We start from the raw sequence: 56,487 nt of genomic DNA, 5'->3' as shown, positions 1-56,487 counted from the left end.
ACGCTCACCTCGGACTGGTCGACGGTCCGACCGAGCGGCAACCTGACGGTGTCGGGTGGTGCGCTCACGATCCCGATGGAGGCGACCGACCTCTACCAGACCACGAACACCGCGCGGGACCTGGTCCTCACCGACCTCCCCGACGGCCCGTTCGTGGCCACCACCAAGGTCACCGCACCCATCAACCAGGCCTATCAGTCCGCGGGCCTGCTGATCTACGGAGACGACGACAACTACATCAAGCACGTCTTCCAGGGTCGCAGCACCAACGGTGCCAACGCCGCGCAGAACATCGTCCAGACCGCGAAGGAGACCGACGCAGCAGCAGTCGAGACCAACACGCCAGGGCTCGGGGCGGACTTCCCGACCACCGTGTGGCTACGCCTGACCAGCACCGACGGTGAGGAGGTGCTCGGCAGCTACAGCACCGACGGCGAGACGTGGACCGACATGTCGGGGGGCTACGACCTCACCGGCATCGACGAACCGCGGATCGGCCTGCTGTCGGCGGCCAACCAGACCGCGGGTGCCGGCATCACGGCCACCTTCGACTGGTTCACCCTGGGCGAGGACGCCACGTGCGAGCCCGGCGGGGAGCCGCCGGTCGACACCACCGATCCGGAGGTCGCTGCCACGGTCCTCGGCTCCTACGCCGGGGAGCTGGTCGACCAGGCCAGCACCGGCATCACCGGCGAGGCCACCATGGTCTCGGCGGCCGAGGGCAACGGCTACACCACGACCATCGAGCTGTCGCTCGAGGGTCTCGACCCCCAGGAGGGCTACGAGTCGCACCTGCACGTCGGCACGACGTGCGGTGGCTTCGAGGGTCACTACCGTGACGACCCCGACGGGGCCGGCACGCCGCCCAACGAGCTGTGGCCGACCAACCCGGGTTGGACCGCCGGCTCGGGCGACCCGAGGATCAAGCCCGCCGCTGACGGCACGTCGTTCGCGACGGCCACGGTCCCGTGGGCGCCGCGCATCGAGGGCGGCATCCTGGCCCTGCACCGGGACGGCGCGATCATCGGTTGCGTCGACCTGGAGCTGACCGGAGCGGGCACCGTGGTGCTCGACGCCACGGACGACGTCGAGGTCACCTCGTTCACCTACACCGTGGACGGTGGAGCCGAGACCGACTACGAGGGTCCGTTCGAGATCACCGAGCCGGGCGAGCACACGGTGGCCTACACGGCGACCGACGCAGCCGGCAACGAGACGACCGGCGAGTTCACGGTCGTGGTACCGGAGGCGGACCCGGGTCCCGACCCGGAGCCCGGCCCGAAGCCGACCGTCACGCTCACCACGTCGCCGGCCGCAGCCAACGGTCGCAGCAACTGGTTCACCTCGCCGGTCACCGTCACCCTCGCGGGTGCCGGCGGCGAGGGGAAGCTGAGCGTGGAGTACCGCATCGGCAACGGTCCGTGGACGGCGTACACCGCGCCGATCACGGTGTCCGACGACGGCGTGACCCTGGTCCAGGCCAGGGCGACCGACGCGGCCGGGAAGACCTCGGCCGTGGAGACGACCACCATCAAGAAGGACGGCACGGCGCCCACCCTGGCCGTCGCCGGCATCGCCGACGGCGCCAAGCTCGACGTCTCGGCGGTCCGCACGGCTCGGATCACGGTCACGGACGCCACGTCCGGGGCCGCCGAGCAGGTCGTCCGTCTCGACGGCAGGGCCGTCACCGGACCGGCTCGCATCGACGCCATGTCGCTGCGGCCGGGCAAGCACCGGTTGAAGGTCACCGCCTACGACGCGGCCGGCAACCGGACCGTGCAGACGATCACCTTCAAGGTCGTCGTGTCCTTCAAGGCGGGCAAGAAGCTCGTCGAGCGCCTCGCCGAGGAGGGCGTCGTCGGCCCGAAGCTCGCGGTGAGGCTGAAGCAGGAGCTGAAGGCCGCCGAGCGCGCTGACAAGCGCAACCAGGTGGGCAAGGCCCTGAAGTCCCTCAAGCGGTTCGAGAGGCTCGCATCGCGGGTGAAGGACAAGGAGGTGAGGCTCGCTCTCAAGCGCCTGTCGCGCACGCTGAAGTCGCAGCTGTAGGCGCCGGTCCGAGCACAGAGCGTCCGTGGTCGGGCGGCTCGGCCAGCACGTCACCTCCGGGTGCGTGAGCCGGCGCGCATGCAGGATCGGCCCTGCGTGCGAGTCGGTGGCCGGGCCCCCGGCACGGGCGGGGGTGGCGCCGCAAGGCGCCACCTTCAGCGGCCGGTGCCGGGACACGGCGCTCCGTCCCGGCACCGGTCCGCGCCGGCGCCCAGCCGGCCGGGCAGGTCCACCCGAGCGACCGCCACCCCCCAGCACCACCACCCACCAGCACCACCCCCAGCACCACCCCCAGCACCACCCAGCACCACCCCGCTGCCGCGGCAGCACCAGCCGAACGCACCACCACCACCACACGAGGAGCACACATGCCACGCCCCATCACCCTGTTCACCGGCCAGTGGGCCGACCTCCCGTTCGAGGAGGTGTGCAAGCTCGCCTCGGGCTGGGGCTACGACGGCCTCGAGCTCGCCTGCTGGGGCGACCACTTCGACCCGTGGGCGGCGGTGGAGGACGAGTCCTACGTCCCGGCCAAGCTGGAGATGCTCAAGAAGCACGATCTGCAGGTCTTCGCGATCAGCAACCATCTCAAGGGCCAGGCGGTCTGCGACGACCCGATCGACGCGCGCCACCGCGACATCCTGCCGGACCGCATCTGGGGCGACGGCGACGCCGAGGGCGTGCGCCAGCGCGCGGCCGAGGAGATGAAGATGACGGCCCGCGCGGCCCGCAAGCTGGGCGTCGACGTCGTCGTCGGCTTCACCGGCTCCTCGATCTGGAAGTACGTCGCGATGTTCCCGCCGGCCTCCCAGGCCCTCGTCGACGCCGGCTACCAGGACTTCGCCGACCGCTGGAACCCGATCCTCGACGTCTTCGACAGCGAGGGGGTCCGGTTCGCCCACGAGGTCCACCCCTCCGAGATCGCCTACGACTACTGGACCACGGTCGCGGCGCTCGAGGCGATCGACCACCGCGAGGCGTTCGGCCTCAACTGGGACCCCTCGCACTTCGTGTGGCAGGACCTCGACCCGGTCGGGTTCCTGTGGGACTTCAAGGACCGGATCTACCACGTCGACTGCAAGGACGCGAAGCGCCAGGTCGGCAACGGCCGCAACGGCCGGATGGGCTCGCACCTCGCCTGGGCCGACCCCCGCCGCGGCTGGGACTTCGTGTCCACCGGCCACGGCGACGTGCCGTGGGAGGCGTCGTTCCGGATGCTCAACACCATCGGCTACGACGGTCCCATCTCCGTGGAGTGGGAGGACGCCGGCATGGACCGCCTCGTCGGGGCACCCGAGGCCCTCGAGTTCGTGCGGCGCCTGGCCTTCGACGCGCCGACCGCGGCCTTCGACGCCGCGTTCTCGACGTCGTCGTGATCCCCGCCTGACGTCCACCGTGCCCCCGCCCGACGCGTCCGAGGAGGACGACATGACCCACCGGCCCGACCTGACGGCCGGGACCGGCGTGTGGTTCGTCGGTGCGCGGGGCTCGGTGGCCACCACCGCGGTGGTCGGTGCGTACGCCGTGGCGCACGGCCTCGCACCGACCACCGCGCTGGTGAGCGAGCGGCCCGAGCTGCATCCCGACGGCCTGGCCCCGTGAGCGCCCGCTCCGCGCTGCGCCGCGCGGTCGCGACGACCGCCCTCGCCGTCCTCGCCGCGCTCGCCCCGCTGCTGGCCTGGGCCCCCGCGCCCCCGGCCGCCGCCCACGACGAGCTGCTCTTCTCCGACCCCTCCGAGGCGGGGGTGCTCGCAGCCCTGCCCTCGCGGGCCATCCTCACCTTCACCGGACCCGTCGCGGAGGTCCACGAGGTGAGCGTGACCGGTCCGGACGGGAGCGTGACCAACGGCGCCCCGACCGCCACCGGCCCCGAGGTCCGGCAGAACCTCTGGGCCGGGCCCGACGGCACCTACACCCTGACCTACGACGTGGTGTCCTCCGACGGCCACGAGATGGCCGGCGAGATCACGTTCGACGTCGGTGGGTCCGCCTCCGGCGAGGAGGGCACGGGATCATCCCCGCCCACTGACGACGACGGGTCGGGCAGCTCGCTCCGCGGGGTCGTGGTGCCGGCGGGTGTGGTGCTGCTGTCCGGCGCCTTCGCGCTCGCCCTCTGGCACCGCCGCCGCACCACCTAGCCGACAGGCTTCACCGCCAGCACGGCGCAGTCCGCACCGAGCAGGATGCGCTGCGCGACGCTGCCCATCAGCAGCTTGCCGACGGGGGAGCGTCGGCGCAGCCCGATCACCACCAGGTCGGCCGCGACGTCCTCGGCCACCGCCAGCACCTGGTCGCCGACGTCGGCGCCCATCGAGCGGCGCACCTCGACCTCGACGCCGGCCCCGCCCAGCTCGGTCGTCAGCGCGGCCAGCTGGTCGTCGTCGGCATAGCGCTCGTCGACGAGGGCGTCGCCGCGGGTGGCGTTGACCACCACGATCCGCCCCTCGCGCAGCCGCGCCTCCTCGACGCCGCGGCGCAGCGCCGCCTCGCCGAACTCGTCGGGGGTCCAGCCCACCACGATGGTCGTCATCGCACCTTCTCCTCGCTCCGGTCCGCGTCGCTGTCGTCTGGTGGAGTGCCGTCGTCGGTGAGCGCCACGCGCGCCGGGCGCACGGCGCGCAGCACGAGCGGCGCCACCACGACGACCACCACGATCACGTAGATCACCACGGCCAGCGGCTCGCTCCACAGCGCCGAGACGTCGCCGCCCGAGATCGCCATCGCCTCGCGCAGTCGGAACTCCATCAGCGGCCCGAGGATGACCCCCAGGATCAACGGCAGGACCGGCAGGGCGAAGCGGCGCATCAGCAGCCCGAGCAGGCCGAGCGCCAGCAGCAGGAGCAGGTCGAACGCCTGCAGGTTGGCCGCGTAGGCCCCCAGCGTGGCGAAGAACAGGATGCCGGCGTAGAGCTGCGGTCGCGGGATCCGCAGCAGCTTGGCCCACACCGGCGCGAGCGGCAGGTTGAGCACGAGCAGCAGGGCGTTGCCGACGAGCAGGCTCGCCAGCAGGGCCCACACCAGCTCGGGCTGCTCGGTCATCAGCTGCGGTCCCGGATCGATGCCGTAGCCCGAGAGCGCCGCGAGCATGACCGCCGACGTCGCCGTCACGGGCAGGCCGAGCGCGAGCAGCGGGACGAACGTGCCGGCGGCCGAGGCGTTGTTGGCCGCCTCCGGTCCGGCGACGCCCTCGATGGCACCGCGGCCGAACTCGTCGCGTCCCCGCCGCGCGGCGAGTCGCTTCTCGGTGATGTAGGACAGGAAGGTCGGGATCTCGGCGCCGCCCGCGGGCAGCGCGCCGAACGGGAAGCCGTAGGCCGTGCCGCGCATCCACGGCCCCCAGGAGCGCCTGAGGTCGGTGCCGCTCAGCCACGGCTGGCCGACCGGGATCACGTGCGCGGGCGTGCGGCGCAGGTGGGCGGCGACCCAGAACGCCTCGCCCAGGGCGAAGATCGCGACCGCGACCACCACCACGTCGATGCGCTCGGCGAGGAGGGGCTGGTCGAAGCTCAGCCGGGTCTGGCCGGTGTTGAGGTCGAGGCCGACGAGGCCGATGGTGAGGCCGAGGAACAGGGCGATGAACCCGCGCAGCCACGACCCGCCCAGCACGCTCGTGACCATCACCATCGTGAGGACCATCAGGGCGAAGTAGGACGGCGCGCCGATGTCGTTGGCGACCGACGCCAGGGCCGGGGCGAAGAAGACGACGAGCAGCGTGCCGATGGTGCCGGCGATGAACGACCCGATCGCGGCGGTGGCCAGGGCCTGGGAGGCGCGTCCGGCCTTCGCCATCAGGTTGCCCTCGAGCGCGGTCATCACCGACGCCGACTCACCGGGCGTGTTGAGCAGGATGGCCGTCGTCGAGCCGCCGTACATCCCGCCGTAGTAGATGCCGGCGAACATGATGAACGCGGGGATCGGGTCCATGCCGAAGGTGACCGGCAGCAGCAGCGCCACCGCCATCGCCGGCCCGATGCCGGGCAGCACGCCCACGAACGTGCCGAGCAGCACGCCGATGGCGGCGAAGAGCAGGTTCTGCGGGGTGAGGACGGAGCCGAAGCCGTCCATCAGGAGGGTGAGGTTGTCCATCAGAGCACCCCGTCCAGGATCCCGGCGGGGAGGATCACGCCCAGCACCTCGTGGAAGAAGTACCAGCTGCTCACCGACAGCACGGTGCCGACGATGGCGTCGCGCAGCAGCGTCCGGCTGCCCAGCGACCACGCGGCGCCGGTGAAGAGCAGCGCACCGCTGACGGCCCAGCCGAGGAAGGAGACGGTGAGCGCGGTGAACAGCAGCACGCCCACCAGCTTGAGGACGGTGACCCAGTCGGCGGGGTGCCGCAGGTCGACGTCCTCCCCGCCCTCGGCCTGCGGCACGTCTCCGCGCAGCGTCGCCACGACCAGCAGGAGGCCGAGCACCACGGTGACCGCTCCGATCACGTAGGGGAAGATCCGCGGCCCGACCGGGTCGCCGAAGCCGATCCGCAGGGTCGTCGCGTCGTAGAAGGTGTAGGCACCGACCACGACGAGCAGCGCCGCGAGGCCGAGCTGGGGGAGGTCGCGGTCGCGGCCAAGTGCGGTCCGCGGTGCCTCGGCGGGGGTGGGGGTGTCGACTGATGTGCTCACAGCAGGTCCAGCTCCTCGAGGGTGGTGGCGACCCGCTCGTCCTGCTCCCGGAGGAACGTCGCGAAGTCGTCGCCGGTCTTGAACTCGTCGATCCAGCCGTTCTCCTCGAGGGCCCGCTGCCACTCGGGGGTCGCGTGCATCGCCTCCAGGTCGGCGATCAGGTCCTGGCGCCGCTCCTCGCTGATGCCGGGGGGCGCGAAGACGCCGCGCCAGTTGGTGAAGACCAGGTCGATGCCGGACTCGGTGAGGGTGGGTGCCTCGCTGATGCCCTCGCCGTCGAGCCGCTCCTCGCCGGAGACGGCCAGCAGCCGCAGCTCGCCGGAGGAGAGCTGGCCGACGAACTCCCCGACGCCGGAGAAGCCGACGTCGATCTTGTTGCCGAGCAGCGCGCTCGTCAGCGGGCCGCCGCCGTCGTAGGCGACGTAGCGCAGCTCGCGCGGGTCGACGTCGACCGCCCCGGCGAGCTGCATCGGGAACAGGTGGTCGGGTCCGCCCGGTGACGAGCCGCCGCCGACGACGACGGAGCCCGGGTCGTCCTGCCAGGCCGCCACCAGGTCGTCGATGGTCTCGAAGGGGGAGTCCGCCGGCACCAGGACGCCCTCCTGGTCCGCGATGAGCTGGGCCAGCGGGGTGGCGTCGTCGAGCCGGTAGGGCGCGCCGAAGGAGTAGAGGGAGCCCACCACGCCGAGGCCGGCGGTCATCATCGTGCGCTCGTCGCCCTCGGCGTTCATCAGCCGGGTCATCGCCACCGACCCTCCGGCCCCGATCACGTTGGTCACCTCGAACGAGCCGCCGGTGATGTCGCCGTTCTCCATCACGGCCACGGCAGCGCGCCCGGTCTGGTCGTAGCCGCCGCCCGGGCTGTTGGGGATGAGCATCGTCATGTCGTCGCTCGCGTCGCCCCGGGTGACCCCACAGCCCGTCGCGAGCAGCACGACGGTGGCGAGTGCCGTCGCCGTGGCCGCGACCCGCCTGGTCCGTTGGCGCAGCATGTGGTCTCCCTCGCTCGATCGTGCCGACCCCCCGATGGTGCAAGACTCCTGTGGCGGACGTCACGATTGGCAAAGCAATGGAGGTTGTGGAACTTGTGGTCGCGCTGGCGGCCGGCGACGCTCGCCGGCCAGGTCCTGGTGCTCCAGCTGACGGTGCTGCTCGTCGTGGTCGCCGTGGCGAGCGTGGTGTCGGTGCAGCAGAGCGACGCCGACTTCCGCGACACCCGAGGCGCCCGGATGCGGGCCGCCGCCGAGTCGATGGCCAACATCGCGGCGGTGCGTGACCCGTTCGTGCAGGGCCTGGTCGAACGCCGTCGAGCGTCGCTGACGTCGTACACCCAGCGGGTGCGCAACAACTACCAGGCCGGGGGCGTCTACCTCGCCGACCCGGACGGGGTCGTGCTCGTCAGCAGCGACTTCGCCGGCCGGGGCCGGCAGGTCGACCTCGGCGGCAGCACCGTCCAGCAGCTGCGGACGTGGACCGGCGACGTCGACGACTTCGGCGATCGGGCCATCGCGGCGCAGGTGCCGATCATCGACGACCGGGGTGCCCTCGTCGGGATCTCGATGGTGGCGCAGTCCTACCCGTCCCTGGCCGAACGGGCACGCGGCGTGCTGCCCGACCTGCTCGCCGTCGCCGGTCTCGGGCTCGGCCTGGGCGTCGCCGGCTCGTTCCTGCTCTCCCGGCTGGTGCGCCGCCGCACGCGCGGGCTCGAGCCGGCGGCGATCGCCGCGCTCGCCGACCAGCGCGAGGCCCTGCTCCACTCGATCCGCGAGGGCGTCGTCGCGGTCGGGGAGGACGGCACCATCACCGTGGTGAGTGACAGCGCCCGCGAGCTCATCGGGCTCGAGGGCGACGTGCAGGGGCGCGCCGTCGACGACCTCGACCTCGACCCCGCCGTCCGCGACCTGCTCGCCGACGGCGCCGCGATCCGCGACCACGTGGTCGTGCTGGGCGAGCGCGTGCTGGTCGTCAACCGCAACCCGGTCGTGGAGGGCGGCAGGCGGGTCGCGTCGGTGACCACGCTCCGCGACCGCACCGAGCTGCTCGCCCTGCAGAGCGAGCTCAGCGCGCGGGAGTCGATCACCAACACGCTGCGCGCCCAGACCCACGAGTTCCACAACCAGCTGCACACGATCTCCGGGCTGGTGCAGCTCGGCGAGTACGACGAGGTGTCACGGCTCGTGGGGACCCTCAGCCGGCGGCGCCGCGAGATCTCCGACGCCGTGCTCGCGCACGTGGCCGACCCCGCCGTCGCCGCCCTGCTGATCGCCAAGACCAGCCTGGCGGCCGAGCGCGGGGTCGACCTGCGCGTGTCGGCGACCAGCAGCCTGCCCCGCCTCGACCCCGAGACGTCCACCGACGTGGGCACTGTCGTGGGCAACCTCGTCGACAACGCCGTCGACGCCTCGGTGTCGGTCGGCGGCACGGCGGTCGAGGTCGACCTGCGCCTCGTCGGCGACGTCGTGCACCTGGCCGTGACCGACACCGGGCCCGGCGTGCCCCCGGACGAGGTGGGCAGGATCTTCCGCCGCGGCTGGAGCTCGAAGGCACCCACCACCGAGGGACGGGGGGTCGGGCTGGCGCTGGTGCAGGTCGTCTGCGAACGTCGGGGCGGCGCGGTCGCGGTCCGCGCCGGGGGCGACGGCACCGGCGCGGTCTTCGCGGTGCGGCTGCCGGGAGCGGAGGTCGGATGAGCACGCGCACGCACGGTCCGCCGAGCGACACGACGCACGACGTCACGGTGCTGGTGGTCGACGACGACTTCATGGTCGCGCGCATCCACACCCAGTTCGTCGAGCGCACGGAGGGCTTCACGGTCGTCGGGGTCGCCAGCAGCGGGCAGGCGGCGCTCGACGAGGTGGCACGTCTGCGCCCCGACCTGGTGCTGCTCGACGTGCACCTGCCCGACATGACCGGCATCGAGGTGCTGCGACGGCTCCGGGCGGGCGGCGACGACGTCGGCGTGCTGGTGGTCACGGCGGCCCGGGAGGCCGACACGGTGCGCGCCGCCGCGTCCGGCGGGGCGGTCCACTACCTGGTGAAGCCGTTCGACTACGACGACCTGCGGGTGCGGCTCGAGTCGTTCCGCGCCGCGCTGCTGGCGCTCGCGGGCTCGGGAGCGCCCGCCCAGGACGACATCGACGCGGTGTTCGGCGCGGCCGCCGTCGGCGCGTCCCCCGGCCCGGGGAGGCTGCCCAAGGGCCTGAGCCCGGAGACGGCCGAGGTCGTGGCGGAGGCGCTCCGCGACACTGACGAGCTCTCCGCGGGGGAGTGCGCCGAGCGGGTCGGCATCTCCCGGGTCTCCGCCCGGCGCTACCTCGAGCACTTCGTGGCCCGAGGTCGGGCGGAGGTGCGGCTGCAGTACGGCGGGGCGGGGCGACCGGAGCGCCGCTACCGCTCGGTGGGCTCCTGAGACACGCCTGCGCGTCCCACGCCCGTGTCCGTTTCCCGCTGGTGGGGGGACGGCTCGGGGGTCAGGATGGAGCCATGACACCGACCGGGCACCTTGACGCCGAGGCCTGCTACCGCGCGGTCCGCAGCAGGGATCGCCGCTTCGACGGGGTCTTCTACACCGCAGTGCGCACCACCGGGATCTACTGCCGCCCGTCGTGCCCGGCGCGCACGCCCGCCGAGGGCAACGTCACCTTCCACCCCACGGCCGCCAGCGCGCATGCGGCAGGCTACCGCGCCTGCAAGCGCTGCCTGCCCGACGCGACGCCCGGCAGCCCCGAGTGGGACGTCGCGGCCGACGTCGCCGGCCGGGCGATGCGCCTGATCGCCGACGGCCTCGTCGACCGCGAGGGCGTCGACGGGCTGGCGCGCCGCGTCGGCTACACCCCGCGCCACCTCGGCCGGCTGCTGACCCAGGAGCTCGGCGCCGGGCCGCTGGCACTGGCGCGGGCCCGACGGGCCCAGAGCGCACGGGTGCTCATCGAGACGACCGACCTTCCGCTGACCGACGTGGCCTTCGCGGCCGGGTTCGCCAGCGTGCGGCAGTTCAACGAGACGCTGCGTGAGATCTACGCCGCCTCGCCCAGCCAGCTGCGCGGCCGCCGCCACCGTGCCCCGAGCGCCGGCGCGGTGACCATGCGCCTGCCCGTCCGCACCCCCTTCGCCGGGCAGCGCCTGCTCGACTTCCTGGCCCACCACGTGGTGCCGGGCGTCGAGGTCGCCGGACCCGGCTGCTACGCGCGCACCCTCGACCTGCCGCACGGCAGTGGCACGGTGCGGCTCGAGCTGGCCGACCTCCCGGCGGGCGGCACCGGCTTCGTCACCGCCGAGTTCCTGCTCGAGGACCTGCGTGACACGGCCGCCGCGAGCGAGCGCGTACGCCGCCTGCTCGACGCCGACTGCGACCCGCGTGCCGTCGACGGCCACCTGGGCGCCGATCGCGTCCTGGGCCACCTCGTGCGCGCCACCCCGGGCCTGCGCGTCCCCGGGCAGGTCGACGGCGACGAGACCGCGATCCGCACCGTCATCGGCCAGCAGGTCAGCGTCGCCGGCGCCCGCACGGTCGCGGGCCGCCTCGTCGAGGCCCACGGGTGCCGCATCGAGTCGGAGGTGCCGGGCCTGACCCACCTCTTCCCCGACGCCGCGACCCTCGCGACGGCCGACCCCGCGACGCTGCCGATGCCGCGCGCGCGGGGCCGAGCGCTCGTCGGGCTCGCCGCCGCGCTCGCCGAGGGACGCGTCGTGCTCGACCGCGGTCCCGACCGCGACGACGTACGACGGGCGCTGCTCGAGCTGCCCGGCATCGGGCCGTGGACCGCCGACTACGTGGCGATGCGCGCCCTCGGGCACCCCGACGTCTTCCTCCCCACCGACCTCGCGGTGCGCCGGCTGCTGGCCGACCTCGGCGGCGATCCGGATCCCGAGAGCTGGAGACCCTGGCGCTCGTACGCCCTGATGCACCTCTGGAACACCCTCATGCCCGCCACCGCACCCACCGCTGCACCCATCGCCGCACCCGCCGCCCCACCCGAGGAGACCTGACATGTGGACCGTGATGCCCTCGCCCGTGGGCGACCTGCGCGTCGTCGAGCGCGACGGGTCGATCGTGGCGATCGAGTTCTCGCCGTTCCGCCAGCCGGCCGACGGCCGGCCGCTGGGCGCGCGCTCCGACGAGCACCCGGTACTCGCCGAGGCCGTGCGGCAGCTGACGGCCTACTTCGACCGCGAGCTCACCGACTTCGACCTTCCGCTCGCCCCGGTCGGCACCGACTTCCAGCGGCGCGTGTGGTCGCAGCTCGAGCTGATCGGCTACGGCCGCACCGCGTCGTACGGCGAGATCGCCGGCCGGCTCGGGATGACCAACGCCGCCTCGCGTGCCGTCGGACTCGCCAACGGCCGCAACCCGATCCCCATCGTGGTGCCGTGCCACCGGGTCATCGGCGCCAACGGCACCCTGACCGGCTACGCCGGAGGCCTGCTCCGCAAGCAGCAGCTGCTCGAGCTCGAGCAGGACGCGCTGTTCTGACGGGCGGTCTCCGGGCAACCGGCGCCGAGGCGGATGGCGGCGGCCGGTCAGGTCGAGGCGTCCGGGGAGATGCTCGAGGGGCTCGCGCGCGGTGGACGACCCGGGCGACGCGCAGGGACCGCTCGCCGCCCACCTGGTCGAGGCGTACGGCGTGGAGGCCGCGCGGACCATGACGTCCAGCTGGGCCCAGGCCCTGGCGGGGATCGTGGCCGAGGGCGGAGACGTGAGCCTGTCGCGGGCGTCGCTCATCACGTGTCCGACGCTGTTGATCGCCGGGGCACACGACCCGGTCTGCCCACCGGACCTGGTGCGGCAGATGGCCGACGCCATCACCCACGGCGCCTACCGCGAGGCAGCGGGAGCCGGCCACGACGTCCACGTGTCACACGCCGCCTGGCTGTCGGCGACCGTCGTCGACTGGCTCAGCGAGCACGAGGGCGCCCGTCCACGACTCCCGGGAAACCCCTGCCCCTGCTCAGGCCGGAGCCCACCCCGGGTCGCGACCCGAGGCGGCCAGCACGCGCTCGAACGGCGTCGCGTCGGCGCCCACGGTCACGGCGGGGCCGAACATGCCCGGTGTGCCGTCGGTGTCGAAGCCGTCCACGAACTCCGCGAGCGCCCCGGCCGTCGCGTCGTCGCAGTCGAAGCCCTGGCCGGTGGCGCTGGCGAGGTCCCAGCCGTGCAGGACGATCTCGTCGAGGGCGACGAGGCCGGCCACCTGGCCGGGCAGGTCGACACCACCCGCGCGGGTCATGCCCTCCCATGCAGCCGGGTCGCGCCAGGCGGCGGCCAGCGCCGGCAGCTGGTGGGCGAGCGCCTCGCGCCAGCCGGGCTCGGCGTCCGGCCACCCCGCCTCGTCGGGACTGGTGTCGGTGAGCGGGCCGACCTCCTTGTCGGCGGCCGCGCGGAAGGCGAGCGTCAGCCCCACGAGGTGCTGGAGGAGCTGCCCGACGGTCCTGCCCTCGCAGGGAGTCGGCGCGGACAGCTGGTCGTCGGTGACGTCCACGACGACGTCGGCGAGCTGCTCGGCAGCGGGGGCGAGGTCCACGAGCTCGGTCATGCGTCCACCCTGCCCGAGGGTCGGCGGTGCTGAGAAGCCCTCGGGGCTACTCCAGGGGGGGCTGCTCCGGGGGCTACTCGGCGGCGGCGCGGCGCAACGACTCCGAGAGCCGGTCGGCCGCGGCGAGGACGGCGGGCGCGTGCATCCGCCCGGGCTGGCGCGAGAGGCGCTCGAGGGGACCGGAGACCGAGACCGCGGCGATCACCTTGCCGCCGGGGGAGCGGACCGGGGCCGACACCGAGGCGACGCCCTGCTCGCGCTCGCCCACCGACTGCGACCACCCGCGCCGGCGGATCCCCGACAGCGCCGTGGCGGAGAACGCGGCGTTCTGCAGGCCGCGGTGCATGCGCTCGGGGTCCTCCCAGGCGAGCAGGATCTGCGCGGCCGAGCCGGCGTTCATGGTCAGCTGTGAACCGACCGGGATGGTGTCGCGGAGTCCGGAGGGGCGCTCGGCAGCGGCCACGCACACGCGGTGCTCGCCCTGGCGGCGCCACAGCTGCGCGGACTCGCCGGTGATGTCGCGCAGCCGGGCCAGGACCGGGCCTGCGGAGGCGAGCAGGCGGTCCTCGCCGGCGGCGGCGGAGAGCTCGGCGAGCCGCGGGCCGAGCACGAACCGGCCCTGCATGTCGCGCGCGACGAGGCGGTGGTGCTCCAGGGCCACCGCGAGGCGGTGCGCAGTCGGGCGGGCCAGCCCGGTGCCGGCGACCAGGCCGGCGAGGGTGGCCGGTCCGGCCTCCAGCGCTGCGAGCACGAGCGCCGCCTTGTCGAGAACGCCGACGCCAGATCCGTTGTCCATATGCCGATATTGTCATCTCAGGGAGTGGGATGCAAGATGTAGCGTCGTTCCACCGCACGCAAAGAAGGAGATCGAGTCATGGGCAAGACCCTGTCCGAGAAGGTCTGGGACGAGCACGTCGTCCGGAGCGCCCCCGGGGAGCCCGACCTCCTCTACATCGACCTCCACCTGCTCCACGAGGTGACCTCGCCGCAGGCGTTCGACGGGCTCCGACTGGCCAATCGCCCGGTGCGCCGTCCCGACCTCACCCTCGCGACCGAGGACCACAACGTCCCCACCCTCGACTGGGACAAGCCGATCGCCGACCCGGTGAGCCGCACCCAGGTCGAGGCGCTGCGCAAGAACGCCGCCGAGTTCGGCGTGCGGCTCCACCCGCTCGGCGACGTCGAGCAGGGCATCGTCCACGTCGTCGGCCCCCAGCTGGGCCTGACCCAGCCGGGCATGACCATCGTGTGCGGCGACTCGCACACCTCCACGCACGGGGCCTTCGGCGCCATCGCCTTCGGCATCGGCACCTCCGAGGTCGAGCACGTCCTCGCCACGCAGACCCTCACCCAGGCGCGGCCCAAGACCATGGCGGTCACCGTCAACGGCAGCCTGCCCGAGGGGGTCACCGCCAAGGACCTCGTGCTGACCCTGATCACGCACACCGGCACCGGCGGCGGCCAGGGCTACATCGTGGAGTACCGCGGCCAGGCCATCGAGGAGCTCTCGATGGAGGGCCGCATGACGGTGTGCAACATGTCGATCGAGTGGGGGGCCAAGGCCGGCCTCATCGCTCCCGACCAGACCACCTTCGACTACATCGAGGGCAAGCCGGAGGCGCCCCAGGGCGCCGACTGGGACGCCGCCGTCGCGCACTGGAAGACGCTGCGCACCGACGACGACGCCGTCTTCGACAAGGAGATCGTGCTCGACGCGTCCACGATGACGCCGTTCGTCACGTGGGGCACCAACCCCGGCCAGGGTGCGCCCCTGGGCGCGAGCGTCCCGAGCCCCGACGACTTCGACGAGCCCAACGACAAGGTCGCGACCGAGAAGGCCCTGCAGTACATGGGCCTCGAGGCCGGCACTCCGCTGCGCGAGGTCAAGGTCGACACGGTGTTCGTGGGCTCCTGCACCAACGGTCGCATCGAGGACCTGCGGCTCGCCGCCTCGATCCTCGACGGCCGCCGGGTCGCCGACGACACCCGCATGCTGGTGGTGCCCGGGTCGGTGCGCGTACGCCTCCAGGCCGAGGCCGAGGGCCTCGACCGGGTCTTCGTCGCCGCGGGCGCCGAGTGGCGTGGCGCCGGCTGCTCGATGTGCCTGGGGATGAACCCCGACCAGCTCGCCCCCGGCGAGCGGAGCGCGTCGACGTCCAACCGCAACTTCGAGGGCCGCCAGGGCAAGGGCGGTCGTACGCACCTCGTCTCGGTGCCCGTCGCCGCGGCCACCGCCGTGCGCGGCACCCTCTCCTCGCCCGCCGACCTGGCTCCCGTCGCCGACCTGCAGGAGGTCTGACCCATGGACAAGTTCACCACCCACACCGGCGTCGGCGTGCCGCTCAAGCGCAGCAACGTCGACACCGACCAGATCATCCCGGCCGTCTACCTCAAGCGCGTCACGCGCACCGGCTTCGAGGACGGACTCTTCGCGGCGTGGCGCAACGATCCCGACTTCGTGCTCAACGACCCCACCTACGCCACGGGGTCGGTGCTCGTCGCCGGTCCCGACTTCGGCACCGGGAGCTCGCGCGAGCACGCCGTCTGGGCGCTGCAGAACTACGGCTTCAAGGTCGTCATCTCCTCGCGCTTCGCCGACATCTTCCGCGGCAACTCCGGCAAGGCCGGGCTGGTCGCGGCGCAGGTCGACGAGAAGGTCGTGCAGCGGCTGTGGGACTGGCTCGACGACAACCCCGGCGGCGAGATCACCGTCGACCTGGAGAGCCGCACCATCCGCGCGGGCGTCGGCGAGGACGCCGTCGAGGACTCCTTCGACATCGACGACTACACGCGCTGGCGGCTGCTCGAGGGCCTCGACGACATCGGCATCACGCTGTCGCACGACGCCGAGATCACCGCCTTCGAGGCGGGGCGACCGAGCTGGAAGCCCGTCACGGCCTGAAAAACCCCTGCAAACAAGGGCGATGGTGATTGTCCTCACCCTCCCATGTCCCTAGCGTGCTAGAGAGGGTCGAGCACGAGCTCGGCGTCCGAGGTTCATTGGGAAGGGAAGCTAGTGAACAAGTCAGAGCTCATCGACGCGCTCGCCGCGCGTTACGAGGGGAACCGCAAGCAGGCGGCCCACGCACTGGAGTCCGTGCTCGACACCATCACCCGCGAGGTCGCGAAGGGGGAGAAGGTCGCGATCACGGGCTTCGGCTCCTTCGAGAAGGCCGTCCGCAACGCGCGCTGGGTCCGCAACCCGCAGACCGGCGAGCGGATGAAGTCGAAGAAGAAGTCCGTGCCGAAGTTCTCCGCCGGCAAGGAGCTCAAGGACGTCATCTCGGGGTCGAAGAAGCTTCCGAGGCTGACGGCCGCGACGATGCCCAAGCCGCCCGGTGTCCGGGCCGCCGCGTCAGCCGTCACGGGAGCTGCCACCAAGAAGTCGGCACCGGCCAAGCCCACGACCTCGAAGTCCACCGCGGCCAAGAAGTCCAGCACCGCCAAGTCCACGGCGTCCAAGACCACGACCGCCAAGAAGTCGACCGCCAAGAAGGCCGGCAGCTCCACCGCCAAGACCGCGTCCAAGACCGCGTCCAAGACCACCGCCTCCAAGGCGCCTGCGAAGAAGACGGCCACGAAGTCGACCGCGAGCACGTCCACCAGCTCCTCGACGGCCAAGAAGGCACCGGCCAAGAAGACCACCACCAAGAAGACCACGGCCAAGAAGAGCACCGCGAAGAAGTCCTGACGCCGCAGCCCTGCTGCCGCGCCGACACGGGCGGGTCACCCCGAGCGGGTGGCCCGCCCGTCGCATGCCCGCGTCGTGTGCGGGCCGACGCCGGCCAGCAGCACGGTCTCCAGGTCGTCCGCGTCGTCGACGTCGGTGCGCACGCTGGTCGCGCGGGAGCCGACCTCCACCGCGCCGGCCTGCTCGTGCCGTGACGCGGACGAGGGCCCGAACGCCGGGTCGAACCGCCCGGCAGCGGCGGCGTACAACGTGGTGCCCGCACCGGAGCGGTCGCGCACGAAGGCGCTGCGGCCGGCCGCGACCTGCTCGCGCACCTCGGCGAGCACCCCCGCGAGCTCCACGGGCCGAAGTCCCGGCAGGTCGGCGCACAGGGCCACCGGAACGGCGCCCGGCCAGCGGCGCGTCACCTCCGCGGCGGCCTGCACGAGGGTGGCGTTGAGGTCGTCGCTGACGCCGTCGGGGATCACCGCGCAGCCAAGCGTGCGCACGGCCGCGGCGAGGCGGTGGTCGTCGGTCACGACGAGCACCGCGTCCACGCCCGGCGTCGCGGCGGCGGCCTGCACGGTGTCGAGCGCGAACGCCTCGGCGAGGGCACGGCGTTCGTCGTCGCCGAGCCCGGTCAGCCGGGACTTGCCGTGGGCGGGCGGCTTGACGGGCACGACGACCACGTAGCGGTCGGTGGGGGCGACGACGGACACCCGGAGATCCTGCCACCCGGGTCCAGCGTGCCGGTGTGGTCCCTGCGCCGCGCCGACCGGATAGCCTGCTCGCGACACACAGGAGCATCCGGGCCGGGCCCGCGAGCACAGCAGGATCGGGAGGGGTGACGGTGCGCGTCAGGAAGCTGGAGCGGAAGCGTGGCTGGGCGATGACCGTCGCCGCGTCGATCCTCAAGCCGACCCTGCTCACCGCCACCTCGCGGACCTGGATCGACGGCGAGAAGATCCCGGCCACGGGCGGTTGCATCGTGGCGATCAACCACCTCTCGCACGTCGACCCGCTGCTCTCGGCGCACTTCGTCTACGACCACGGCCGGCTGCCGCGCTACCTCGCGAAGTCCGGGCTGTTCACCAACAAGTACCTCGGCGCCTTCCTCACCGCTGCCGGCCAGATCCCCGTCGAGCGGCTCAGCCGCAACGCGATCGGCGCCTACGACGCCGCGGTGCAGGCGATCAGCGACGGCGAGTGCCTCATCGTCTACCCCGAGGGCACGCTGACCCGCGACCCCGACCTGTGGCCGATGAAGGGCAAGACCGGGGCGGCGCGGATCGCGCTGGCGACCGGCTGTCCCGTGATCCCGGTCGGGCAGTGGGGTGCCCAGGACGTGCTCCCGCCCTACACCAAGCGGCCGCACCTCGTGCCGCGCAAGACCATCGTGATGAAGGCCGGCGACCCCGTCCCGCTCGACGACCTCCTCGCGCGGCCGCAGTCGGCGGAGACCATCGCCGCCGCGACCGAGCGCATCATGGCCGCGATCACCGCCCTCGTCGCCGACATCCGTGGCGAGGACGCCCCGGAGCAGCGCTTCGACCCGCGCGCCAGCGGCGTACGCGAGATCGGCAACCCCCGCGACGAGGCACCCGTCCGGGGCCACCGCACGAACAGGAAGCGCACCCGATGACGAAGATCGCAGTGTTCGGTGCCGGGTCGTGGGGCACCGCCTTCTCGCTCGTGCTGGCCGACGCCGGCAACGACGTGGCCCTCTGGGCGCGGCGCGAGGAGGTCGTGGAGGCGATCAACGATCGCCGCGAGAACACCGACTACCTGCCGGGCGTCGAGCTGGCGCCGTCGATCACGGCGTCGACCGACCCCGAGAAGGTCGCCGCCCACGCCGACGTCGTCGTGCTGGCCGTGCCGTCCCAGAGCCTCCGCGAGAACCTCACGGAGTGGGCCCCGGTCCTGCCGGAGCAGGCCACCCTGGTCTCGCTGATGAAGGGCGTCGAGCTCGGCTCCCTGATGCGGATGAGCGAGGTCATCCAGGAGGTCACCGACGGGCCGGGCGACCGGATCGCGGTCATCAGCGGCCCCAACCTGGCGCGCGAGATCGCCCGCCGCGAGCCCGCCGCCTCGGTCGTCGCCTGCGTCGACGAGGACCGGGCCAAGCACCTCCAGGCCCTCACCCACGGCCCGTCGTGGCGTCCCTACACCTCCGTCGACGTCCTCGGGTGCGAGATCGGCGGCGCCTACAAGAACGTCGTGGGTCTCGCCGTCGGGATGGCGGTCGGCCTGGGCTTCGGCGACAACACGACCGCGTCGGTGATCACCCGCGGTCTCGCCGAGACCGCCCGCCTCGCCACCGCCCAGGGCGCCAACCCGCTGACCCTCATGGGGCTCGCCGGCCTCGGCGACCTGGTCGCCACGTGTTCCTCGCCGCTCTCGCGCAACCGCACCTTCGGCGAGCGCCTCGGCCAGGGCATGACCACCGCCGACATCTACGCCACGACGCGTCAGGTCGCCGAGGGTGCCAAGTCCTGCAAGTCGCTGCTCGAGCTGGCCCGGCGCACCGGCGTGGACGCCCCGATCGCCGAGGCCGTCGACGCCGTCGTCGACGGCAAGATGACCGCGCTCGACATGATGAACTCGTTCATCGCCCGCGACACCAAGCCCGAGCTGCACTGAGAGACGTCATGGGAATCGCCGGTCCGGACCGGGGATTCCCATGGCGTCGCGGTCGTACGCGCGCTGCGGGGTCGTCAGCCGACGCAGCCGTCGAGCGCGGCGCGGAGGTCGTCCCAGAGGTCCTCGACGTCCTCGATGCCGACGGAGAGCCGCACCAGGCCGTCGGGGATGGTGGCCGCCTCGGCCTTCCAGCGCCGGCGGCGCTCCAGGGTCGACTCGACGCCGCCGAGCGACGTGGCGTGGATCCACAGCCGGGTCTTGCGGCTGAGCAGGTCGGCGGCCATCTCCCCCTGGGCGAGCACGATGCTGACGATCGCGCCGAAGCCGGGGTAGCGCACCTCCGACAGCGCGGGGTGCTCGGCGAGCCGGCGGGCCAGCTCCTGGGCGTTGGCCTGCGCGCGCTCGACGCGCAGGTGCAGGGTGCGCAGGCCGCGCAGGGTCAGCCACGCCTCGAACGGGCCGGGGATCGCCCCGACGAGGTCGCGACGTCCCTTGAGCACGCCGTGGAGCTCGTCGTCGCGGGTGACGATCGCGCCCATCTGCACGTCGGAGTGCCCGGCGAGGTACTTGGTGGCGGAGTGCACGACGATGTCGACGTCGTCGTCGAGGGGCCGCTGGAGCAGGGGAGTGGCGAAGGTGTTGTCGACCACGACGTACGCCCCGGCCTCGTGCGCCGCCTTCGTGATCGTGGGGATGTCGGCGACCTCCAGGGCCGGGTTGGTGGGCGACTCCAGCCACACCAGCGCGGCGCCGTCGCAGGCCGCCACCACCGCGTCGGTGTCGGTGACGTCGACCAGCTCCGCCCTGAGCCGGCCCCGGGCCTCCAGGTCGGCGAGCTGCATGATCGTGCCGGTGTAGCCGTGCCGTGGCGCGACGACCTTTCCCTCCGCGCCCACCAGGTCGAGCACGGTGGCGACCGCGGCCAGGCCGGAGGCGAAGGTCAGGCAGCGGCCGCCCTCCAGGGCGCCGAGCGCGTCCTCCAGCGCCGTCCACGTCGGGTTGCCGTAGCGCCCGTACTCCACCTCGCCGCCGGCGACGTAGGTCGCCGCCATCGTGATCGGGGTGTTGAGCGGCGCGTCGGGGACCTTGTCGGGCCGACCGGCCGTGACGGCGATCGTGCCGGGCCTGAGCGGTGAGTCTGCAGCCATGCGCGCCAGCGTAGGTGGATAGGGTCGAGGCGATGAACGACACTCCCCCCGGCACCACCTCGGACCCCACCCCCGACTCCGCTACGCGCAAGCCGCGCGTCGCCGTCGTCTTCGGGGGCCGCTCCTCCGAGCACGGCATCTCCTGCGTCACCGCCGGGAGCGTGCTGGCCGCGATCGACCGCGGGGCCTACGACGTGGTGCCGGTCGGGATCGCCACCGACGGGCGGTGGGTGCTCGAGCGCGACGAGCCGGCGCGTCTTGCGATCCGGGGCAGCGACCTCCCGCAGGTCGACGCCGACCGGTCGCCCGTCGCGCTGCGGGGCGCGACCACGGGCACCGACCTCGTCGTCACCGAGGCGTCCAGCGTCCCGTCGGTCATCGGCGAGGTCGACGTGGTGTTCCCGCTGCTCCACGGGCCGTGGGGCGAGGACGGCACCCTCCAGGGCATGCTCGAGATGGCCGGCGTGCGCTACGTCGGCTCCGGCGTGCTCGCCTCGGCGATCGGCATGGACAAGGCCTACATGAAGGTGGTCCTGCAGGCCGCCGGGCTGCCGGTCACGCCCGGCATCGTCGTCACCCGCACCGAGTGGGAGCAGGACCCCGTCGGCTGCCGCGCCCGGATCGAGGAGCTCGGGTTCCCGTCGTTCGCCAAGCCGGCCCGCGCCGGCTCGAGCATGGGCATCAGCAAGGTCCACGACGCCACCGAGGTCGCGGACGCGCTCGAGGAGGCGTTCCGCCACGACCCCAAGGTGCTCGTCGAGCACTCGATGGAGGGTGCCCGCGAGGTGGAGTGCGGCGTGCTCGGCACGTTCGAGGGACCGCCCGAGACCTCGCGCCCCGGCGAGGTGCGCACCGGCGGAGACCACGAGTTCTACGACTTCGAGGCCAAGTACCTCCCCGACCAGCACACCGAGATCGACATCCCCGCCCACGTCTCCGCCGAGACCGAGCAGGAGCTGCGCGCGATGGCGGTGCGGGCGTTCGAGGCGCTGTCGTGCGAGGGGCTCGCCCGGGTCGACTTCTTCCTCATGCCCGACGGGTCGCTGGTGATCAACGAGCTCAACACGATGCCGGGGTTCACGCCGACCTCCATGTATCCCCAGCTGTGGGCGGCCACCGGCATGTCCTACCCCGACCTCGTCGACCGGCTCGTCCAGCTGGCGCTGCGCCGCGACACCGGCCTGCGCTGAGCGGTCACAGGCAGGATCACCGGCAGGATCCCAGCCAGGGTCACAGGCAGGGGAGGCCCTCGCGCAGGTGCTCCTTCAGCGCCGGCGCCAGGTCGGCGAGCGCGCGGTCGATCCCCTCGGTGCGGTAGTCGGCGGGCACCGTGAGCTCGACGAGCGGGTCGAGGGTGAGGGCCACCGGCGTCGCGGTCTCCGAGATGTCGGTGAGCTGGTCCGGGGTGACGTACCAGCCGACGCCCGCGATGACGCTGCACTCCGCCGTGGGCTCGTAGTCGTCGGGCCGCTCCACGCCGCAGGAGAGGACGTAGGCCGGATCGCCCCAGGCCGCGCCGAGCGCCCCGGCGGGCTCCACGTCGCGACGCTCCTGGCCGGCGAGCGTGTCGGGGAGGTCGGCGACCAGCGCCTCGCACGCGGCGCGGTCGCGCTCGGACAGGTCGACGTCGTCGATCCTCGGTGCGCCCGAGCACCCGGTGCCCGCGCCCAGGACGAGGACGCCGAGGGTGACGGACGTGACGACGCCCCGGCCCGTGGTGGGGCCGAGGCGTCGAGGCGGCTGCACGGGGGCCGGGTCGCTCAGATGTGGACGACCGGGCAGGTGAGCGTGCGGGTGATGCCGTCGAGGTTCTGCACCTTGGACACGACGAGCTTGCCCAGCTCGTCGACGTTCTTGGCCTCGGCGCGGACGATCACGTCGTAGGGACCGGTGACGTCCTCGGCGAGCGTGACGCCGTTGACCTGCGCGATCTCGCGGGCGACCTCGGCGGCCTTGCCGACGTCGGTCTGGATCAGGATGTAGGCCTGGACGACCATCGTGGACTCCTCGGTCTCGTTCATCGGGTGTGACGGACACAACCTATCGCGCGGCGAGCCGGCCCCGACAGGGGACGGGTGCGACCCGGGCGGCCTGCCGTCTGGTGGGATGGGCCCATGGCACTGGCAGCGGACGCAACCCTCGGTGACGCCGGCGAGTTCGGCCTCATCGCCGAGCTCATCGCCCAGCTCGGCGATGCCACCGAGGCCGACGAGCACGTGCTCGTCGGCCCCGGCGACGACGCCGCCGTGCTGCGGGTCAAGCGCGGCCACGTCGTGGTCTCCACCGACCTGATGGTCGAGGGCCGCCACTTCCGCCGCGACTGGGCCAGCGCCGCCGACGTGGGCCACCGGGCCGCCGCGCAGAACCTCTCGGACGTCAACGCCATGGGCGGGGTCGCCCGCCACCTCACCCTCGGCCTGGCCGCGCCGGCGGACCTCCCGGTGGCGTGGGCGCTCGACTTCGCCCGCGGCGTCGCGGAGGAGTGCGCGGGCATCGGCGCGACCGTCGTCGGCGGCGACCTGACCCGCGCCGACCAGCTGACGATCGCGGTCACCGTCCTCGGCGAGTGCGCCCAGGCGCCGGTCCTGCGCTCGGGCGCCCGGCCGGGCGACGTGCTCGCGCTGACCGGCCGCCAGGGGTGGGCCGCCGGTGGGCTGGCCGTCCTCGGCCGCGGGTTCCGCTCGCCGCGGGTGCTGGTGGAGGCCTACCGCCGCCCCGAGCCGCCGTACGCCGCGGGCCGGGTCGCCGCAGAGGCGGGGGCGACCTCGCTCATCGACATCTCCGACGGCCTCCTGGCCGAGGCCGGGCACATCGCCGACGCGAGCGGCGTCGCGATCGACGTCCGCACCGGGGCGTTCGCGATCCCCGAGCCGCTCCAGGCCGTGGGCGCCGCCCTCGGCGCCGACCCGATGCAGTTCATCCTCGGCGGCGGTGACGACCACTCCCTGCTGGCCACCTTCCCCGACGTGGCGTCGGTGCCCGCCGGGTGGCAGGTGATCGGCGAGGTGCTCGAGGGGGAGGGCGTCACCGTCGACGGCGGGGCGTACGACGGCCCCACCGGCTGGGTCCACTTCTGAGCCTCCTGGCCCCTGAGTCTCCTGGAGACTCAACGCCGACCTGACCGCGCCGGGCGGGCTCGCCCGGCGCCGATCGGCGGCGATCGGTGCCGACCTGGAGGGGGAGTCTGACACTTCGAGGGGGTTGCAACGGCCTCCAGGTGTCGGAGTCCCCGCTCGAGCGGGGACTCCGACAAGCCGCCAGAAGCCGCGGACACCACCCACGCACGACGAAGCCCCCGGCGCAGAGCGGCGGGGGCTTCGATCGACGACGTCAGGTCAGCGGGAGACCTTGCCGGCCTTGAGGCAGCCGGTGCAGACGTTGAGGCGCTTGGGCGTGCCGTTGACGGTCGCCCGGACGCGCTGGATGTTGGGGTTGAAACGACGCTTGGTGATCTTGCGCGACCAGGGACGGTTGTTTCCGAAGCCCGGCTTCTTGGCGCAGATGTCGCAGACGGCAGCCACCGTGCACTCCGATCCGTTCGAGGTTGATAGAGATGTTCGTGAGGCCCGCACCCCGCATGAAGCGGCAGCAGGCAACCGCGCAAGAGTAGCCGAGGACCCGGGGCGGGATGAAATCGTAGCCCCGCGCAATGCGGGCACTAGCCTGTGGCGCGCACCACATCGCCCCACATTGCGCGATGAGAACCCGCCGGAACCCTGACAACCCACGAGAACCCGGAGCAGACCGACCCGATGGAGCACGTCACCCACGGCATCACCCTCGACGGTGTCGCGCGGTTCGTCGACATCGCGACGGACGCGCTCTCGTCGGCGCGCGAGGAGATCGACGCGCTCAACGTCTACCCGGTGCCCGACGGCGACACCGGCACCAACATGTTCCTCACCGTCTCCGCGGCCCGCGACGCGTTGCGCGAGGCGATGGCGGACGACCCCGGGCTCGCGCTCGGCGACGGGATGGCCGTGCTCGCCCGGGCCGCGCTCATGGGCGCTCGCGGCAACTCCGGGGTGATCCTCAGCCAGATGCTGCGTGCCTACGTACGTCACCTCGCCGGCGCCGCGGTCGCCGACCGGCCGGCCGAGACGATCGCCGCGGCGATGGCCGAGGCGACCGAGGCCAGCTACGCCGCCGTCGGCGTCCCCGTCGAGGGCACCATCCTCACCGTCGCGCGGGCCGCCTCGGACGCGGCGGTCGAGGCGGCGGCGGGCGGGGCGCGCACCCGCGACGTGTTCACCGCCGCGGCGGCCGCCGCCCGCGCGGCCCTGCTGCGCACGCCCGAGCAGCTCGACGTGCTGGCCCAGGCCGGGGTCGTCGACGCCGGCGGCCGCGGGCTCTGCGTCGTGCTCGACGCGGTCGAGACCACCGCCACCGGACGCCGGCCCACGCCGTTCTCGGCCCCCCTCGGCACGCACCACATCCCCGTGGCCACGCTGGCCCCGGGTGACGACCTGACCGAGGACGGCCCCGGCTACGAGGTGATGTACCTGCTCGACGTCGACCCCGAGAGGGAGCAGGAGCGGGTCGTCGAGCTCCGTGCGCGGCTCGGACCGCTCGGCGACAGCCTGGTGGTCGTCGGGGGCGAGGGCCTGTGGAACGTGCACGTGCACGTCGACGACGTCGGCGCCGCCATCGAGGCCGGGATCGCCGCCGGCCGGCCGCACCGCATCCGGGTCACCCACTTCGCCGACCTGGTCGCCGGCCGGCAGAGGGCCTCGACCCGCTCGGGCCGTCGCGTCGTCGCGGTCGCCGCCGGCGACGGACTGGCCGAGCTGTTCGCGTCGGCCGGCGCGGTCGTCGTGCCCGGCGGGCCCGGCCGTCGCCCGTCGACCGGCCAGCTCCTCGAGGCGGTCGTCCAGTGCGGCGCGCACGAGGTCGTGGTGCTCCCCAACGACGCCGACAGCGTGCGGGCCGCGGAGATCGCGGCGCGTACGGCCGAGGCGGAGCACGACGTCACCGTCGAGGTGATCCCGACGCACGCGCAGGTGCAGGGCCTGGCCGCCATCTCGGTCCATGAGCCCGGTCGTGCCTTCGACGCCGACGTCCGCGAGATGACCGCGACCGCCCGCCACGTGCGCCACGGCGCGGTGACCGTCGCCGCCCGCCGGGCCATCACGATGGCCGGCCCGTGCGAGCCCGGCGACGCGCTCGGCGTCATCGCGGGCGACTTCGCGGTGGTCGGCTCCGACCTGGGCGAGGTCGCCACCGACGTGCTGGAGCGCCTCCTCGCCGGCGGTGGCGAGCTGGTGACGATCGTGTCGGGCGACGGCGGCGAGGAGCTCGCCCGCCAGATCGCCGCCCACGTCGAGCAGCGCCACCCCCACGTCGACGTGGCGGTCCACGACGGCGGCCAGTCGCGCTACCCCCTGCTGGTCAGCGTGGAGTGAGCGGCAGGATTCACGCATGGTCGCGATCACCCCGGACAGCCCCATCGGGGCGGTGTTCGGCAACCACCACAAGAAGCGCAAGCTGGCCGAGGAGGGCCTCGGGCTCGCGACGGTCGGCGACCTGCTGCGCCACTTCCCGCGCCGCTACGTGGCGGCCACCGAGCTCTCGGAGGTCGCCACGCCCGTCGCCGGCGACCAGCTCACGATCGTGGGGGAGGTGCGCTCGTGCGAGAGTGCGTCCTTCTTCAGCGGCAACCGCCGCCAGTTCCGGACGACGGTGCGGCTGCGGACCGACGGCCCCGACTTCTCCGTCACCCTGTTCAGCCCTTACGCCACCATGGTCGAGCGCCACGAGGCCGAGTTCCGCCCCGGGGCGCGGGCCGTCTTCACCGGCAGGGCCAAGCAGTTCCGCGGCAGCTGGCAGCTCGAGCAGCCCCACGGGTTCGCGCTCGACGGCCCGGACGCCCCGCGGTTGAGCAAGCTGATGCCGGTCTATCCGCTGACCGCCAAGCTCTACACCTGGGACATCCAGAAGGTCGTGGCGACGGCGCTCGACCTCGTCACCGACGTCCCGGACGTGCTGACTCCCGAGCTGCGCGAGCGCTTCGGCGTGCTCGACGTGATGCAGGCGCTGCGCTGGATCCACGCCCCGGACGACTGGACGCAGGTCGGCGCCGCGCAGAAGCGGTTCCGCTTCGAGGAGGCGCTGGTGCTCCAGCTCGTCCTCGCCCGCCGGCGCGCGGCCCACCGGGCCCAGGGCGCGCGGGCCCGCGTGCGCCGCGACGACGGGTTGCTGGCCGCCTTCGACGAGCGGCTGCCGTTCGAGCTCACCGGCGGTCAGCGCGAGATCGGCGACCTCGTCGCCGAGGAGCTCGGCCGCGACCACCCGATGAACCGCCTGCTCCAGGGCGAGGTGGGCTCGGGCAAGACCCTGGTCGCCCTGCGCGCGATGCTCCAGGTGGTCGACGCCGGGGGACAGGCCGCCCTCCTCGCCCCGACCGAGGTCCTGGCCCAGCAGCACCACCGCTCCGTCTCCGCCATGCTCGGCGACCTCGCCCAGGGCGGCATGCTCGGCGGCGACCCGCGCGCCACCCAGGTCGTGCTGCTCACCGGCTCGATGGGCAAGGCGGCCCGCCAGGAGGCGATGCTGCGGATCGTGACCGGCGAGGCCGGCATCGTCATCGGCACCCACGCGCTGCTCGAGGACCGGGTGGAGTTCGCCGACCTCGGCCTCGTGGTGGTCGACGAGCAGCACCGCTTCGGCGTGGAGCAGCGCGCGGCGCTGACCGACAAGGCCGGCTCGCCTCCGCACGTGCTCGTGATGACGGCGACGCCGATCCCGCGCACGGTCGCGATGACGGTCTTCGGCGACCTCGAGACCTCCGTCCTCGCCGAGCTGCCCGCGGGCCGCGCGCCGATCCAGACCAACGTCGTGCCGCTGGCCGAGCAGCCCACCTGGATCGAGCGGGTGTGGCAGCGGGTGCGTGAGGAGGTCGAGCAGGGGCACCAGGCGTACGTGGTGTGCCCCCGCATCTCCGGCGACGCGGGGGAGGAGGGCGAGACCGACCAGCTCGACTTCGACGACGAGGGGGCCGAGATCGCGCCCAAGCGGTCGCTCGCGGCGGTCGAGGAGGTCCACGCCGAGCTGGCGGCCGGCGCCCTCGCCGGGCTCCGCACCGCCGTCCTGCACGGGCGGATGGCGCCCGACGACAAGGACCGCACGATGCGCGCCTTCGCCGCCGGGGAGATCGACGTCCTGGTGTCCACGACGGTCATCGAGGTCGGCGTCGACGTCCACAACGCCACCACGATGGTGCTCCTCGACGCCGACCGGTTCGGCGTCTCCCAGCTCCACCAGCTGCGCGGCCGGGTAGGTCGTGGCGGCCTGCCCGGGCTGTGCCTGCTCGTCTCGCACGCCGACGCCGGCAGCCCGGCGCGCGAGCGCCTCGACGCCGTCGCCTCGACCACGGACGGCTTCGAGCTGAGCCGCGTCGACCTCGAGCAGCGGCGCGAGGGCGACGTGCTCGGCGCCAACCAGTCGGGCTTCCACTCCAGCCTCGTCACACTTCGGGTACTCCGCGACGAGAAGACGATCGTCCGGGCCCGCGAGGCCGCGGAGGCGCTACTCTCCGAGGACTTCGCGCTCGGGCAGGCGCCCGACCTGGCCGCCGCGGTTGCCGAGGTCGAGCGCTCGGCGGTGTCGGGATTCATGGAGAAGGGCTGAGCACGGGGACATGACTCGCATCATCGGGGGAACGGCCGGAGGTCGACGGCTGGAGACGCCTCGCGGCCAGACGACCCGTCCGACGAGTGACCGGGTGCGCGAGGCCCTGTTCTCGGCGATCGAGTCGCGCACCGGGTCGCTCGACGGGCTGCGGTTCCTCGACCTGTACGCCGGCTCCGGCGCCGTGGGCCTCGAGGCGTGGTCGCGGGGCGCGGGCGTGGTGACCATGGTCGAGCAGGACCGCCGCACGGCCGCCCTGATCTCCCGCAACGCGGCCACCCTCGGCTTCTCGCGCGCCCGGGTGGTGGCGGCATCGGTCGCGGCGTTCCTCGCCTCGCCCCCCGCGGCGCCCTACGACGTGGTGTTCTCCGACCCGCCCTACCCGACCCCCGACGCCGCGGTCGACGCCGACCTGGTCGCGCTGGTCGCGCAGGGCTGGCTCGTGCCGGGCGCCCTGGTGGTGGTCGAGCGGGCCGCGAAGCGCACGGTGCTGACCTGGCCGCCGGGCATCGAGGAGGACCGCACGCGCCGCTACGGCGAGACCGCCCTTTGGTACGGTCACGCCACCGTGGCCCCCTGAGCCCGCCGACCACCCGCGGGAGCAGAGCCGTCCCTGCGAAGGAAGGACGCCCGTGCGTCGCGCTGTCTGCCCCGGGTCCTTCGACCCGGTGACCAACGGCCACCTCGACATCGTCGGGCGCGCCGCCACCCTCTTCGACGAGGTCGTCGTCGCCGTCGGCACCAACATGAGCAAGAACCGGCTCTTCACCCCCGACGAGCGCATCGCGATGCTCGAGGAGGCCACCGCCGGCATCGCCAACGTGCGCGTCGCCGGGTTCGACGGCCTCATCGTCGACTTCTGCCGCGAGATCGAGGCGGTCGCCATCGTCAAGGGCCTGCGCGGGGCCGGTGACTACGAGTACGAGCTGCCGATGGCCCAGATGAACTCCCACCTCACCGCGGTGGAGACGGTCTTCCTGCCCGGTGCGGTCGGCAACGCGTTCGTCTCCTCCAGCCTGATCAAGGAGGTCGCGGCGCTCGGCGGCGACGTGCGCGGCTTCGTGCCCGACGCCGTGCACGCTCGCCTCCTCGCCCGCCTCGCCGAGCGCGCGCAGGCCTAGCCCCCGCGCGCCGGCCGGCGCCGGTCTCACGACCGTGCGCGTCGCGCCGCGCCGGCGATCAGCACGCCGCAGGTGATCGAGGCGAGCACGCCGAACGCCACGGTCTTCCACGCGAAGGGCAGGAAGTCGCAGACCACGGCGGCGAGTGCCGGCAGCACGACCCACCACCCGACCCAGCCCGCCCGCGCGCCGGCGCATGCCAGCAGCAGCAGGCCGAGCATCAAGCCCGGGATCAGGGCCAGGAACGTGACGCCACCCGCGGCGCCGGACTCGCCGATGCGTTCCATCACCGGTGCCGTACCGGGGTCGACGAGGTAGAGGTCGCGCGCGATCAGCTCCGCGGTCCGCAGCCCGGCCAGGCCGGCCGTCCCGAGGAGCCCGAGGCCCGCCGCGATCCTGCCGACCACCCGCCCGCGGCCGTCGGGCAGGCAGCCGAGCCGGACGAAGAGGGCGCCGATCACCGGCGCCGCGAGGAACGACATCACGTAGCTGACGAGCAACGGCCCCTCGTGCGCGACCACGAACGCGGCCCGTGCCTGCGGGTCGTCCGCGGCCGACATCGCCTGGTGCGGCGCGACGACCTCGCTGACGGCGACCAGCAGGAAGCCGCTGAGCAGCAGCCACCACGATCGTGAGGGGGCGTCGGGCCGCGGGGGAGCGGGCGCGTCGTGCGTGGCGAGGGTGGTGGTGGACATGGCTTCCTCCTGGTCGGGTGCGTGGGGCTCCGACGCTAGGAACGGCCGCGTGGCCCTCGGCACCCTCGCGACGACCGACCCGACCCTCCTGCGGGCGGGTCCGCACCCTCCTGTGGACGGGGCCGGACGCCTCGTCGCGGCAGTAGCGTCGTGCCTGTGGTGAGGTGCCCGGGGCGACACACGAGCGGTGGCGACGTCGCGCTCGCGGCGCTGCTCGCCCTGGGTGCGGCCGTCGAGACCCTGCTGGTGTCGCAGGCCGACCACGCGCCGGCCCGCGCCGCGCTGGCCGTGGCGACGTGCGGCGCGCTCGCGTTCCGGCGCCGCCACCCGCTGGGCACGGCGACGGCGGTCTCGGTCGGTCTCGCGGTCGAGTCGGTGGCGCTCGAGTCGCCCGACGAGGTGGGCGTCCTGCTCGCCACCGTGGTGGCGTCGTACTCGCTCGCGGCCTACGCGACGCGTCGTGACGGCGTCGTCGGCGGGGTGCTCCTCGCGATGGCCCTGGCGATGGCCATCGCGCTGGACCCGTCCGACTCGCCGGTCAACATCCTGCCCACCCTCATGCTCTTCCTCGCCGTGCCGGCGGCGCTCGGCCTGGCCGTGGGGCGACGACAACGCCGCATCGACGAGCTCGAGCGCGAGCAGCGCGAGGCCACTGCCGCAGCGGTCCAGCGCGAGCGCGCGCGGATCGCCCGCGAGCTGCACGACGTGGTGGCGCACGCCGTGACGCTCATCGCAGTGCAGGCCGAGGCGGGGGCGACCGTCGCCGAGGGCGATCCCGCGGCGGCCCGGAGGTCGCTGCTGGCCATCGGTGACGTCAGCCGCGAGGCGCTCGAGGAGCTGCACCGCCTGCTGGGGCTGCTGTCCACCGAGGACGAGACCGGCGCCGCGCCGGACGACCTGGGCCCCGGCTCGCTGGAGGCGCTCGCGGCCGGCGTGCGGGCCGCCGGGCTCGCGGTGCGCACCGACCTCGCGCCGCTCCCGGTGCTGCCGCCCGACGTCGGGCGCTGCGTGCACCGCGTGGTGCAGGAGGGCCTCACCAACGCCCTGAGGCACTCCAGCGGCGAGCTGGCCGAGGTGCGCATCGACGTCGTCGCCGAGGAGCTGCGGGTCGTGGTCGACAGCACCGGCCGGCGGCACGCGTCGTCGTACGGCGGGAGCGGGCGCGGCCTGGCCGGCCTCCGCGAGCGCGTGGAGGCGCTCGGCGGCGAGCTGGCTGCCGGTCCGCGCGAGGGCGGGTTCGTGGTCGAGGCGCGGCTGCCTCTCGCGCGCGAGCGTCGGGCCACCGCGCCCGAGCGGGACGGGGCCCGGTGAGCGCGCCCGCGCCGCCCCCCGCGCCGCTGCGGGTGGTCGTCGCCGAGGACGAGACGCTCGTGCGCGACGGGCTGGTGGCCATCGTCGCCGCGGCACCCGATCTCGACGTCGTCGGCACGGCCGCCGACGGTGAGGAGGCGGTCGCCGCGGCGCAGGCGTTGCTGCCCGACGTCGTGCTGATGGACGTCCGGATGCCGCGGCTCGACGGGGTCGGGGCGACCCGGCGGATCGTCGGTGCGGGCCTGGCCTCCCGCGTCCTGGTGCTCACCACCGTGCACGACGACGCGGTCGTGGCCGCGGCGCTGCGCGAGGGTGCGAGCGGCTTCCTGCTCAAGAGCGTGCGCCGCGAGCAGCTCTGGGCGGCCGTACGCGCCGTCCACGCCGGCGACACCCTGCTGGCCCCCGACGTCACGCGCCGGCTCGTCGAGCAGCACCTCGCGCGTCCTCCGGTCGGCGACGGCTCCTCGCTCGGCCTGACGCCGCGCCAGGCCGACGTCGTGCGCCTCGTCGCGCGCGGGCTGTCCAACGCCGAGGTGGCTGCGCGGCTGCACCTGGCCGAGTCGACGGTCAAGGGCTACCTCAGCGAGGTGCTCGTGCGCCACGGGCTGCGCGACCGCACCCAGGTCGTCGTGCTCGCCTACGAGTCCGGCCTCGTCGCCCCCGGCGACGCGGGCGGCGGCCCCCGGCCGTAAGACCCTCGTCCGGGGCCGCACCAGACTCGTCGCGTGTCACTCGTTTTGCCCCTCTGCCCGGGCGCCGGATACGATTCCGAGGTTGTGTTGGTGTCCAGATGTGGGAGTTCGACGTGAGCAGCCTGGACCCGAGGTCGCCGCTCGTGCTCGATACACGCGAGCTCGGGCGCCGTCCGGGGTCCCAGCGTGAGCTCGAGCTCTCCGTTGCGGCGCCGGCACAGCTTGGCATCGAAGTCCTCCGTGTCCCCGAGGGATCGCCGGTCGAGCTCGACCTGCGACTCGAGGCGGTCATGGAGGGCGTGCTGCTCACGGGCACGGCCACGGCCGCGCTCGAGGGGGAGTGCGTACGCTGCCTGGAGCCGATCGAGGACGAGGTCCACGTGACGCTGCAGGAGCTCTACGTCTACCCCGACCAGCACGACAGGGCCGCGGAGCACGACGACCGCGACCTCGACGACGAGACCAGCCGGCTCGAGGACGACCTGCTCGACCTCGAGCCCCTGCTGCGGGACGCGGTGGTGCTCGCACTACCCTTCCAGCCGCTGTGCATGGACGATTGCCCCGGGTTGTGCACCGAGTGCGGTGCCCGGCTCGCGGACGACCCGGACCACACGCACGACGCGCCGATCGACCCCCGCTGGGCCGGGCTCCAGCAGCTGGCGCAGACCGAGCAGGACAGCGAGCACGACCCCCAGCACGACCCCCAGGACTGAACCATCTCGCCGGGAATCCCCGGCAGAGCAACGCAAGCAACAGGAGACCACCATGGCTGTTCCGAAGCGGAAGATGTCGCGCAGCAACACGCGTCACCGCCGTTCGCAGTGGAAGGCCGTCGCGCCGACCCTCGTCACGTGCGCCAACCCCGCCTGCGGCGCCAAGCACCTCCCGCACCGTGCGTGCGGCCAGTGCGGCCAGTACGGCGCCCGGGCCGACCGTCGCCAGGTCCTCTGACCAGCGACGAGCTCCGCGCAGCGCTCGGTGATCCGGTCCTGGATCCCGAGCTGCTGCAGCGTGCCCTGACGCACCGCTCGTACGCCTACGAGAACGGCCAGATCCCGACCAACGAGCGACTGGAGTTCCTCGGTGACTCCGTCCTCGGGGTCGTGGTCACCGAGTCGCTCTACCGCGCCCACCCCGACTTCTCGGAGGGCCGGCTGGCCAAGCTGCGTGCCGCGGTGGTCAACGCGCGCGCCCTGGCCGACGTCGCCCGCCAGATCGGGCTGGGCGAGCACATCAAGCTGGGGCGCGGCGAGGAGACCACCGGCGGCCGCGACAAGGCCTCCATCCTCTCCGACACCGTCGAGGCGGTCATCGGCGCGATCCACCTCAGCGGTGGCATCGACGAGGCCGCCAAGGTCGTCCACCTGCTCTTCGACCCGGTCATGGAGGCCGCGGCGTCGATGGGCGCGGGCCTGGACTGGAAGACCTCCCTGCAGGAGCTCGCCGCCGACCGGGGCCTCGGCGTGCCCGAGTACCTCATCGAGGACGACGGCCCCGACCACATGAAGACCTTCGTGGCCCGCGTACGCGTGGGCGAGCAGGTCCTCGGCAACGGCACCGGCCGCTCCAAGAAGGAGGCCGAGCAGGGCGCCGCCGAGACCGCCTACCGCGAGATCAAGGCGGCCGAACCCGCGGGCCGCACGGCCGAGCCGGCCGGCGCCGACGCCTGAGCCGTGCCCGAGCTCCCCGAGGTCGAGGTCGTCCGGGCCGGCCTCGAGCGCCACGTCGTGGGGGCTCGCATCGACGCCGTCGAGGTGCTCCACCCGCGGCCCGTCCGTCGTGACCACCGCGGGTCGACCGGGTTCGTCGCCGCCCTGCGGGGCCGGCGCATCGAGGCCGTCCGCCGCCGCGGCAAGTACTTCTGGCTCGCGCTCGACAACGACGACGCGCTCCTGGGCCACCTCGGCATGAGCGGGCAGATGCTCCTCCACGAGCCGGGCGCGCTCGACGAGCGCCACCTGCGGGTCCGCTTCCGTCTCGCCGCCGCCGACGGGCGGCCACTCGAGATGCGCTTCGTCGACCAGCGGATGTTCGGCGGGCTGGTCGTCTCGGCCGGCGGGGCGCAGCTGCCGACCGAGATCGCGCACATCGCCCGCGACCCGATCGACCCCGAGTTCGACGACGACGAGTTCGTCCGGCGCGCGCGCCGTCGCACGTCCGCGATCAAGCGGCTGCTGCTCGACCAGGGATTGGTCTCCGGCGTCGGCAACATCTACGCCGACGAGGCCCTGTGGCGCGCCCGCCTGCACGGCGAGCGGCCGGGGGACCGGCTCACCGGCACGGTGCTGCGCGACCTGCTCGGCCACGTGCGCGAGGTGATGGGCGAGGCGCTGGCGCAGGGGGGCACGTCCTTCGACGCCCTCTACGTCAACGTCAACGGCGAGTCCGGCTACTTCGACCGCTCCCTCGACGCCTACGGGCGCGAGGGCGAGCCGTGCCGGCGCTGCGGCACGCCGATCCGCCGGATCTCGTTCATGAACCGGTCGTCGTTCTTCTGCCCGCGGTGCCAGCGACCGCCCCGTGCCCGGAGCGCCCGGGCGCATTGACCGGTGCCCCGCGCGGTGGGACTCTAGGAGACGGCCGGAACGTCGGCCGGACGACTCGACCTTTCGAAAGGCTCCCCATGGCCAAGGCGCTGTTGGGTCATGTGCACAGCGACGTGCGGACCACGTCCGTCCTCGCCGCCGAGAACCATCGGCTCCGCCGCAGGGTCGCCGACCTGGAGGCGCTGGTGCTGCGGCTGGAGGCCGACAACGACCGGCTGGCCGCGGCGGCCCTGGTCGGCGAGCGCGTCGTCGAGGACCTCCAGCCCGCCTGAAAACCGCGGTGCGCGGGCGGTGCCGCCCCCGTAGGCTCACCTGCTTGTGAGTCGCATCGTCGAGACCGTCTTCCCGGCGCGCCTCGGGACGGGCTTCCGGTGGCTCGTCGGGTCGTCCTGGGTGACCAACCTCGGCGACGGGGCGCTCATCGCGGCTGGCCCGCTGCTGGTCGCGTCGCAGACCCGCAACCCGATCCTGGTCGCGTCCGCCATGATCGCCCTCCAGGCACCGTGGCTGCTGGTGGGGCTGTTCGCCGGCGCGCTGGCCGACCGGCTCGACCGGCGGCTGGTGATGATGGTCGCCAACTCGGTGCGCGGACTCGTCCTGGCCGGGCTGTGCGTCGTCATCGCGACCGGCCACGTCAACATCGCCCTCGTGCTCGCGGCCCTGCTCGCGCTCGGCACGGCCGAGACCTTCGTCGACGCCACCGCCGGCACGCTGACCCCGATGCTGGTGGACAAGAGCGACCTCGGCATCGCGAACTCGCGGCTGATGGCCGGCATGATCACGGGCAACCAGCTCGTCGGTCCGGCCGTCGGCGCGCTGCTGTTCTCGGTGGGCATGGTCTGGCCGTTCGCCGTCACGGTCGCCTGCATCGTCGTGGGCGTGGTGCTCGTCTCGCGCATCGGCACCCCTCCGGGGGCGGTCCGCGGCGACGTCGACACCCACCTCCGGCAGGACATCGCCGACGGGGTGCGCTGGCTGGTGGGCAACCCGCCGGTGCGCACGCTGGCGATCATCATCGTCGTCTTCAACGTCACCTGGGCGGCCCCGTGGTCGGTCCTGGTGCTGTGGGCGCTGGAGCGGGTGGGGATCGGCGAGGCGGGCTTCGGCCTGCTCACCACGTCCTCGGCGATCGGCGGCCTGCTGGCCACCTTCTCCTACGGACGCCTCGAGCGGCTGGTGCCGCTGGCCACGCTCATGCGGGCGGTGCTGCTGGCGGAGGTCGTCTTCCACCTCGCCATGGCGCTCACCACCTCGCCGTGGGCGGCGTACCCCCTGATGCTCTTCTTCGGGGCGTACGCCTTCGTCTGGGGCACGTTGTCGCAGGCGGTCCGCCAGCGCGCGGTGCCGGCCGAGCTGCAGGGCCGCGTCGGCTCGGTCTACATGATCTGCGTGATGGGCGGCATGCTCCTCGGCTCGCTGCTCGGCGGGCTCATCGCCGGCGCGTGGGGGCTGACCGCGCCGTGGTGGTTCGCCTTCGTGGGCTCGGGCGTGACGCTCGCGCTCGTGTGGCGCTCGCTGGGACACATCGCCCACAACGACGAGGTCGCCGCAGCCGCCGCCTGACTCAGCGATCGACCCGGGCCAGGCGCCTCAGGCGACGCGACAGCCGCGCGGTCCACCGGCTCCGCTCCTTCTCCAGGCTCGCCGCGAGCCGATCGCCGCGGGAGCGCGCTCGCTGGAGCCTGGCCTGGGTCTTCGCGAGCGTGGCCTGCGTCTTCGCCAACCTGGCCCGTGTCTTCTCGAGCCGCGCACGCACACGGTCGCGCTGGGCACGTGCGCTGTCACGGGCGCCGACCAGCTCGGCGACCTGCTCCTCCGCGCGCGCGAGACGGCGCTGGAGGTCGTCGTTGAGCGCGACCAGCTCGCGCTCGCGCACCTGGTGCGGCCAGGTCCGCTCCTCGTCGGGCAACGCGTCGCGGATCGTGGCGAGCTGGGCGAGCGCCGTCGCGACGGCCTCGTTCCGTCCCTCGCGCGGGAGGCGGCGCAGGGTGACGTAGAACTCGAGGTGGCCCGGAAGCGTCGCAGTGACCCGCTCGACGGCGAAGTCGACCAGTCCGAGCTCGAGGAGGTCGATGACGATGTCGGTGAACCGCACCGGCGTCATCGGCCACACATGGCAGTCGACGTAGTCACCTCGCTGCTGGCGCTCGATGGCGGGGCGGACCGCGGACATCGGGTTGAGTCGTTGCTCCGGCCACCTCCCCGTCCACGCCTCGTGGGCAGGGAAGTGCACGGCCGTGCGGGCGTGGTCGTAGACGGCGCGATAGGACGGGATGCGGTCGCCGTCGAGGTGGGCCTGGACGATCTGCCCGACGGTCGCGGGCGAGCGTCGGGCGTCGAAGCAGAACCGGAGGTCCGGCACGGCGAGCAGGAGGTCGCCGCCCTCGACGAGCACGTCCGCCACGTCGTGCAACCACCCGATCATGTCGGGCACGTGCTCGATGACGTGGCTGGCCAGCACGTGCTGGAAGGGCGCGGCCGGCGCCACCGCCTCGGCGAGCGTGCCGACCGAACCGTCCTCGCGCGTGAGCCAGAAGTCGATGTCCGGGATCAGGTCGACGTCGACGGACGAGTCGACGCCGTAGTGAGCGACCAGGCCGTCGCGGTCCACCACGTCGACGTAGCGCACGTCGGCCATGTCGCGCGTGATGATCGCAGCGGCGAGCGGACCGACCTCCAGGCTGCGTCCGGCGCCGAGGTCGACGTCGGCCAGGAGCAACGACCGCCGCAACGTCAGGATGTCGAGCTGCGGGGCGTCTGGCGGGACGTCAGGTGCTGCCCGCGGCGGAGCGTCCGACGCGGCGGCTCGCTCGGCCGTCGAGTCGTCGTACGTGATCTCGCTCATGCCGGGGAGCCTAGGGGCTGCCCGCGGACCGATGCGCGTCGAGGCTCGATCCGGTCCTTTCGCGCGCGACGAGTGGTTCGATGGTCGGATGGAAGCACTCCCCGGTCTAGTCCGCTCGCTGCCGGCGGGTGTCGTCGCGACCGACCCGGCGACGCTCGAGACCTACCGCTACGACTGGTCGCGCGACGTCGGCGCCGGCACGCCGCTCGCCGTGGTGCGCGCCGAGGACGCCGCCCAGGTGCAGGCCGCGGTGCGCTGGGCGGCCGGGCACGGCGTGCCGGTCGTGCCCCGCGGCGCCGGGTCCGGACTGTCGGGCGGCGCCAGCGCCGTCGACGGCGGGATCGTGCTCAGCCTGGAGCGGATGCGCGGCATCGAGACGACACCGACTGCCAGGTCGCCGTCGTGGAGCCCGGGGCGCTCAACGCGGAGGTCAAGGCCGCCTCGCGCGAGCACGGGCTCTGGTACCCGCCCGACCCGTCGTCCTTCGAGATCTGCTCGATCGGCGGCAACGTCGCGACCAACGCCGGTGGTCTGTGCTGCGTGAAGTACGGCGTCACCACCGACTACGTCCTGGGCCTCGACGTCGTCCTCGCCGACGGCACGCTGATCACCCTGGGCGGGAAACGGATCAAGGACGTCGCGGGCCTGTCGCTGCTCAAGCTCTTCGTCGGCTCCGAGGGCACGCTCGGCATCGTCACCCGGGCGATCCTGCGGCTGGTGCCGGTGCCGCTGCCACCCGCGACGCTGGTGGCGTCGTTCCCCTCGGTCGTCGCCGCTGCCGAGGCCGTCGTCGCCGTGCGCCGCACGCTGCGGCCCTCGATGATGGAGCTGATGGACCGGGCCACGATCAACGCGGTCGAGGACCACGCCCCGCGCGGCCTGGACCGCACCGCGGGCGCCCTGCTCCTCGTCCAGTCCGACGCGCCGGGGGAGGCCCGGGTGGCCGAGATCGCGGTCGTGGAGGCGGCCTGCGTCGCCGCCGGGGCGAGCGAGGTCGTGCTCACCGACGACCCGGCCGAGGGGGAGATGTTCGTCGAGGCGCGGCGGATGGCCTTCCCGGCGATCGAGGCGCGCGGTGCGCTGCTGCTCGAGGACGTCGGGGCCGCGGTGCCACTGCTCCCCGACCTGCTGGCCGCGGTCGCCGGGATCGCCGCGCTCCACGACGTCGAGATCCCGACCGTCGCCCACGCTGGCGACGGCAACACCCACCCGATCATCGTCTACGACCCGGCCGACCCCGCCTCGGAGCGTCGGGCACGCGCCGCCTTCGACGACATCCTGCAGGCGGCGATCGCGCTCGGCGGCACGATCACCGGCGAGCACGGCGTCGGACGCACGAAGAAGTCGGCGCTCCCCGACCAGCTCGGCGAGGACGTGATGGCCCTGACCCGTCGGATCAAGGACGCCCTCGACCCGGCCGGCATCCTCAACCCCGGGGCGGTGCTGTGAGCACCGGAGATTCGCTACGGTCGGTCCCATGATCCGCGAGCGGCACCTCTTCGGCCCCGGCCCGTCCAACCCCTACCCCGAGGCCACCCGAGCGCTCGCCGAGCCGCTGCTGGGCCACCTCGACCCCGAGTTCCTCCGGATCATGGACGAGACCTGCGACATGCTCCGCACCGTCTGGGGCACCGACAACGCCCGCACGCTGCCGCTCAGCGCCACGGGCTCGGCCGGCATGGAGGCGGCGTTCGTCAACACCGTCCACCCCGGCGACGTCGTCGTGGTGGCGGTCAACGGCCTCTTCGGCCAGCGGATGACCGACGTCGCCGCGCGGTGCGGGGCCGAGGTCGTGGCGGTCGAGCACGAGTGGGGGCAGCCGGTCGACGTCGACCGCGTCCTGTCGGCGCACGACTCGCCGGCGATCATCGCCGCGGTCCACGCCGAGACCTCGACGGGCGCGCGCTCCGACATCGCGGCGCTCGGCGCCGGCAAGGGCGACGCCCTCCTGCTCGCCGACGCCGTGACCTCGATCGGCGGCATCGAGCTGCGCGCCGACGACTGGGGGGTCGACATCGGCTACGCCGGCACCCAGAAGTGCCTCGGCGTGGCGCCCGGCCTCGCGCCGTTCACGATCAACGACCGCGCCTTCGAGCGCCGCGTCGAGACGCCGCGCTCGTGGTACCTCGACCTCGGCATGCTCGGCGGCTACGTCGGCGAGGCCGCGTCCAAGGGCGGCCAGCGGACCTACCACCACACCGCGCCCACGGCGATGGTCGCCAGCCTCCACGGTGGCCTGACCCGGATCCTGGAGGAGGGCCTCGAGGCCGTCTGGGCGCGGCACCAGGCCGCAGGCGACGCCCTGCAGGCGGGGCTGCAGGACCTGGGCCTGGAGCTGTTCGCCGAGGAGGGCAGCAGGCTGCCCGAGCTCACGACCGTCAAGGTGCCCGAGGGCGTCGACTCCGCCGCGGTGCGCGCGCAGCTCCTCGAGACCTACGGCATCGAGATCGGCGCGGGTGCGGGGGCCTACGCCGCCAGCGTGTGGCGGATCGGGCTGATGGGCCGCAACGCCCGCCCCGACGCCGTCCAGCTGGTGCTGGCCGCGCTCCGGGACGTACTGGGTCGCTGAGCGGCCTCCTGACGGGCCTCGTGCCACGCCGCGTGCAACCGGCTCCGGCGGGCGCCCGTGCCGTAGGGTGAGCCGCGCTGAGCGTCCCCAGTCTTCAGCCTCCCCGAGGACGGTGGGAGCGGTCTGATCCGGTGAGGAGCCCGCGTTGTACCTGAAGAGCCTGACCCTCAAGGGGTTCAAGTCCTTCGCCTCCTCGACGACGCTGCAGCTCGAGCCGGGCATCACCTGCATCGTCGGCCCCAACGGCTCCGGCAAGTCCAACGTCGTCGACGCCCTCGCGTGGGTGATGGGCGAGCAGGGCGCCAAGAGCCTGCGCGGCGGCAAGATGGAGGACGTCATCTTCGCCGGCACGTCGGGGCGCCCGCCGTTGGGGCGGGCCGAGGTGCAGCTGACCATCGACAACTCCGACGGCGCTCTGCCGATCGACTACGCCGAGGTCACGATCAGCCGCACGATGTTCCGCAACGGCGGCTCGGAGTACGCCATCAACGGCAGCAGCTGCCGCCTGCTCGACGTGCAGGAGCTGCTGAGCGACTCCGGCATCGGCCGCGAGATGCACGTCATCGTCGGCCAGGGCCAGCTCGACTCGATCCTGCACGCCACCCCCGAGGACCGCCGCGGCTTCATCGAGGAGGCGGCCGGCGTCCTCAAGCACCGCAAGCGCAAGGAGAAGGCGCTCCGCAAGCTCGACGCCACCGACGGCAACCTCACCCGCCTGGCCGACCTGCTCTCCGAGATCCGCCGCCAGCTCAAGCCGCTCGGCCGCCAGGCCGAGGTGGCGCGGCAGGCGCAGACCGTGCAGGCCGACGTGCGCGACGCCCGCGCGCGGCTGCTGGCCGACGACCTCGTCAGCGCGCGCACCGCCCTCGAGTCCGAGATGGCCGACGAGACGCTGCTGGTGCAGCGGCGCGAGCAGGTCGAGGCCGAGATCGCCGCCGGACGCGAGAAGGAGGCCGGCCTGGAGGCGGCCCTGCGCGACGACCTGCCCCGGCTGGCCGCGGCACAGGAGACGTGGTTCGCCCTGTCCGGGCTCAAGGAGCGACTGCGCGGCACCGCGTCGCTGGCCGACGAGCGGATCCGCAACGCCGCCGGCGCGAGCGAGGGCGACACCGTCGACTCCGGTCGCGACCCCGACGACCTCGAGGCCCAGGCCGAGCGGGTGCGCCGGCAGGAGGCGGAGATCGCCGAGCAGGTCGAGCAGCAGCGGGCCGCCCTCGACGCCGCCGTCGTCGCCAAGCGGGCGGCCGAGGAGGCCGCGGTCGCCGAGGACAAGCGCATCGCGGCCCTCCAGCGCGCCGCCGCCGACCGCCGCGAGGGCCTGGCCCGGCTGACCGGCCAGGTCAACGCGCTCAAGTCGCGCTCCGAGGCGGCCGATGCGGAGATCCAACGGCTCACCGAGGCCCGGGAGGACGCCGTCGCCCGCGCCGAGCGCGCGCAGCGCGACTTCACCGCGCTCGAGACCCGCGTCGCGGGCCTCGACGCCGGGGAGGAGGGCCTCGACACCGAGCACGAGGACGCCGTGGCGGCCCTCGACGAGATCGACGAGCAGCTCGCCCGGGCCCGCGAGGACGCCCAGGAGGCCGAGCGGGAGCGCACCGGGCTGGTCGCGCGTCGCGACGCGCTCGAGCTCGGGCTCAACCGCAAGGACGGCGCCGGGGCGCTGCTCGCCGCGACCGACGAGGTGGGTGGGCTCCTCGGCTCCGTCGCCGCGCTCCTCGACGTCGACCAGGGCTACGAGACGGCGCTGGCCGCCGCGCTCGGCTCCGCCGCCGACGCCGTCGTGGTCTCCGACGCCGCGTCGGCCCTCGACGCGATCGGCCACCTCAAGGCCGACGACCTCGGCCGCGCGGGGATGCTGCTCGGGGGCGCGCCCGCCACCGACCGCGACTGGCCGGCCCTGCCCGACGGCGCGACCTACGCCGTCGACGTCGTCGCCGCGCCCGACGACGTGCGTCCCGCGCTGGTGCGTCTCCTCGACCGCGTGGCCGTCGTCGACGACCTGGCGGCCGCCCGGCGCCTGGTCGCCGACCACCCCGAGGTCGTCGCGGTGACCCGCGACGGCGACCTGCTCGGCACGCACTTCGCCGCCGGCGGCTCGTCCAGCCAGCCGAGCCTGATCGAGATCCAGGCGGCCGTCGACGAGGCCGGCACCCGCCTCGCCGACGCGACCGCGACCGCCGAGCGCCTCGGCTTCGAGATCTCGCGGCTCGAGGCCGCGCGGCACGACGCCGTCAAGCGCGTCGACGTCGCGCTGGCCAAGCTGCACGAGTCCGACGCGACGCTGGCCGCGGTGGCCGAGGAGCTCGGGCAGTACGGCTCGCAGGCCCGTGCCGCCAAGGGGGAGGCCGACCGGCTCGAGCGGGCGATCGCCACGGCCCGCGAGGCCCGCGAGACCGCGCTCGCCGGACTGGTCGACCTCGAGGCCCGCCTCGCCGCCGCCGAGGACGTCACCGACGAGGAGCCCGACACGAGCGAGCGCGAGCGGCTGGCCGAGGCCGCCCGCGAGGCGCGCCAGGACGAGATGGACGCCCGGCTCGCGCTGCGCACGGCCGAGGAGCGTGCCCGCGCGCTGCACGGCCGCGCCGACTCCCTGCTCCGGGCCGCGCAGGCCGAGCGCGAGTCCCGCGCCCGCGCCGCCGAGCGACGCGAGCGGCTGATCCGCGAGGGACGCGCCGCCGAGGCGGTGTCGTCCGCCGTGCGCGTCGTGCTGCACCAGCTCGAGCGCTCGGTCATGCTCGCCGCTGACGAGCGGGCCGCAGTGGAGGAGTCACGGCAGGGCAGCGAGCAGGAGCTCATGGCCGTGCGCACCCGGCTGCGCGACCTCGCCCGCGAGCACGACGAGCTGGTCAGCTCGGTGCACCGCGACGAGATGGCCCGCACCCAGCAGAAGATGCGCATCGAGCAGCTCGAGGAGCGCGCGCTGGAGGAGCTCGGGCTCGACCCCGACGGCCTGGTCGCCGACTACGGCCCGGACGCCCCGATCCCGTTCACCGGCGAGGTGCCGGAGGGGGAGGAGCCGCCCGCGCCGACGGCGTACGTCCGCGAGGAGCAGGTCAAGCGGCTGCGCGCGGCGGAGCGGGCGCTGTCGATGCTGGGCCGGGTCAACCCGCTCGCGCTGGAGGAGTTCTCCGCGATGGAGGAGCGGCACAAGTTCCTCACCGAGCAGCTCGAGGACCTCAAGCGCACCCGCAAGGACCTCCTCGACATCGTGCGCGAGGTCGACACCCGGGTCGAGCAGGTCTTCACCGAGGCCTACGCCGACGTGGAGAAGGCCTTCGACCAGACGTTCGCCCGGCTGTTCCCCGGCGGCGAGGGACGGCTCGTCCTCACCGACCCCGGTGACATGCTCAACACCGGCATCGAGGTCGAGGCCCGCCCGGCGGGCAAGAAGGTCAAGCGGCTCTCGCTGCTCTCCGGCGGCGAGCGCTCCCTGGTCGCCGTCGCCTTCCTGGTCGCCCTGTTCAAGGCCCGGCCCTCGCCGTTCTACATCCTCGACGAGGTCGAGGCGGCCCTCGACGACACCAACCTCGGGCGGCTGCTGGAGATCTACGAGGAGCTGCGCGAGAACTCCCAGCTGCTCGTCATCACCCACCAGAAGCGCACGATGGAGGTCGGCGACGCCCTCTACGGCGTGACCATGCGCGGCGACGGCGTGTCCGCCGTCATCAGCCAGCGCCTGCGCGACGCCGAGAGCGCATGAGCGAGCAGTCGAGCGCGCAACCCGCCGCGAGCGTCGCAGGGGCCAGCACGCGTCGGCGCCGGCCGACCCGCGCCGACTACGTCGCCTGGCGCACCGCGACGACGCGGTGGCGCGACGACGACGCCTACGGCCACCTCAACAACGCGACCTACTACGAGCTGTTCGACACGGCCGTCAACGCCCACCTCTACGAGGCCACCGGCGTCGACGTCCGTGCGCTGCCGCAGATCGGCGTGGTCGCCGAGACCGGCTGCCACTACTTCCGCGAGATCGGCTTCCCCGAGCCGATCGAGATGGGCCTGGTCGTCGACAGGGTCGGCACCAGCTCGATCGTCTACCGCATCGGGCTGTTCCAGGGGCCCTCGGACGAGGCGGCGGCCGAGGGCCGCTTCGTCCACGTCTACGTCGACAACGCGCGCGGCACCGGTGACCGGCCCGTGGTGCCCGTGCCCGACGTGGTGCGCGCCGCGGTCGTGCCGCTCCTGCGACCGGGGGCGTGAGGCGCGCCACGCCCGCGACGCGCCCGGCCCACCTCGATGCGGGAGGGTCCGCCCCGGTGTGTCACGGTGGAGTGGACCCGACCGGCCCCACCTCGGAGGAACCCCCGTGCTCGCGATCATCCTGATGATGTCCCTCGGCGTGCTCGTCGCCGCCGCCGTTGCGGTCTACGTCGCCTACCCCCACCGTGGCGAGAAGCTGCCGGTCGCCCCCCAGCTCGGCACCGCCATGCGCAAGGGCGTCGACTCGCTGCCCACCCTTGAGGACTCCGAGTCGCGCTCCTGAGCCGCGCGGCGTCCCACGCCGGCGGCGCACCGCCCGACCGGGGCGCCGGACGAGGGTGGTTGGATTGGGCCCATGGGTGACTGGCTCTATCTGATCATCGCCATCGCAGTCGTCGGCGTCCTCACGCTCGGCGCGCTGCTGACCTCGGGACGCCGGCGCACGTCGGCGCCCCCGAGCGGCGGCACCGACGTCATCGCTCCGCCTCCGACCGAGACGGACGTCGCGACCGAGGCGCCGCCCGAGCCCGCGGTCGGCACCGCCGACAGGACAGCCCCCGCAGCCCCGGATGCTCCTGCCGCTCCGACGGTCGAGAAGCCCGAGAGCACGGCGTCGCGGCTGGTGCGGTTGCGCCAGCGCCTGTCCCGCTCCCAGGGTGGGCTCGGCAAGGGCATCCTGGCCCTCCTCAGCCGTGACCGCCTCGACGAGGACACCTGGGAGGCGATCGAGGACACCCTCCTCACCGCCGACGTCGGCGTCGCGCCCACCCAGGCCCTCGTGGAGCGGCTGCGCACCCGCCTGCGGGTCGAGGGCGGACAGGCGCCCGACGCCCGCGAGGTGCTGCGCGAGGAGCTGATCGAGCTCGTCGGCACCGACCTCGACCGCCGGGTGCAGGTGACCGGCACGGACGGCAAGCCCGGGGTGGTGCTGGTCGTCGGCGTCAACGGCGCCGGCAAGACCACGACCGTCGGCAAGATCGCCCGCATCCTCGTCGCCGAGGACCTGTCGGTCACGCTCGGTGCCGCCGACACGTTCCGCGCGGCGGCCGTCGACCAGCTCGCCACGTGGGGCGAGCGGGTGGGCGTCGAGGTGGTCCGCGGACCCGAGGGCGGCGACCCGGCGAGCGTGGCGTTCGAGGCCGTCAAGCACGGCATCGACAACGGCGTCGACACCGTGCTCGTCGACACCGCCGGCCGCCTGCAGAACAAGGCCGGCCTGATGGACGAGCTCGGCAAGATCAAGCGGGTCATCGAGAAGCAGGCCGAGGTCACCGAGGTGCTCCTCGTCCTCGACGCCACCACCGGGCAGAACGGCCTCATCCAGGCCCGCGTCTTCAGCGAGATCGTCGACGTCACCGGCATCGTGCTCACCAAGCTCGACGGCTCCGCCAAGGGCGGCATCGTGGTGCAGGTGCAGCGCGAGCTCGGCGTTCCGGTCAAGCTCGTCGGCCTCGGCGAGGGCCCGGACGACATGGCCCCGTTCGACGCCGCGGCCTTCGTCGACGCGCTGCTCGGCTGACGCCGTTGGGGGGTCGAGTGGGCGCGTTCTGACGCCGTTGGGGGGTCGAGTGGGCGCGTTCTGACGCCGTTGGGGGGTCGAGTGGGCGCGTTCTGACGCTGCACCGGTCAGGACGGGCCGACTCGACGGGTCTGGGCGGTCAGGACGGGCCGACTCGACGGGTCTGGGCCGTCAGGATGCGCCGACTCGACGGTCAGCGCCGCCGGGCGAGCAGGGTCCGCACGGCGTCGTCGATCAGCGTCTCCGCGCGCTTGTCGAAGCTGTGCTCGGCGATGATGCGCATCGCGATCTCGCGACGGGTCGCGTCGTCGGGGAAGGCGTCGTAGGGCGGCTGCACGAGGCGGGCCAGCTCGTGCTCGTTGTCGAAGGGGAGCACCAGGCCGGAGAAGATCTCCTCCAGCCCGTCGATGCGGTCGCTGAGGATCCTCGCCCCGCACGCCGCCGCGTCGAAGAGCCGGTTGGAGGCGAAGCTGTCGCGGCGCATGTCGAGGTGGTGGTCGTTGAGCACGATGCCGGCGGAGGCGTAGAGCACGCCGACCTCCCGGTTGTCGATGCCGCCGGAGGCGATCTGGTCGCGTTCGACGAAGTCGGTCCAGTCGTTGCCGTGCAGGGTGAGGTCGGCTCCGATGGCCAGCGCGCTGCGCACGGCGTAGCGGTAGATGCCGCGCGAGTTGCCGACGAACAGCAGCGCCGGACCGGTGTCGGGCTGGGCCCGGTCGGGGTGGAACCAACGCGTGTCGGTGCACTGGAGCAACGGCGTGACGGGCGTGCCCCACTCGCGGCTCACGCGCTCGGACCAGCTGGTGCTGGCGGCGTAGACGAGGTCGAAGCCGGCCACCTCGTCGGGCGTGATCATGTCGGGGTGGCTGATGATCCACTCGACGTTGAGCAGCCCCGGCCGCGGCGTCACGCGGTCGAGGCCGCGGAGCACCAGCAGGACGTCGTCGTGGTCGCGCGAGTCGCGGTGCCGGGCGTCGCGCCGGTCGATCGCGACGTGCTGGCCGCGTCGTTCGAGGGCGTCGGCCAGTGACCGCGCGAAGTAGGTGTCGCCCCACCGGTCGCCGCGCTGGGCGGCCGGTGCGGCGATGTCGACGGCCCACCGCAGGCGCGGGGGCGACTCGCGGATGCCCTCGACGGCGCGCACCACCAGCTCGGGCACCAGCACCGCGGGCGCGGCCGGGTCGTCGGGGTCGGCGGTGATCCGGCGGTTGCGCTCGTCGGTCGCCTCGAGCCCGGCGGTGCGCAGCTGCTCGTGGGAGTCGTCGGGGGACGGGGGCGGCACCTCCAGCACGGTGGAGCGCAGCGACGACAGGGCGCCGATGAGCTCCTCGGTGTCGGCGTAGGCGGTGCGGGAGGTGATCACGGCGTCGGGCACGAGGACCGTGCGGCCCAGACCGGCCCGCGCGACGCGGAGCCCGAGGTCGGTCTCGGCGAGCACCGTGCGGAACCGCGCCCCGAGCCCGCCCAGGGCCACGGCACTGGCGGTGCGCAGCGCCACCAGGGGCGCGGCGGGCGCTGCGACCGTGGTCGTGCCGATCCGCAACGCGTCGCTGGTGGGCAGGCCGGCGAGGAACAGCTCGGGGTGGGGGTTGTCGGGAGCGAAGCGTGCCCCGGCGCTGAGGATCACGCCGTCGAGGTCGACGACCAGGGGTTGCGCCAGCCCGACCCCCGGCTCGCGGAGAACGCCCGCGAGCCGCTCGGCGATCGGCCGCCGCGGGGGCATCGCCTCCGGCCGCACCAGCACCACCGTGCTGCCTGCGGCCTGGGAGATGCCGACGTTGGTGGCCACCGACATCGAGACGTTGGCCGGGACCGAGACGAAGCGGGCCCCGGCGATGACCGCGGCGATCGACGCGGCCAGCACGTGGTGCGCGCGGCGCAGGCGGACGCCGACGAGCACGAGCTCGGAGCCCTCGCGCGGCACCGAGCCCAGCCACTCGACGGTGCGACGAGGCTCCGGGCCGACGGGCATGACGTGGCTGACCAGCGCCTCGTCGGTCTCGCGCGCCGCGGCCTCCTCCCAGTCGACGAGCTGGCGCTCGAGGACCGCGGAGTCCCAGTCGTCGGCGAAGCCGGCCGGCGGTGCCTCGGGTCGCCGGAGCACGGGTACGTCGACGGCGAGCGGCTCGTGGTCGCGGGTGAGCCGGAGCACCAGGTCGCGCTCGACCGCGCCGCCGAGGCCCTCGTCGAAGCCCCCGACGTCCTTGACGGCGTCGCGCCGCAGCAGGGCGGTGGCGAGGTCGACCGGGCGTCCCGCGAGGAGCTCGTGCCGCGAGCGGCCGACGGCACCGGCGCCGGCCAGCACGGCGGCCGCGCCGCTCGCGTGGGCGTGGGCGAGCAGGTCGCGGAGCATGTCGGGGAGCCACTCGCGCCCGAGCGGGAGGAAGGCGACGTGCTCGGCGGTGCCGTGCTCGAGGGCCACGTTGAGCGCCCGAGCGCGGCTGCACCGCGACTCGCGCACGAGCGTGATCCGGTCGTCGAAGGCCGCCACGCCCTGGAGCACCGCCGCCGTGTCGTCGAGGGACCCCCGGTCGACCGCGACGAGGTGCCAGTCGGTGAACGACTGCGCCTGCAGCGACGCCACCGTCCGACGCACCAGCGGCCCGTCGTCCTGGGCCGCCATCACGACGGTCACGGCGGGGGAGGCGCCCGTCAGGGCCGGGAGCTCGGGTGTCGGCCCGACCAGCGGGGGGCGCTCGCGCACGACCTCGTCGCGCCACTGGGCAGCGGCGGCGATGGCGGCCGCGCGGTAGGTGGACCAGGAGACCTTGCGGGGAAGGGTGCGCGTGGGCAGCGGGGTGGCCGGCCCGGAGACCGACAGCCAGTAGGACAGCGCGCCGTAGGGGTGGTGCCGGGCCTCGGGGTAGGCGGCGAAGACGATGCGCGGGTCGACCAGGGGGTGCGGGGCGATCCGGTTGCGGCGCCGGCGCTCGGAGACGTACCAGAGCACGGGGTGCTGGCCGGCGCGCTGCCACGAGCGGCGGCGCCCGATCCACTGCGCCTCGAAGAGCGGGTGGGGGGAGACGTCGCCCGCCTCGACGACCGCGCGCGCGGCCTCCGCGGGGGAGTCGAACGTCGTGCCGAGCTGGGCGGCGACGTAGTCGACGTCGACGAGGCCCGAGTCGACCATCACGTCGGCGGCGTCGTCGAGCCTCACCTGGTGCCGGCGGCGGTCACCGCGCATCGGAGTACCTCACCCGCGGGAAGAGGGGCTCGAGGGCGAGCGGGGTGGGCAGCAGCCGCTCGGTGTCGCGCAGCGGGTAGTACTGGGCGGTCTCCTCGAGGAACTCGCGCACCCCCTCGAAGCGCTGGGGGAAGCGGCGCTCGCACAGCTCGAGCAGGCGCCGGGCGTCGAGGTTGTAGGGGTCGTAGCGCAGGGTGTCGATCTTGACGTAGGGGAGGCGGGCGTCGTCGAGCACCCGGTCGGCGAGGCTGCGGGCGGGGTTCCACGGCTCGTTGGCGCGCTCGCGCCACTCCCGGATCTCGGCGCGGGTGCGGGGGAAGTGGGAGCGGTGGGCGGCCCACCAACGCATCCGCTCGCGGGCGATGCGGCGGTCCTCGGGCGTCTCCACGAAGTAGGTGTCGGAGGCGAACCCCGCGTCGTAGAGCCGTCGCGACATGCCCACCTCGTAGCGGCGGATGACCTGGCGCCGCTTGGAGATCGGCTCCATCTCCTCCCAGAACGTCGTGAACGCCCGGGAGCCGACCACCCACGGGCGGAAGGCGATGAAGAACGACTGGATGTGCGGCGCGACGCGCTCGGCCCCGGTCAGGCCCCAGAAGTCGCACGGCCTCGTGGCCATCTCGTCGAAGACCGGGTCGTAGGAGTCGAGGGCGAAGACGTAGGTGTCGTTGCAGACCACCACCTCGTCGTAGGCCGTGAGGTCACCGGCGGCGTCGAGGCCGACCTTGTAGCTGAAGAAGTCGTAGCCGTAGTTGGCCCGCTCGACCAGCACGGACCGCTCGCTGAGCCAGGCGCGCGCGGAGTCCTGCAGGCTGGCCGTGGTGCACACCAGGAGCGTGTCGACCGACGCGGCCAGCGCCTCGACCTGGCCCCGCACGTGGGGCCGCAGCTCCCCGGCGACGTCGTAGTGCGCCATCACGGCCAGTCTGGACACGGCCGAACACTACAAGGTGGTGCCGGACGCCGATCCGTTCACACACCCGTAACACGGGCACCCATTCCGTTGCGTGCGCGCAACATCCGTCGCGGCCCGGTGAAACGTCGTCAGCGCAGGCTGCGGGTCATCACGTGGGCACCGGCATGACAGCGGCGTCATGGCCCGGGTGACCAACCCCGTTCCGTACGCGCTCAACTCCTGGAGGTCCTGTGGACGGCTATTACGCCTTCATGCTGGTGGCGACTGCCTTCGTCCTGATGATGACGGTGCCCGCGCTGGCGCTGTTCTACGGCGGCATGTCGCGCTCGAAGTCCGTGCTCAACATGATGATGATGTCCTACGTGGCTGCCGCCATCGTCGGCATCCTCTACGTCGCCGTCGGCTGGTCGATGGGCTTCGGAGGTGACGGCACGTTCTTCGCCAACCCCTTCGAGCTGCTCTGGCTCGACGGTGTCTCGACCGGCGACTACATCTTCGTGATGTTCCAGATGACCTTCGCGATCATCACCGCCGCGCTGATCAGCGGCGCCGTCGCCGACCGGCTCAAGTTCTCCGCCTGGGTGGTCTTCGTGCCGCTGTGGGCCCTCATCGTCTACTTCCCGATGGCCCACATGGTCTTCAGCTGCACCGACGACTCGCTCATCTGCGGCCGGATCGGCGCCCAGGACTACGCCGGCGGCACCGCCGTCCACATCAACGCCGGCGTCGCGGCCCTCGTGCTCGTGGTGCTGCTCGGCAAGCGGATCGGCTGGCCGCGCGAGCAGATGCGCCCGCACAACCTGACGCTCACCATGCTCGGCGCCGGCCTGCTCTGGATGGGCTGGTACGGCTTCAACGTCGGCTCGATCGTCTTCGGCGACGACCCGGCGACCCAGTTCCCGCTCGAGACCGGCCGCACCTTCGCCAACACCACGCTCGCCACCATGGCGGCCATCCTCGGCTGGCTCGCCGTCGAGCGCCTGATCCACAAGAAGGCCACCTCCCTCGGTGCCGCCTCGGGCATCGTCGCCGGCCTGGTCGCGATCACCCCCGCCGCCGGTGCGGTCAACCTCTCCGGTGCGGTCGCGATCGGCCTCGTCGCCGGTGGCGTCTGCGCCTGGGCCGTCGGCCTGAAGTACAAGCTCGGCTACGACGACTCGCTCGACGTGGTCGGCGTGCACCTGGTCGGCGGCATCATCGGCACCGTCCTGATCGGCGTGTTCTCCACGGCCGAGGGCGCCGGCGGGATCGACGGCCTCCTCTACGGCGGCGGCTTCGGCTCGCTGGCCGACCAGTCCCTGGGCGTCGTCGTGGCGGTCATCTACTCCGGCGTGCTGACCGCGGTCATCGCCCTCGCGATCAAGTACACGATGGGTCTGCGCCTCGACGAGGAGGACGAGGTCAACGGCATCGACCTGGCCGCCCACGGCGAGTCGGCGTACGACCTGCACAGCGGCACCAGCGGCGGCGCGAGCAGTGTCCTCGCCTCGTCCACCGCGGCCCCGGCCGCCACCACCAAGACCGAAGGAGCAAGCGCATGAAGCTCGTGACCGCGGTGATCAAGCCGCACAAGTGGGAGGACGTCCGCGAGGCCCTCGAGACCTTCGGGGTCGCCGGGATGACGGTGTCCGAGGTCAGCGGCTACGGCCGCCAGAAGGGCCACACCGAGGTCTACCGGGGCGCGGAGTACGACATCGCGCTCGTGCCCAAGATCCGCATCGAGATCGTGGTCGACGACGCCGACGCCGATGACGTCGTCGGGATCGTCGTCAAGACCGCGCAGACCGGCAGGATCGGCGACGGCAAGGTCTGGGTGAGCCCGGTCGAGAGCGTCGTCCGCGTCCGGACCGGCGAGCAGGACGCGTCCGCTCTCTGATGGATCCGGCTTCTCGGGACGTGACCGCATGAGCGCAGCAGACCGACGCACCAGGACCACCTCCGCCGACGAGCTCTGCCGGGAGGCGTACGCCGCCTCGGCAGGGCCCGCCACGGGGGTGGCCCTGGTCGCGGTCGGGGGCTACGGGCGGGGCGAGCTGGCCCCCCACTCCGACCTCGACATCGTCCTCGTCCACGACGACGGGGTCGACCTGGGCGACCTCGGCACGGCCCTGTGGTACCCGCTGTGGGACTCCGGGAGGCGCCTGGACCACGCGGTCCGGTCGATGGGCGAGGTCCTCGAGGCCGCGTGCGACCTGCGGGTCGCGCTCGGGCTGCTCGACGTCCGGCACCTCGCCGGCGACCCGGGCCTGAGCCTGCGGCTGCGCACGACGATGCTCGCCGACTGGCGGCGCCGGGCCCGGATCCGGCTGCCGGAGCTGAAGGCGATGACGCTCAGGCGGCACGGCGTCACCGGCGAGCTCGCCCACGTCTCGGTCCCCGACGTCAAGGAGGCGGAGGGCGGCCTGCGCGACGCCGGCGTGCTGCGCGCGATCGAGGCCACCTGGCTGGTCGACGCGTCGACCCCGGCGCTGGAGGCGGCGCGGCAGATGCTCCTCGACGTCCGCGACGAGGTGCAGGACCTGGCCGGGCGCCCCAGCGACCGCATCGCCCCCGAGGCGTGGGGCCCGCTCGCGGACCGGCTCGGTCTCGACGACGCCGAGGCCGCCCAGCGCCACGTCCGCTCGCTCGGCCGGCGCATCGCGCACCTGTCCCGCCTGGCGTGGCGCCGCGCCGACGCCGTGACGGCGCGCCCGACGGGGGAGCGCAGCCGTCGGACGCCCGCGCTGGAGCGCATCGCGCCCGGCATCGCGCTCTCGCGCGGCGAGGTCGTCCTCGACGCGGGCACCCGTCCCGCCGACGACCCCACCCTCCTGCTGCGCGCGGCGGCGGAGGCAGCGAGCCGCGACGCCGTGCTCGCGCCCACCACCGCCGCCCGGCTGGTGCGGGAGGGGGTCGTCCTCCCGGTGCCGTGGCCGGCCGCGGCCCGTGACGCCCTGGTCCGCCTGCTGGCGAGCGGGCCGGGCCTGCTGCCGGTGTGGGAGACCCTCGACGAGGTCGAGGGCATCGACACGTTCCTCCCCGAGTGGGAGCAGATCCGGCTGCTGCCGCACGCCTCGGCCATCCACCGCTTCACCGTCGACCGACACGTCGTGGAGACGTGTGCGGAGGCGGCAACGCTGATCCGCACCGTCCGGCGTCCCGACCTGCTGCTGGTGGCGGCGCTCCTGCACGACATCGGCAAGGGCTCGCTGCACGACCACTCCGTCGCCGGCGAGCCGCTGGCGCGCAAGGTCGTGGCCCGCATGGGCTTCACCGACCTCGACGCCGAGGTGGTCGCCTCGCTGGTGCGCTGGCACCTGCTGCTGGCCGACCTCGCGACCACCCGCGACCCCGACGACCCGGCCACCACCGCCGAGCTGCTCGCCCACGTCCCCGACGCGGCGAGCCTCGAGCTGCTGCGCGCCCTCACCGAGGCCGACGCCCGCGCCGCCTCCCCGGCCGCGTGGACGACGTGGCGCGCCTCGCTGGTCGACCGACTGGTCTCGCGGGCCCGGCACGCGCTGGGCGCGCAGGTCGCCGACGTCGCCGCCCCCGGGACGGTGCCGGTGCCCGACGTCGTACGACGTGACCCGAGCGCCGTGTCGGTGGAGGTCGCCCCGCACGAGGTCGGCGCCACCGTCACCGTGATCGCCGCCGACCGGGTCGGCCTGCTCGCCGACGTGGCCGGGGGGCTCGCGGCGCTGCGCGCGCCCGTGCACGCGGCCCGCGCCTGGGGACAGGTCGACGCCGACGGCGAGTGGGGCATCAGCGCGTGGGAGGTCCCCGACGCCTACCTCGACCCCGCCGTCGTCCGCGAGCGGATCCGTCGGGTCGTCGAGGGCACCGAGCGGCTGCCCGACCTGCCGGCCCGCCCCGACGGCGAGCTGCCGCCCATCGTGGAGGTGCGCCCCGACGCCTCACGCGCGTCGCTGGTGCTGGAGATCCGCACGTCCGACCGGCCCGGGGTCGTCCACCGCGTCCTCACCACCCTCGCCCGGCTCGGGCTGACAGTGGCCTCGGCCCACGTCTCGACCCTGGGTCCGCAGGCCGTCGACGTGTTCTACGTGCAGGAGCTCGGCGGGGTGCGCCCGACCGACGAGCGTGCGGCCGCGGCGGCACACGCGGTGCGCACCGCGCTCGGCGGCTGAGCCTCGCGCGGGTCCGGCGGCTAGTCTTGGGCGTCGTACCACCACCGATCCGCCCCTGATCCACCACCCGATGCGAGGGACAGACCCACACCGTGTTCGCCACACTCTCCGACCGCCTTGCCGACACCTTCAAGAACCTGCGGGGCAAGGGTCGGCTCTCCGAGGCCGACATCGACGCCACCGCGCGCGAGATCCGCATCGCGCTGCTCGAGGCCGACGTCGCCCTGCCGGTCGTCAAGGAGTTCGTCGGCGCGGTCAAGGAGCGCGCCCGCTCTGAGGAGGTCAGCGGCGCGCTCAACCCGGCCCAGCAGATCATCAAGATCGTCCACGAGGAGCTCGTCACGATCCTCGGCGGCGAGACCCGCCGCCTGCGCTACGCCAAGAGCGGGCCGACCGTCATCATGCTCGCCGGCCTCCAGGGCGCCGGCAAGACCACGCTGGCGGCCAAGCTCGCCCTGTGGCTGAAGGAGCAGGGCAAGACGCCCATGCTCGTCGCGGCCGACCTGCAGCGGCCCAACGCGGTCCAGCAGCTCCAGGTCAACGGCGAGCGGGTCGGCGTGCCCGTCTTCGCCCCCGAGCCCGGCAACGGCACCGGCGACCCGGTCGACGTCGCCCGCGCCTCCCTCGAGGAGGCCCGGCGCAAGGTGCACGACGTCGTCATCATCGACACGGCCGGCCGCCTCGGTGTCGACGAGACCCTCATGCGGCAGGCCGCCGACATCCGCGACGCCGTGCAGCCCGACGAGGTGCTGTTCGTGGTCGACGCGATGATCGGCCAGGACGCCGTGACCACCGCGCAGGCCTTCCTCGACGGCGTCGGCTACGACGGCGTGGTGCTCACCAAGCTCGACGGCGACGCCCGCGGTGGTGCGGCCCTCTCGATCCGCTCGATCACCGGCAAGCCGGTCATGTTCGCCTCCAGCGGCGAGAAGATGACCGACTTCGACCTCTTCCACCCCGACCGGATGGCCTCGCGCATCCTCGACATGGGCGACATGCTCACCCTGATCGAGCAGGCCGAGAAGGCCTTCGACTCCGAGCAGTCGCTCAAGGCGGCCGAGAAGCTCGCCACCAAGGGCGGCTTCACGCTGGAGGACTTCCTCCAGCAGATGATGCAGATCCGCAAGCTCGGCTCGATGACCAAGATCATGGGGATGCTCCCCGGCATGGGGCAGTTCCGCGACCAGCTCGAGAACTTCGACGAGCGCGAGATCGACCGCATCCAGGCGATCATCCAGTCGATGACGCCCGCCGAGCGCGACAACCCCAAGATCATCGACGGCTCGCGCCGCGCCCGCATCGCCGCCGGCTCCGGGCGCCAGGTCTCCGACGTCAACCAGCTCGTCGACCGCTTCTTCGAGGCGCGCAAGATGATGGAGCAGATGGCCCGCGGGGGCGGCGTGCCCGGGATGCCCGGGATGCCCGGCATGCCGGGGCTGGGCGGGGGCAAGCGCGCGGGTGCGCGGCAGGCCCAGGCGAAGGGCAAGAAGGGCAAGAAGCGGGTCTCGGGCAACCCCGCCAAGGCCGCCCAGCAGAAGGCCCAGCAGAAGGCCGCCGCGGCCGACAAGGGCGCCAACCCCTTCGGCAACCCCGACGGCGCCGACATCGACTACGAGAAGGCGGCCGAGCAGCTCAACCTCCCCAAGGACTTCTCGCAGTTCCTCAAGTGAGGGTCCTCGTCGTCGACGGCGCCAACGTCGTCGGGTCCGTGCCCGACGGCTGGTGGAAGGACCGTGCGGGGGCGGCGCGCCGGCTCCACGAGCGGCTGCTGGTCGCCGACACGTCCTTCGACGAGGTCGTCCTCGTGCTGGAGGGCCAGGCCAAGGCCGGCGTGCCCGCGGGCCGGGACGCCCACGTACGCACCGTCCACGCGCCACGTGACGGCGACGCCGCGATCCGCGAGCAGGCCCGACGCGCCGCGGAGGCGGGCGCGCAGGTGACGGTGGCGACCGCCGACCGGGCGCTGGCGGCCAACGTGTCCCCCGCCCAGGTGGTCAGTCCGTCGTGGCTGCTCGACCGGCTGTAGCCTCCGCCGCATGCCATCCCATCGAGCCGAGCCTGCGCAGCGCTTCCGCGGCCCCGTCCTCCCCGACGGCGAGCCGACCGACCTCTACGTCGTGGACGGACGGATCACGTTCGAGCCGCAGGCCGGTGCCGACACGGTCGCCGAGGGCTGGATCGTGCCGGGCCTGGTCGACGCCCACTGCCACCTCGGGCTCGACGACTTCGGTGCCACCGACGACGAGGCCACCGAGCAGCAGGCGATCGCCGACCGCGACGCCGGGGCGCTGCTCATCCGCGACGCCGGCTCGGCCTCCGACACCCGCTGGATCCACGACCGCGACGACCTGCCCCGCCTGATCCGGTGCGGGCGCCACATCGCGGCGACCCGGCGCTACATCCGCGGCTACGCCCACGAGGTCGAGCCCGCCGAGCTGGCGACCTACGCCGCCCAGGAGGCCCGCAACGGCGACGGC

General features: G+C 73.6%; 54 protein-coding genes and 1 pseudogene (2 of these 55 only partly in view). 40 read left to right on the top strand and 15 right to left on the bottom strand.

Annotated elements, in window-relative coordinates; translation table 11 throughout:
* The 4 genes from JX575_RS12850 to JX575_RS12835 form a co-directional block, all read left to right on the top strand.
* On the top strand, positions 1-2,046 hold the 3' portion of the coding sequence (locus JX575_RS12850) for a ThuA domain-containing protein (RefSeq protein WP_206054390.1). Its footprint begins 4,290 nt before the window's first position; 2,046 of the gene's 6,336 nt are visible here — the last part of the coding sequence; its start codon lies beyond the left edge, outside the window; it ends in the stop codon at positions 2,044-2,046.
* A 368-nt stretch (positions 2,047-2,414) separates the two neighbouring features.
* Positions 2,415-3,422 carry a sugar phosphate isomerase/epimerase family protein gene (locus tag JX575_RS12845; protein ID WP_186340883.1) on the top strand — a complete coding sequence of 336 codons (1,008 nt, stop codon included), beginning with the start codon at positions 2,415-2,417 and terminating at the stop codon, positions 3,420-3,422.
* A 52-nt stretch (positions 3,423-3,474) separates the two neighbouring features.
* Positions 3,475-3,648, top strand: a complete 174-nt coding sequence (locus JX575_RS12840; RefSeq protein ID WP_186340884.1) for a hypothetical protein — start codon at positions 3,475-3,477, stop codon at positions 3,646-3,648.
* On the top strand, positions 3,645-4,184 hold the full coding sequence (locus JX575_RS12835; protein WP_186340885.1) for a copper resistance CopC family protein: 540 nt from the start codon (positions 3,645-3,647) through the stop codon (positions 4,182-4,184). The genes JX575_RS12840 and JX575_RS12835 overlap by 4 nt, the downstream gene beginning before the upstream one ends.
* Here the strand turns inward: JX575_RS12835 and JX575_RS12830 are convergent.
* The 4 genes from JX575_RS12830 to JX575_RS12815 are packed head-to-tail and all read right to left on the bottom strand — an operon-like array spanning position 4,181 to position 7,660.
* On the bottom strand, positions 4,181-4,576 hold the full coding sequence (locus JX575_RS12830; protein WP_186340886.1) for a universal stress protein: 396 nt from the start codon (positions 4,574-4,576) through the stop codon (positions 4,181-4,183). The two genes, JX575_RS12835 and JX575_RS12830, sit on opposite strands and share 4 nt — an antisense overlap.
* The gene (locus tag JX575_RS12825) at positions 4,573-6,132 is read right to left on the bottom strand and encodes a tripartite tricarboxylate transporter permease (RefSeq protein ID WP_186340887.1); all 1,560 of its coding nucleotides are present in this window, start codon (positions 6,130-6,132) and stop codon (positions 4,573-4,575) included. Before JX575_RS12825 ends, JX575_RS12830 begins: the two co-directional genes overlap by 4 nt.
* Positions 6,132-6,668, bottom strand: coding sequence for a tripartite tricarboxylate transporter TctB family protein (locus JX575_RS12820; protein ID WP_186340888.1), 537 nt, complete (start codon positions 6,666-6,668; stop codon positions 6,132-6,134). Before JX575_RS12820 ends, JX575_RS12825 begins: the two co-directional genes overlap by 1 nt.
* The gene (locus JX575_RS12815; protein WP_186340889.1) at positions 6,665-7,660 is read right to left on the bottom strand and encodes a tripartite tricarboxylate transporter substrate-binding protein; all 996 of its coding nucleotides are present in this window, start codon (positions 7,658-7,660) and stop codon (positions 6,665-6,667) included. Before JX575_RS12815 ends, JX575_RS12820 begins: the two co-directional genes overlap by 4 nt.
* 93 nt (positions 7,661-7,753) lie before the next feature.
* Here JX575_RS12815 and JX575_RS12810 point away from each other — a divergent pair, with 93 nt between their 5' ends.
* The 4 genes from JX575_RS12810 (at position 7,754) to JX575_RS12795 (ending at position 12,141) form a co-directional block, all read left to right on the top strand.
* Positions 7,754-9,358, top strand: coding sequence for an ATP-binding protein (locus JX575_RS12810; RefSeq protein ID WP_206054389.1), 1,605 nt, complete (start codon positions 7,754-7,756; stop codon positions 9,356-9,358).
* Positions 9,355-10,077, top strand: coding sequence for a response regulator (locus JX575_RS12805; protein ID WP_186340891.1), 723 nt, complete (start codon positions 9,355-9,357; stop codon positions 10,075-10,077). The genes JX575_RS12810 and JX575_RS12805 overlap by 4 nt, the downstream gene beginning before the upstream one ends.
* Positions 10,078-10,151: 74 nt before the next feature.
* Positions 10,152-11,657 carry an AlkA N-terminal domain-containing protein gene (locus JX575_RS12800; protein ID WP_186340892.1) on the top strand — a complete coding sequence of 502 codons (1,506 nt, stop codon included), beginning with the start codon at positions 10,152-10,154 and terminating at the stop codon, positions 11,655-11,657.
* Position 11,658: 1 nt separating this feature from the next.
* Positions 11,659-12,141, top strand: coding sequence for a methylated-DNA--[protein]-cysteine S-methyltransferase (locus JX575_RS12795; protein WP_186340893.1), 483 nt, complete (start codon positions 11,659-11,661; stop codon positions 12,139-12,141).
* 475 nt (positions 12,142-12,616) lie between these two features.
* Here JX575_RS12795 and JX575_RS12785 read toward each other — a convergent pair whose 3' ends face one another.
* Positions 12,617-13,201 (bottom strand): TIGR03086 family metal-binding protein, encoded by a 585-nt coding sequence (locus JX575_RS12785; protein ID WP_186340894.1) that lies wholly within the window; start codon positions 13,199-13,201, stop codon positions 12,617-12,619.
* A gap of 73 nt (positions 13,202-13,274) precedes the next feature.
* Positions 13,275-13,997 (bottom strand): IclR family transcriptional regulator, encoded by a 723-nt coding sequence (locus JX575_RS12780; protein ID WP_186340895.1) that lies wholly within the window; start codon positions 13,995-13,997, stop codon positions 13,275-13,277.
* 78 nt (positions 13,998-14,075) lie between these two features.
* Between JX575_RS12780 and leuC the strand changes: the two genes are divergently transcribed.
* The 3 genes from leuC to JX575_RS12765 all read left to right on the top strand — a co-directional run bounded on the left by leuC (position 14,076) and on the right by JX575_RS12765 (position 16,892).
* The gene (leuC, locus tag JX575_RS12775; RefSeq protein WP_186340896.1) at positions 14,076-15,500 is read left to right on the top strand and encodes a 3-isopropylmalate dehydratase large subunit; all 1,425 of its coding nucleotides are present in this window, start codon (positions 14,076-14,078) and stop codon (positions 15,498-15,500) included.
* A gap of 3 nt (positions 15,501-15,503) precedes the next feature.
* A complete protein-coding gene (gene leuD / locus JX575_RS12770) occupies positions 15,504-16,103 on the top strand; it encodes a 3-isopropylmalate dehydratase small subunit (RefSeq protein ID WP_186340897.1) in 600 nt (199 codons plus the stop codon).
* A gap of 114 nt (positions 16,104-16,217) precedes the next feature.
* The gene (locus JX575_RS12765; protein WP_186340898.1) at positions 16,218-16,892 is read left to right on the top strand and encodes an HU family DNA-binding protein; all 675 of its coding nucleotides are present in this window, start codon (positions 16,218-16,220) and stop codon (positions 16,890-16,892) included.
* Positions 16,893-16,927: 35 nt separating this feature from the next.
* Here JX575_RS12765 and cofC read toward each other — a convergent pair whose 3' ends face one another.
* The gene (cofC, locus tag JX575_RS12760; RefSeq protein WP_186340899.1) at positions 16,928-17,590 is read right to left on the bottom strand and encodes a 2-phospho-L-lactate guanylyltransferase; all 663 of its coding nucleotides are present in this window, start codon (positions 17,588-17,590) and stop codon (positions 16,928-16,930) included.
* A 125-nt stretch (positions 17,591-17,715) separates the two neighbouring features.
* Here cofC and JX575_RS12755 point away from each other — a divergent pair, with 125 nt between their 5' ends.
* Both JX575_RS12755 and JX575_RS12750 read left to right on the top strand, forming a co-directional pair.
* The gene (locus JX575_RS12755) at positions 17,716-18,513 is read left to right on the top strand and encodes a lysophospholipid acyltransferase family protein (protein WP_241005142.1); all 798 of its coding nucleotides are present in this window, start codon (positions 17,716-17,718) and stop codon (positions 18,511-18,513) included.
* A complete protein-coding gene (locus JX575_RS12750) occupies positions 18,510-19,511 on the top strand; it encodes an NAD(P)H-dependent glycerol-3-phosphate dehydrogenase (protein ID WP_186340900.1) in 1,002 nt (333 codons plus the stop codon). The genes JX575_RS12755 and JX575_RS12750 overlap by 4 nt, the downstream gene beginning before the upstream one ends.
* Before the next feature lie 74 nt (positions 19,512-19,585).
* On the opposite strand, the gene JX575_RS12745 is transcribed toward JX575_RS12750, so the two are convergent.
* Positions 19,586-20,659 (bottom strand): aminotransferase class I/II-fold pyridoxal phosphate-dependent enzyme, encoded by a 1,074-nt coding sequence (locus JX575_RS12745; protein ID WP_186340901.1) that lies wholly within the window; start codon positions 20,657-20,659, stop codon positions 19,586-19,588.
* Between the two features lie 32 nt (positions 20,660-20,691).
* On the opposite strand from JX575_RS12745, the gene JX575_RS12740 reads away from it, so the two are divergent.
* Complete coding sequence (locus tag JX575_RS12740; protein ID WP_186340902.1) at positions 20,692-21,849, top strand: D-alanine--D-alanine ligase family protein; 1,158 nt, start codon at positions 20,692-20,694, stop codon at positions 21,847-21,849.
* A gap of 40 nt (positions 21,850-21,889) precedes the next feature.
* Here the strand turns inward: JX575_RS12740 and JX575_RS12735 are convergent, their stop codons facing one another.
* On the bottom strand, positions 21,890-22,405 hold the full coding sequence (locus JX575_RS12735) for a DUF3515 domain-containing protein (protein WP_206054388.1): 516 nt from the start codon (positions 22,403-22,405) through the stop codon (positions 21,890-21,892).
* Positions 22,406-22,419: 14 nt separating this feature from the next.
* Positions 22,420-22,656: an Lrp/AsnC ligand binding domain-containing protein gene (locus JX575_RS12730; RefSeq protein WP_090972075.1), complete on the bottom strand. Its 237-nt coding sequence runs from the start codon at positions 22,654-22,656 to the stop codon at positions 22,420-22,422.
* Positions 22,657-22,773: 117 nt separating this feature from the next.
* Here JX575_RS12730 and JX575_RS12725 point away from each other — a divergent pair, with 117 nt between their 5' ends.
* Positions 22,774-23,736: a thiamine-phosphate kinase gene (locus JX575_RS12725; protein WP_186340903.1), complete on the top strand. Its 963-nt coding sequence runs from the start codon at positions 22,774-22,776 to the stop codon at positions 23,734-23,736.
* Between the two features lie 258 nt (positions 23,737-23,994).
* Here JX575_RS12725 and rpmB read toward each other — a convergent pair whose 3' ends face one another.
* Positions 23,995-24,180, bottom strand: coding sequence for a 50S ribosomal protein L28 (gene rpmB, locus JX575_RS12720; protein WP_056602600.1), 186 nt, complete (start codon positions 24,178-24,180; stop codon positions 23,995-23,997).
* Positions 24,181-24,411: 231 nt separating this feature from the next.
* On the opposite strand from rpmB, the gene JX575_RS12715 reads away from it, so the two are divergent.
* From JX575_RS12715 to coaD, 4 genes are read left to right on the top strand one after another with little or no spacing between them, the layout of a single operon-like run.
* Positions 24,412-26,061, top strand: coding sequence for a DAK2 domain-containing protein (locus JX575_RS12715; protein ID WP_186340904.1), 1,650 nt, complete (start codon positions 24,412-24,414; stop codon positions 26,059-26,061).
* A gap of 16 nt (positions 26,062-26,077) precedes the next feature.
* Positions 26,078-28,285 carry an ATP-dependent DNA helicase RecG gene (locus tag JX575_RS12710; RefSeq protein ID WP_186340905.1) on the top strand — a complete coding sequence of 736 codons (2,208 nt, stop codon included), beginning with the start codon at positions 26,078-26,080 and terminating at the stop codon, positions 28,283-28,285.
* A gap of 10 nt (positions 28,286-28,295) precedes the next feature.
* Positions 28,296-28,865, top strand: coding sequence for a 16S rRNA (guanine(966)-N(2))-methyltransferase RsmD (gene rsmD, locus JX575_RS12705; protein ID WP_186340906.1), 570 nt, complete (start codon positions 28,296-28,298; stop codon positions 28,863-28,865).
* A 52-nt stretch (positions 28,866-28,917) separates the two neighbouring features.
* Positions 28,918-29,406 (top strand): pantetheine-phosphate adenylyltransferase, encoded by a 489-nt coding sequence (gene coaD, locus JX575_RS12700; RefSeq protein ID WP_186340907.1) that lies wholly within the window; start codon positions 28,918-28,920, stop codon positions 29,404-29,406.
* A gap of 26 nt (positions 29,407-29,432) precedes the next feature.
* Here the strand turns inward: coaD and JX575_RS12695 are convergent, their stop codons facing one another.
* On the bottom strand, positions 29,433-30,101 hold the full coding sequence (locus JX575_RS12695) for a hypothetical protein (protein WP_186340908.1): 669 nt from the start codon (positions 30,099-30,101) through the stop codon (positions 29,433-29,435).
* A gap of 156 nt (positions 30,102-30,257) precedes the next feature.
* Between JX575_RS12695 and JX575_RS12690 the strand changes: the two genes are divergently transcribed.
* The 8 genes from JX575_RS12690 to JX575_RS12655 all read left to right on the top strand — a co-directional run bounded on the left by JX575_RS12690 (position 30,258) and on the right by JX575_RS12655 (position 36,213).
* Entirely contained in the window at positions 30,258-31,412 is a 1,155-nt protein-coding gene (locus JX575_RS12690; RefSeq protein ID WP_206054387.1) for a histidine kinase, read from the top strand.
* Entirely contained in the window at positions 31,409-32,104 is a 696-nt protein-coding gene (locus tag JX575_RS12685) for a response regulator transcription factor (protein ID WP_241005141.1), read from the top strand. Before JX575_RS12690 ends, JX575_RS12685 begins: the two co-directional genes overlap by 4 nt.
* Positions 32,105-32,217: 113 nt before the next feature.
* Positions 32,218-32,817 (top strand): YceD family protein, encoded by a 600-nt coding sequence (locus tag JX575_RS12680; RefSeq protein WP_241005140.1) that lies wholly within the window; start codon positions 32,218-32,220, stop codon positions 32,815-32,817.
* Positions 32,818-32,869: 52 nt separating this feature from the next.
* A complete protein-coding gene (gene rpmF, locus JX575_RS12675) occupies positions 32,870-33,055 on the top strand; it encodes a 50S ribosomal protein L32 (RefSeq protein ID WP_056906555.1) in 186 nt (61 codons plus the stop codon).
* Positions 33,052-33,774 (top strand): ribonuclease III, encoded by a 723-nt coding sequence (rnc, locus tag JX575_RS12670; RefSeq protein WP_222129590.1) that lies wholly within the window; start codon positions 33,052-33,054, stop codon positions 33,772-33,774. Before rpmF ends, rnc begins: the two co-directional genes overlap by 4 nt.
* Before the next feature lie 3 nt (positions 33,775-33,777).
* Positions 33,778-34,650 (top strand): bifunctional DNA-formamidopyrimidine glycosylase/DNA-(apurinic or apyrimidinic site) lyase, encoded by an 873-nt coding sequence (mutM, locus tag JX575_RS12665; RefSeq protein ID WP_186340911.1) that lies wholly within the window; start codon positions 33,778-33,780, stop codon positions 34,648-34,650.
* A 77-nt stretch (positions 34,651-34,727) separates the two neighbouring features.
* Positions 34,728-34,922: a hypothetical protein gene (locus JX575_RS12660; protein ID WP_186340912.1), complete on the top strand. Its 195-nt coding sequence runs from the start codon at positions 34,728-34,730 to the stop codon at positions 34,920-34,922.
* Positions 34,923-34,968: 46 nt separating this feature from the next.
* Complete coding sequence (locus JX575_RS12655) at positions 34,969-36,213, top strand: MFS transporter (RefSeq protein WP_186340913.1); 1,245 nt, start codon at positions 34,969-34,971, stop codon at positions 36,211-36,213.
* Between the two features lies 1 nt (position 36,214).
* Here the strand turns inward: JX575_RS12655 and JX575_RS12650 are convergent, their stop codons facing one another.
* The gene (locus tag JX575_RS12650; RefSeq protein WP_186340914.1) at positions 36,215-37,495 is read right to left on the bottom strand and encodes a methyltransferase domain-containing protein; all 1,281 of its coding nucleotides are present in this window, start codon (positions 37,493-37,495) and stop codon (positions 36,215-36,217) included.
* On the opposite strand from JX575_RS12650, the pseudogene JX575_RS19680 reads away from it, so the two are divergent.
* The 7 genes and pseudogenes from JX575_RS19680 to ftsY form a co-directional block, all read left to right on the top strand.
* Positions 37,389-38,053 (top strand): annotated as a pseudogene (locus JX575_RS19680) (FAD-binding oxidoreductase); the annotation flags it as partial. The gene JX575_RS12650 and the pseudogene JX575_RS19680 sit on opposite strands and share 107 nt — an antisense overlap.
* Entirely contained in the window at positions 38,036-38,944 is a 909-nt protein-coding gene (locus tag JX575_RS12645; protein ID WP_241005451.1) for an FAD-linked oxidase C-terminal domain-containing protein, read from the top strand. The pseudogene JX575_RS19680 and the gene JX575_RS12645, both read left to right, overlap by 18 nt.
* 28 nt (positions 38,945-38,972) lie before the next feature.
* The gene (locus tag JX575_RS12640) at positions 38,973-40,064 is read left to right on the top strand and encodes an alanine--glyoxylate aminotransferase family protein (RefSeq protein ID WP_186340915.1); all 1,092 of its coding nucleotides are present in this window, start codon (positions 38,973-38,975) and stop codon (positions 40,062-40,064) included.
* A gap of 145 nt (positions 40,065-40,209) precedes the next feature.
* Entirely contained in the window at positions 40,210-43,764 is a 3,555-nt protein-coding gene (gene smc / locus JX575_RS12635) for a chromosome segregation protein SMC (RefSeq protein ID WP_186340916.1), read from the top strand.
* Positions 43,761-44,264 carry an acyl-CoA thioesterase gene (locus JX575_RS12630; RefSeq protein WP_186340917.1) on the top strand — a complete coding sequence of 168 codons (504 nt, stop codon included), beginning with the start codon at positions 43,761-43,763 and terminating at the stop codon, positions 44,262-44,264. Before smc ends, JX575_RS12630 begins: the two co-directional genes overlap by 4 nt.
* A gap of 106 nt (positions 44,265-44,370) precedes the next feature.
* A complete protein-coding gene (locus JX575_RS12625) occupies positions 44,371-44,547 on the top strand; it encodes a hypothetical protein (RefSeq protein ID WP_186340918.1) in 177 nt (58 codons plus the stop codon).
* Positions 44,548-44,619: 72 nt separating this feature from the next.
* Positions 44,620-45,783 (top strand): signal recognition particle-docking protein FtsY, encoded by a 1,164-nt coding sequence (gene ftsY, locus JX575_RS12620; protein ID WP_186340919.1) that lies wholly within the window; start codon positions 44,620-44,622, stop codon positions 45,781-45,783.
* A 193-nt stretch (positions 45,784-45,976) separates the two neighbouring features.
* Here the strand turns inward: ftsY and JX575_RS12615 are convergent, their stop codons facing one another.
* Positions 45,977-48,967 carry a glycosyltransferase gene (locus tag JX575_RS12615; protein ID WP_186340920.1) on the bottom strand — a complete coding sequence of 997 codons (2,991 nt, stop codon included), beginning with the start codon at positions 48,965-48,967 and terminating at the stop codon, positions 45,977-45,979.
* Positions 48,957-49,901 carry a rhamnan synthesis F family protein gene (locus JX575_RS12610; RefSeq protein ID WP_186340921.1) on the bottom strand — a complete coding sequence of 315 codons (945 nt, stop codon included), beginning with the start codon at positions 49,899-49,901 and terminating at the stop codon, positions 48,957-48,959. The genes JX575_RS12615 and JX575_RS12610 overlap by 11 nt, the downstream gene beginning before the upstream one ends.
* A 233-nt stretch (positions 49,902-50,134) precedes the next feature.
* Between JX575_RS12610 and JX575_RS12605 the strand changes: the two genes are divergently transcribed.
* The 6 genes from JX575_RS12605 to JX575_RS12580 all read left to right on the top strand — a co-directional run.
* Entirely contained in the window at positions 50,135-51,424 is a 1,290-nt protein-coding gene (locus tag JX575_RS12605; protein WP_186340922.1) for an ammonium transporter, read from the top strand.
* Positions 51,421-51,759 (top strand): P-II family nitrogen regulator, encoded by a 339-nt coding sequence (locus JX575_RS12600; RefSeq protein WP_186340923.1) that lies wholly within the window; start codon positions 51,421-51,423, stop codon positions 51,757-51,759. Before JX575_RS12605 ends, JX575_RS12600 begins: the two co-directional genes overlap by 4 nt.
* Before the next feature lie 28 nt (positions 51,760-51,787).
* Complete coding sequence (locus tag JX575_RS12595) at positions 51,788-54,010, top strand: [protein-PII] uridylyltransferase (RefSeq protein ID WP_186340924.1); 2,223 nt, start codon at positions 51,788-51,790, stop codon at positions 54,008-54,010.
* Positions 54,011-54,102: 92 nt separating this feature from the next.
* On the top strand, positions 54,103-55,680 hold the full coding sequence (gene ffh / locus JX575_RS12590; protein ID WP_186340925.1) for a signal recognition particle protein: 1,578 nt from the start codon (positions 54,103-54,105) through the stop codon (positions 55,678-55,680).
* On the top strand, positions 55,677-56,036 hold the full coding sequence (locus JX575_RS12585; RefSeq protein WP_186340926.1) for a hypothetical protein: 360 nt from the start codon (positions 55,677-55,679) through the stop codon (positions 56,034-56,036). Before ffh ends, JX575_RS12585 begins: the two co-directional genes overlap by 4 nt.
* A 10-nt stretch (positions 56,037-56,046) precedes the next feature.
* On the top strand, positions 56,047-56,487 hold the beginning of the coding sequence (locus JX575_RS12580; protein ID WP_186340927.1) for an amidohydrolase family protein. The gene runs 657 nt beyond the window's last position; the window shows 441 of its 1,098 coding nt (coding positions 1-441); its start codon is at positions 56,047-56,049; its stop codon lies beyond the right edge, outside the window.

Source organism: Nocardioides sp. zg-1228, assembly GCF_017086465.1.
Lineage (GTDB): Bacteria > Actinomycetota > Actinomycetes > Propionibacteriales > Nocardioidaceae > Nocardioides.
The sequence above is the reverse complement of the archived record's forward strand: the minus strand, read 5'-3'. Positions and strand labels throughout refer to the sequence as shown.

What these genes read in the sequence shown, in the direction of transcription:
- JX575_RS12795 (WP_186340893.1), top strand. Translation starts at nt 11,659, where the DNA reads ATGTGGACCGTGATGCCCTCGCCCGTGGGCGACCTGCGCGTCGTCGAG.
- JX575_RS12840 (WP_186340884.1), top strand. Translation starts at nt 3,475, where the DNA reads ATGACCCACCGGCCCGACCTGACGGCCGGGACCGGCGTGTGGTTCGTC.
- JX575_RS12630 (WP_186340917.1), top strand. Translation starts at nt 43,761, where the DNA reads ATGAGCGAGCAGTCGAGCGCGCAACCCGCCGCGAGCGTCGCAGGGGCC.
- JX575_RS12725 (WP_186340903.1), top strand. Translation starts at nt 22,774, where the DNA reads ATGGCACTGGCAGCGGACGCAACCCTCGGTGACGCCGGCGAGTTCGGC.
- JX575_RS12595 (WP_186340924.1), top strand. Translation starts at nt 51,788, where the DNA reads ATGAGCGCAGCAGACCGACGCACCAGGACCACCTCCGCCGACGAGCTC.
- JX575_RS12830 (WP_186340886.1), bottom strand. Translation starts at nt 4,576, where the DNA reads ATGACGACCATCGTGGTGGGCTGGACCCCCGACGAGTTCGGCGAGGCG.
- JX575_RS12805 (WP_186340891.1), top strand. Translation starts at nt 9,355, where the DNA reads ATGAGCACGCGCACGCACGGTCCGCCGAGCGACACGACGCACGACGTC.
- rsmD (WP_186340906.1), top strand. Translation starts at nt 28,296, where the DNA reads ATGACTCGCATCATCGGGGGAACGGCCGGAGGTCGACGGCTGGAGACG.
- JX575_RS12605 (WP_186340922.1), top strand. Translation starts at nt 50,135, where the DNA reads ATGCTGGTGGCGACTGCCTTCGTCCTGATGATGACGGTGCCCGCGCTG.
- ftsY (WP_186340919.1), top strand. Translation starts at nt 44,620, where the DNA reads ATGGGTGACTGGCTCTATCTGATCATCGCCATCGCAGTCGTCGGCGTC.
- rpmF (WP_056906555.1), top strand. Translation starts at nt 32,870, where the DNA reads ATGGCTGTTCCGAAGCGGAAGATGTCGCGCAGCAACACGCGTCACCGC.
- JX575_RS12710 (WP_186340905.1), top strand. Translation starts at nt 26,078, where the DNA reads ATGGTCGCGATCACCCCGGACAGCCCCATCGGGGCGGTGTTCGGCAAC.
- leuC (WP_186340896.1), top strand. Translation starts at nt 14,076, where the DNA reads ATGGGCAAGACCCTGTCCGAGAAGGTCTGGGACGAGCACGTCGTCCGG.
- JX575_RS12715 (WP_186340904.1), top strand. Translation starts at nt 24,412, where the DNA reads ATGGAGCACGTCACCCACGGCATCACCCTCGACGGTGTCGCGCGGTTC.
- JX575_RS12640 (WP_186340915.1), top strand. Translation starts at nt 38,973, where the DNA reads ATGATCCGCGAGCGGCACCTCTTCGGCCCCGGCCCGTCCAACCCCTAC.
- JX575_RS12845 (WP_186340883.1), top strand. Translation starts at nt 2,415, where the DNA reads ATGCCACGCCCCATCACCCTGTTCACCGGCCAGTGGGCCGACCTCCCG.
- JX575_RS12600 (WP_186340923.1), top strand. Translation starts at nt 51,421, where the DNA reads ATGAAGCTCGTGACCGCGGTGATCAAGCCGCACAAGTGGGAGGACGTC.
- JX575_RS12750 (WP_186340900.1), top strand. Translation starts at nt 18,510, where the DNA reads ATGACGAAGATCGCAGTGTTCGGTGCCGGGTCGTGGGGCACCGCCTTC.
- JX575_RS12740 (WP_186340902.1), top strand. Translation starts at nt 20,692, where the DNA reads ATGAACGACACTCCCCCCGGCACCACCTCGGACCCCACCCCCGACTCC.
- JX575_RS12800 (WP_186340892.1), top strand. Translation starts at nt 10,152, where the DNA reads ATGACACCGACCGGGCACCTTGACGCCGAGGCCTGCTACCGCGCGGTC.
- JX575_RS12745 (WP_186340901.1), bottom strand. Translation starts at nt 20,659, where the DNA reads ATGGCTGCAGACTCACCGCTCAGGCCCGGCACGATCGCCGTCACGGCC.
- JX575_RS12615 (WP_186340920.1), bottom strand. Translation starts at nt 48,967, where the DNA reads ATGCGCGGTGACCGCCGCCGGCACCAGGTGAGGCTCGACGACGCCGCC.
- JX575_RS12660 (WP_186340912.1), top strand. Translation starts at nt 34,728, where the DNA reads ATGGCCAAGGCGCTGTTGGGTCATGTGCACAGCGACGTGCGGACCACG.
- JX575_RS12815 (WP_186340889.1), bottom strand. Translation starts at nt 7,660, where the DNA reads ATGCTGCGCCAACGGACCAGGCGGGTCGCGGCCACGGCGACGGCACTC.
- JX575_RS12785 (WP_186340894.1), bottom strand. Translation starts at nt 13,201, where the DNA reads ATGACCGAGCTCGTGGACCTCGCCCCCGCTGCCGAGCAGCTCGCCGAC.
- JX575_RS12780 (WP_186340895.1), bottom strand. Translation starts at nt 13,997, where the DNA reads ATGGACAACGGATCTGGCGTCGGCGTTCTCGACAAGGCGGCGCTCGTG.
- JX575_RS12825 (WP_186340887.1), bottom strand. Translation starts at nt 6,132, where the DNA reads ATGGACAACCTCACCCTCCTGATGGACGGCTTCGGCTCCGTCCTCACC.
- JX575_RS12730 (WP_090972075.1), bottom strand. Translation starts at nt 22,656, where the DNA reads ATGGTCGTCCAGGCCTACATCCTGATCCAGACCGACGTCGGCAAGGCC.
- JX575_RS12695 (WP_186340908.1), bottom strand. Translation starts at nt 30,101, where the DNA reads ATGTCCACCACCACCCTCGCCACGCACGACGCGCCCGCTCCCCCGCGG.
- JX575_RS12650 (WP_186340914.1), bottom strand. Translation starts at nt 37,495, where the DNA reads ATGAGCGAGATCACGTACGACGACTCGACGGCCGAGCGAGCCGCCGCG.
- leuD (WP_186340897.1), top strand. Translation starts at nt 15,504, where the DNA reads ATGGACAAGTTCACCACCCACACCGGCGTCGGCGTGCCGCTCAAGCGC.